The 57,047-nt window shown below is 69.1% G+C and carries 47 protein-coding genes and 1 riboswitch (1 of these 48 running past the window's edge); of the genes, 23 read left to right on the forward strand and 24 right to left on the reverse strand.

Going from position 1 to position 57,047, the window contains the following annotated elements; all coding sequences use genetic code 11:
• The 3 genes from ACAH41_RS15525 to ACAH41_RS15535 all read left to right on the forward strand — a co-directional run.
• Positions 1-260, forward strand: a 260-nt coding sequence (locus tag ACAH41_RS15525; protein ID WP_370538360.1) for a dihydrodipicolinate synthase family protein, incomplete at its 5' end; no start/stop codon positions are given.
• Between the two features lie 5 nt (positions 261-265).
• Entirely contained in the window at positions 266-1,699 is a 1,434-nt protein-coding gene (locus ACAH41_RS15530) for an aldehyde dehydrogenase family protein (RefSeq protein WP_370538361.1), read from the forward strand.
• 115 nt (positions 1,700-1,814) lie between these two features.
• A complete protein-coding gene (locus ACAH41_RS15535; protein WP_325655485.1) occupies positions 1,815-2,558 on the forward strand; it encodes a FadR/GntR family transcriptional regulator in 744 nt (247 codons plus the stop codon).
• 3 nt (positions 2,559-2,561) lie between these two features.
• Here ACAH41_RS15535 and ACAH41_RS15540 read toward each other — a convergent pair whose 3' ends face one another.
• Both ACAH41_RS15540 and ACAH41_RS15545 read right to left on the reverse strand, forming a co-directional pair.
• Positions 2,562-2,750: a hypothetical protein gene (locus tag ACAH41_RS15540; RefSeq protein ID WP_325655486.1), complete on the reverse strand. Its 189-nt coding sequence runs from the start codon at positions 2,748-2,750 to the stop codon at positions 2,562-2,564.
• 115 nt (positions 2,751-2,865) lie between these two features.
• Positions 2,866-4,170 carry a sulfotransferase gene (locus tag ACAH41_RS15545; protein ID WP_325655487.1) on the reverse strand — a complete coding sequence of 435 codons (1,305 nt, stop codon included), beginning with the start codon at positions 4,168-4,170 and terminating at the stop codon, positions 2,866-2,868.
• A gap of 411 nt (positions 4,171-4,581) precedes the next feature.
• On the opposite strand from ACAH41_RS15545, the gene ACAH41_RS15550 reads away from it, so the two are divergent.
• A complete protein-coding gene (locus ACAH41_RS15550) occupies positions 4,582-5,826 on the forward strand; it encodes an aminotransferase class V-fold PLP-dependent enzyme (RefSeq protein WP_325655488.1) in 1,245 nt (414 codons plus the stop codon).
• A gap of 202 nt (positions 5,827-6,028) precedes the next feature.
• Positions 6,029-7,045: a 2-dehydropantoate 2-reductase gene (locus tag ACAH41_RS15555; RefSeq protein WP_325655489.1), complete on the forward strand. Its 1,017-nt coding sequence runs from the start codon at positions 6,029-6,031 to the stop codon at positions 7,043-7,045.
• Here ACAH41_RS15555 and ACAH41_RS15560 read toward each other — a convergent pair.
• Together ACAH41_RS15560 and ACAH41_RS15565 are read right to left on the reverse strand one after the other, a co-directional pair.
• Positions 7,035-7,529: a DUF1566 domain-containing protein gene (locus tag ACAH41_RS15560; RefSeq protein WP_325655490.1), complete on the reverse strand. Its 495-nt coding sequence runs from the start codon at positions 7,527-7,529 to the stop codon at positions 7,035-7,037. The genes ACAH41_RS15555 and ACAH41_RS15560 overlap by 11 nt on opposite strands.
• 49 nt (positions 7,530-7,578) lie before the next feature.
• Positions 7,579-8,304 (reverse strand): DUF1566 domain-containing protein, encoded by a 726-nt coding sequence (locus tag ACAH41_RS15565; RefSeq protein ID WP_325655491.1) that lies wholly within the window; start codon positions 8,302-8,304, stop codon positions 7,579-7,581.
• Between the two features lie 214 nt (positions 8,305-8,518).
• Positions 8,519-8,769, forward strand: a riboswitch (cobalamin riboswitch).
• Between the two features lie 135 nt (positions 8,770-8,904).
• On the opposite strand from ACAH41_RS15565, the gene ACAH41_RS15570 reads away from it, so the two are divergent.
• The 17 genes from ACAH41_RS15570 (at position 8,905) to ACAH41_RS15650 (ending at position 26,567) form a co-directional block, all read left to right on the forward strand.
• A complete protein-coding gene (locus ACAH41_RS15570) occupies positions 8,905-10,782 on the forward strand; it encodes a TonB-dependent receptor domain-containing protein (protein ID WP_325655492.1) in 1,878 nt (625 codons plus the stop codon).
• A 31-nt stretch (positions 10,783-10,813) separates the two neighbouring features.
• A complete protein-coding gene (locus ACAH41_RS15575; protein ID WP_325655493.1) occupies positions 10,814-11,521 on the forward strand; it encodes a TonB family protein in 708 nt (235 codons plus the stop codon).
• A 27-nt stretch (positions 11,522-11,548) separates the two neighbouring features.
• On the forward strand, positions 11,549-12,619 hold the full coding sequence (locus ACAH41_RS15580; RefSeq protein WP_325655494.1) for an iron ABC transporter permease: 1,071 nt from the start codon (positions 11,549-11,551) through the stop codon (positions 12,617-12,619).
• Positions 12,616-13,419 (forward strand): ABC transporter ATP-binding protein, encoded by an 804-nt coding sequence (locus tag ACAH41_RS15585; protein ID WP_370538362.1) that lies wholly within the window; start codon positions 12,616-12,618, stop codon positions 13,417-13,419. Before ACAH41_RS15580 ends, ACAH41_RS15585 begins: the two co-directional genes overlap by 4 nt.
• Before the next feature lie 11 nt (positions 13,420-13,430).
• A complete protein-coding gene (cobO, locus tag ACAH41_RS15590; RefSeq protein ID WP_325655496.1) occupies positions 13,431-14,057 on the forward strand; it encodes a cob(I)yrinic acid a,c-diamide adenosyltransferase in 627 nt (208 codons plus the stop codon).
• 22 nt (positions 14,058-14,079) lie between these two features.
• Complete coding sequence (gene cobT / locus ACAH41_RS15595) at positions 14,080-15,123, forward strand: nicotinate-nucleotide--dimethylbenzimidazole phosphoribosyltransferase (protein ID WP_325655497.1); 1,044 nt, start codon at positions 14,080-14,082, stop codon at positions 15,121-15,123.
• Positions 15,120-16,445: a cobyrinate a,c-diamide synthase gene (locus ACAH41_RS15600; RefSeq protein WP_325655498.1), complete on the forward strand. Its 1,326-nt coding sequence runs from the start codon at positions 15,120-15,122 to the stop codon at positions 16,443-16,445. Before cobT ends, ACAH41_RS15600 begins: the two co-directional genes overlap by 4 nt.
• Positions 16,446-16,455: 10 nt before the next feature.
• Entirely contained in the window at positions 16,456-17,502 is a 1,047-nt protein-coding gene (locus tag ACAH41_RS15605) for a CobD/CbiB family cobalamin biosynthesis protein (RefSeq protein ID WP_370538363.1), read from the forward strand.
• Positions 17,499-18,623 (forward strand): aminotransferase class I/II-fold pyridoxal phosphate-dependent enzyme, encoded by a 1,125-nt coding sequence (locus ACAH41_RS15610; RefSeq protein ID WP_325655500.1) that lies wholly within the window; start codon positions 17,499-17,501, stop codon positions 18,621-18,623. The genes ACAH41_RS15605 and ACAH41_RS15610 overlap by 4 nt, the downstream gene beginning before the upstream one ends.
• Positions 18,624-18,637: 14 nt before the next feature.
• Positions 18,638-19,420: an adenosylcobinamide-GDP ribazoletransferase gene (locus ACAH41_RS15615; protein WP_325655501.1), complete on the forward strand. Its 783-nt coding sequence runs from the start codon at positions 18,638-18,640 to the stop codon at positions 19,418-19,420.
• A gap of 88 nt (positions 19,421-19,508) precedes the next feature.
• On the forward strand, positions 19,509-20,114 hold the full coding sequence (cobC, locus tag ACAH41_RS15620; RefSeq protein WP_325655502.1) for an alpha-ribazole phosphatase family protein: 606 nt from the start codon (positions 19,509-19,511) through the stop codon (positions 20,112-20,114).
• 11 nt (positions 20,115-20,125) lie between these two features.
• Entirely contained in the window at positions 20,126-20,740 is a 615-nt protein-coding gene (cobU, locus tag ACAH41_RS15625) for a bifunctional adenosylcobinamide kinase/adenosylcobinamide-phosphate guanylyltransferase (protein ID WP_370538364.1), read from the forward strand.
• Between the two features lie 10 nt (positions 20,741-20,750).
• Positions 20,751-21,653, forward strand: a complete 903-nt coding sequence (locus tag ACAH41_RS15630) for a cobalamin-binding protein (protein ID WP_325655504.1) — start codon at positions 20,751-20,753, stop codon at positions 21,651-21,653.
• An 11-nt stretch (positions 21,654-21,664) separates the two neighbouring features.
• Positions 21,665-23,104 (forward strand): cobyric acid synthase, encoded by a 1,440-nt coding sequence (locus tag ACAH41_RS15635; protein ID WP_325655537.1) that lies wholly within the window; start codon positions 21,665-21,667, stop codon positions 23,102-23,104.
• Between the two features lie 246 nt (positions 23,105-23,350).
• Positions 23,351-24,961: a DUF1800 domain-containing protein gene (locus ACAH41_RS15640; protein ID WP_325655505.1), complete on the forward strand. Its 1,611-nt coding sequence runs from the start codon at positions 23,351-23,353 to the stop codon at positions 24,959-24,961.
• A gap of 28 nt (positions 24,962-24,989) precedes the next feature.
• A complete protein-coding gene (locus ACAH41_RS15645; protein ID WP_325655506.1) occupies positions 24,990-26,210 on the forward strand; it encodes a DUF1501 domain-containing protein in 1,221 nt (406 codons plus the stop codon).
• Between the two features lie 123 nt (positions 26,211-26,333).
• Positions 26,334-26,567 (forward strand): DUF2630 family protein, encoded by a 234-nt coding sequence (locus tag ACAH41_RS15650; protein WP_325655507.1) that lies wholly within the window; start codon positions 26,334-26,336, stop codon positions 26,565-26,567.
• Between the two features lie 87 nt (positions 26,568-26,654).
• Here the strand turns inward: ACAH41_RS15650 and ACAH41_RS15655 are convergent, their stop codons facing one another.
• From ACAH41_RS15655 to ACAH41_RS15750, 20 genes are all read right to left on the reverse strand, one after another.
• Positions 26,655-28,835, reverse strand: coding sequence for a phosphocholine-specific phospholipase C (locus tag ACAH41_RS15655; protein ID WP_325655508.1), 2,181 nt, complete (start codon positions 28,833-28,835; stop codon positions 26,655-26,657).
• A 110-nt stretch (positions 28,836-28,945) separates the two neighbouring features.
• Positions 28,946-33,460, reverse strand: a complete 4,515-nt coding sequence (locus ACAH41_RS15660) for a DUF4157 domain-containing protein (protein WP_325655509.1) — start codon at positions 33,458-33,460, stop codon at positions 28,946-28,948.
• A 23-nt stretch (positions 33,461-33,483) separates the two neighbouring features.
• A complete protein-coding gene (locus tag ACAH41_RS15665; RefSeq protein WP_325655510.1) occupies positions 33,484-34,860 on the reverse strand; it encodes a DUF4157 domain-containing protein in 1,377 nt (458 codons plus the stop codon).
• A 184-nt stretch (positions 34,861-35,044) separates the two neighbouring features.
• Positions 35,045-36,700 (reverse strand): DUF4157 domain-containing protein, encoded by a 1,656-nt coding sequence (locus ACAH41_RS15670; RefSeq protein WP_325655511.1) that lies wholly within the window; start codon positions 36,698-36,700, stop codon positions 35,045-35,047.
• Positions 36,697-39,669, reverse strand: coding sequence for a DUF6519 domain-containing protein (locus tag ACAH41_RS15675; protein WP_325655512.1), 2,973 nt, complete (start codon positions 39,667-39,669; stop codon positions 36,697-36,699). Before ACAH41_RS15675 ends, ACAH41_RS15670 begins: the two co-directional genes overlap by 4 nt.
• Positions 39,670-39,703: 34 nt before the next feature.
• A complete protein-coding gene (locus ACAH41_RS15680) occupies positions 39,704-41,368 on the reverse strand; it encodes a phage tail protein (protein WP_325655513.1) in 1,665 nt (554 codons plus the stop codon).
• A complete protein-coding gene (locus ACAH41_RS15685; RefSeq protein ID WP_325655514.1) occupies positions 41,365-44,334 on the reverse strand; it encodes a baseplate J/gp47 family protein in 2,970 nt (989 codons plus the stop codon). Before ACAH41_RS15685 ends, ACAH41_RS15680 begins: the two co-directional genes overlap by 4 nt.
• Positions 44,335-44,451: 117 nt before the next feature.
• On the reverse strand, positions 44,452-45,660 hold the full coding sequence (locus ACAH41_RS15690; RefSeq protein ID WP_325655515.1) for a hypothetical protein: 1,209 nt from the start codon (positions 45,658-45,660) through the stop codon (positions 44,452-44,454).
• Positions 45,660-46,046 (reverse strand): GPW/gp25 family protein, encoded by a 387-nt coding sequence (locus ACAH41_RS15695; protein ID WP_325655516.1) that lies wholly within the window; start codon positions 46,044-46,046, stop codon positions 45,660-45,662. Before ACAH41_RS15695 ends, ACAH41_RS15690 begins: the two co-directional genes overlap by 1 nt.
• Before the next feature lie 19 nt (positions 46,047-46,065).
• Positions 46,066-46,881 carry a phage baseplate assembly protein V gene (locus ACAH41_RS15700; protein WP_325655517.1) on the reverse strand — a complete coding sequence of 272 codons (816 nt, stop codon included), beginning with the start codon at positions 46,879-46,881 and terminating at the stop codon, positions 46,066-46,068.
• Positions 46,881-48,029 (reverse strand): hypothetical protein, encoded by a 1,149-nt coding sequence (locus ACAH41_RS15705; protein ID WP_325655518.1) that lies wholly within the window; start codon positions 48,027-48,029, stop codon positions 46,881-46,883. The genes ACAH41_RS15700 and ACAH41_RS15705 overlap by 1 nt, the downstream gene beginning before the upstream one ends.
• A gap of 10 nt (positions 48,030-48,039) precedes the next feature.
• Positions 48,040-48,330: a hypothetical protein gene (locus ACAH41_RS15710; protein WP_325655519.1), complete on the reverse strand. Its 291-nt coding sequence runs from the start codon at positions 48,328-48,330 to the stop codon at positions 48,040-48,042.
• Positions 48,330-48,983 (reverse strand): hypothetical protein, encoded by a 654-nt coding sequence (locus ACAH41_RS15715; RefSeq protein WP_325655520.1) that lies wholly within the window; start codon positions 48,981-48,983, stop codon positions 48,330-48,332. The genes ACAH41_RS15710 and ACAH41_RS15715 overlap by 1 nt, the downstream gene beginning before the upstream one ends.
• Positions 48,984-49,015: 32 nt before the next feature.
• On the reverse strand, positions 49,016-49,309 hold the full coding sequence (locus ACAH41_RS15720; RefSeq protein WP_325655521.1) for a hypothetical protein: 294 nt from the start codon (positions 49,307-49,309) through the stop codon (positions 49,016-49,018).
• Positions 49,299-50,645 (reverse strand): ATP-binding protein, encoded by a 1,347-nt coding sequence (locus ACAH41_RS15725; RefSeq protein ID WP_325655522.1) that lies wholly within the window; start codon positions 50,643-50,645, stop codon positions 49,299-49,301. The genes ACAH41_RS15720 and ACAH41_RS15725 overlap by 11 nt, the downstream gene beginning before the upstream one ends.
• Positions 50,646-50,669: 24 nt before the next feature.
• Positions 50,670-51,695 carry a Pvc16 family protein gene (locus ACAH41_RS15730; RefSeq protein ID WP_325655523.1) on the reverse strand — a complete coding sequence of 342 codons (1,026 nt, stop codon included), beginning with the start codon at positions 51,693-51,695 and terminating at the stop codon, positions 50,670-50,672.
• Positions 51,696-51,710: 15 nt separating this feature from the next.
• The gene (locus ACAH41_RS15735; RefSeq protein ID WP_325655524.1) at positions 51,711-51,977 is read right to left on the reverse strand and encodes a hypothetical protein; all 267 of its coding nucleotides are present in this window, start codon (positions 51,975-51,977) and stop codon (positions 51,711-51,713) included.
• Between the two features lie 785 nt (positions 51,978-52,762).
• The gene (locus tag ACAH41_RS15740; protein WP_325655525.1) at positions 52,763-53,596 is read right to left on the reverse strand and encodes a hypothetical protein; all 834 of its coding nucleotides are present in this window, start codon (positions 53,594-53,596) and stop codon (positions 52,763-52,765) included.
• Positions 53,597-53,618: 22 nt separating this feature from the next.
• A complete protein-coding gene (locus ACAH41_RS15745) occupies positions 53,619-54,128 on the reverse strand; it encodes a phage tail protein (protein ID WP_325655526.1) in 510 nt (169 codons plus the stop codon).
• A gap of 78 nt (positions 54,129-54,206) precedes the next feature.
• Positions 54,207-56,105: a phage tail sheath subtilisin-like domain-containing protein gene (locus tag ACAH41_RS15750; RefSeq protein WP_325655527.1), complete on the reverse strand. Its 1,899-nt coding sequence runs from the start codon at positions 56,103-56,105 to the stop codon at positions 54,207-54,209.
• 366 nt (positions 56,106-56,471) lie between these two features.
• Here ACAH41_RS15750 and ACAH41_RS15755 point away from each other — a divergent pair, with 366 nt between their 5' ends.
• On the forward strand, positions 56,472-57,047 hold the 5' portion of the coding sequence (locus tag ACAH41_RS15755; protein ID WP_325655528.1) for a transporter substrate-binding domain-containing protein. It continues 357 nt past the right edge of the window; 576 of the gene's 933 nt are visible here — the first part of the coding sequence; the start codon lies at positions 56,472-56,474; its stop codon lies off the right edge, out of view.

Genomic DNA, 57,047 nt, shown 5'->3' on the forward strand with positions numbered 1-57,047 from the left:
TCATCCCGCGCACCGCGATGGCGTTCTACAACGCCCATCACGCCGGCGACACCGCCACCACGAACAAGCTCATCGACGAGTTCTTCCTGCCCTTGATCGCGCTGCGCAACCAGGGCGGCGGCTATGCCGTGAGCATCGTGAAGGCCGGCGCCACGCTGGTCGGCCACAGCGCCGGCCCGGTGCGCCCGCCGCTGTCGGACCTGAAGCCCGCCGAGGTGGAACAGCTGGCGCAACTGATCGCCAAGCTCGGCGCCCAATGAGCGCCATGTACAAGAACCTGATCAATGGCGAGTGGGTCGAAGGCGCGCGTACCACGCGCAACGTCAACCCTTCCGACACCCGCGACCTGGTCGGCGAATACGCACAGGCCGATGCCGCGCAAGCGCGCGAGGCGATTGCGGTGGCGCAGACCGCCTTCAGCGGCTGGTCGCTGAGCACGCCGCAGCAGCGCTTCGACGTGCTCGACGCGGTGGGCAGCGAGATTCTGGCGCGCCGCACCGAGCTGGGTGATCTGCTGGCGCGCGAAGAAGGCAAGACGCTGCCCGAAGCCATCGGCGAGGTCGCGCGCGCCGGCAACATCTTCAAGTTCTTCGCCGGCGAGGCGCTGCGCCCTGGCGGTGAACTGATGCCGTCGGTGCGGCCCGGGGTCGGCGTCGAGATCACGCGCGAGCCGGTGGGCGTGGTCGGCATCATCACGCCGTGGAATTTTCCGATCGCTATCCCGGCGTGGAAGATCGCGCCGGCGCTGGCCTACGGCAACAGCGTCGTCTTCAAGCCTGCGGACCTGGTGCCGGGCTCGGCCTGGGCCTTGGCCGAAATCCTCTCGCGCAGCGGCCTGCCCAAGGGCGTGTTCAACCTGGTGATGGGCCCGGGCTCGCAAGTGGGCCAGACACTGGTGGACTCGCCGCTGGTGCGGGCCGTCAGCTTCACCGGCTCGGTCGGCACCGGCCGGCGCATCATCAACAGTTGCGCCGCCCGCCAGGCCAAGGTGCAGGCCGAGATGGGCGGCAAGAACCCGCTGGTGGTGCTGGACGATGCGGACCTGGACGTGGCGGTCAACGCTGCCGTGCAGAGCGCCTATTTCTCGACCGGCCAGCGCTGCACGGCATCCAGCCGCATCATCGTCACCGAAGGCGTGCATGACGCCTTCGTCGAGAAGGTGCTGGCCAAGCTGCGCACGCTGAAGGTGGACCATGCGCTGAAGGCCGGCACCGACATCGGCCCCGTCGTCGATGAAAAGCAACTGGCTCAGAACCTGCGCTACGTGGCACTGGCGCAGACGGAAGGCGGCAAGCTGGCCTTCGGTGGCGAGGTTGTGGAGCGGGACACCCAAGGCTTCTTCCAGATGCCCGCGCTGATCACCGAAACGACCAATGCGATGACCATCAGCCGCGAGGAAGTCTTCGGCCCGGTGGCCAACGTGATCCGTGTGCGTGACTACGAAGAGGCGCTGGCCACCGCGAACGACACCGAGTTCGGCTTGTCGTCCGGCATCTGCACCCGCTCGCTGAAGCACGCCACGCACTTCAAGCTGGCCGCGCAGGCCGGCATGGTGATGGTCAACCTGCCGACGGCCGGTGTGGACTATCACGTGCCGTTTGGTGGCAGCAAGGGCTCCAGCTACGGCCCGCGTGAGCAGGGCAGCTACGCCAAAGAGTTCTACACCACTGTCAAGACGGCGTACACGGCAGCCGGCTGACGCGCCGACCCGCCGTCTCAGCCAACGCTGTCCTATGGGCGGCGGAGGCTGAGCGCGCGCAAATCCCTGTACCGGGGTTCCTGCGGCATCTGCCTGGAGACCGAGAATGGCGGGAATGAACAGTCGCACCGCGCAGTCCACCTATCGCCTTCAGCCCGAAGGCAAGAGCATGCATGGACGCATCGTGCGCGAGCTGGGCCTGGCCATCCTGGCCGGCGACCTGAAGCCGGGCGACCGGCTGCCGGCAGAGGCGGTGCTGCTGGAGAAATACGATGTGAGCCGGCCCGTGCTGCGCGAGGCGGTGCGGGTGCTGGTGGCCAAGGGGCTGGTGGTCTCGAAACAGCGCTCGGGCGCCATCGTGCGGCCGCGCAACGAGTGGCATTTGCTGGACCCGGACGTGCTGTACTGGCTGATCCAGACCAAGCCGCAACCCGAGTTCGTCAGCACGCTGCTGACCGTGCGCCGCGTTTTCGAGCCTGCTGCCGCAGCCTTGGCGGCCAAGGCCGCGACCGAGGACCAGATCGAGGCCATTGCCGAGGCATTCTCCGGCATGGCCGCCGCGCGCACCACAGAGGAACTGCTGGAGCCGGACCTGGCCTTCCACCGCCGCATTGCCGAGGCCACCAACAACGACCTGCTGGCCTACATCGGCAACATGCTGTCCCTCGCGTTGCGCGAGTCCATCATCCTCAGCAGCCAGGTGCCCAACACCCACGAACTTTCACTGCCACGCCACAAGGCCATCCTGACGGCGCTGCGCAACCGCGATGCCCTGGCCGCCCGCCAGGCTACGCTGGTGCAGTTGGAAGAGACCGGGGATGACTTGTCGACGCTGCTGCCAGGTGTGAACCTGGCCTGAGGCTCAAGGCTTGAGCCTTTGTGCGTCAAAGTGACTGACGGCGTCCGACGCGTGGACCGGCGTCTCGGCTGATTCGTCAGCCTGCAACATGGGCAGCAGCAAGGCCAGGCCGATCCCGATGATCAATGGCAACAGCAAGGCAGCCATCATCAGCTTGCCTTCGAGCTTGAGATGAGTGTTGATCGGACTCATGCGATGGCGTGAGGTGGATGCGGGGCCATTGTTGAACGGTTCATCACCTGCGCGGGAGCTGGCGCCCCAAACAAAACAGGCCCGCGAAGCGAGCCTGTTGTTTGGGCGGTGGGGCTCAGTAGCCCAGTGACGCCGCCACTTCGCGGGTCTGCGCGCCGAGGATGTCTTCGGAGTAGAACTGCTTCCAGCGCACCGCGGCATCGGGGTTGATGGCGTTGTGCAGGTGGAACTTCAGGTCGCCGCTCATCTTCGAGGCGTTGTCCACACCGTCGGTCATGCGCTGGTCCATTTCCTGGTACGGGTTGATCATCGCGTCTTCGTACGGAATGCCGGCGAAGCTGCAGATCTTCTCGATGGATGCGGTCGGGTTGCAGACGATGTCTTCGTACTGGATCTGCAGCCAACGGTCGGCCGGCACATGCTGGCCTGCCGCCACGGTGTTCTGCTGCGCGGTGAGCCAGGTCAGCTCGGCCAGCTCGCGGCTGCCGAAGCTGGCTTCCTGCACCATGGGCATCAGGCGCTGCAGCTTGGACTCTTCGTACGAGCGGATCATGCCCAACGGGTGGCGCGTCAGGTGGATGTACAGCGGGCGGTCGAAGTCTTGTTCGATGCGCTTCAGGATGTCCACGTCGATCACGTACGAAGGCGTCTTGTCGACCAGCAGCTTCTCGCCCTTCAGCGGTTGCTGCAGCAGGTTGTAGAAGGCCTTGGTGGACATGTCGTCGGCTTCGCACTTCGAGACGAAGGCACGGGCCGCTTCCGGCTCCCAGCCATGCAACTGCATCAGTGCGCGAACGGTGCCGTCCAGCAGGTGCTCTGTGTGCTCGCCGGACAAGGCCTTCAGGCGCTCGCCCATGGTGTTGTAGGGCAGCAGGTGCAGCTCGGGCGGCGCGAACAGCTTGGAGCTGCCGGCCAGGATCACGCGCAGCAGCGTCGAGCCCGAACGCGGAGGCGACAGCACGAACAGCGCCGGCGGATTCTTTGGCGTGCCGTCGTCACGCAGCTTGCGGGTGGCAATGCTCGCGCGGAACTTGGCCAGCTTCTCGGGGGTGACACGCTCGCTCTCGGGAATCGAGGTCAGCCGCGTGGCGACGACGGCGGTGTTGGCCGCCACGGGCGCGGGCGCTGCGACCGGCAACGAGCCGTTCAACCGGCCGGCGACGAACTCGGCAATCTGCGCGACGCTCAGGTCCTCGACGTAAGCGCCGTTTTTCATCAACAGGTCCTGGAACCCGAGCTTGGTCTTGTAGGCGCCTTCGATCGCCACGACCAGCTGGATGAAGTCGATCGACGCGAAGCCGATGTCGCCAATCATCGTGGTCTGGGGACCAATGCCGCCTTCGAGCTCGACGTCCCAGTCTTCCGTCAAATCAGAGATGACTCCGATGACGCGTTGCTCGACATTCTCGACCGTGTGCATGCTGCCTGTTCCCTCAACTCCGTGGATATCGCGACGGTAAACCCTTGCTTGCGGACATCATAAGTGCATCACGATGTCCTACCAGGAACAGGTAAGCAGCCAGTGCGCCAAGCACACATGGCAGTCTAGCGATTGACGCCGGAGCGCAATTCCGGCATGCCCGCGGTTTCCGCCGGCTACACCAGCAAAAACCCCTGGAACCTTGCCTGGCGCCAGGCCTTTGGCCTTGGTCTGGCAACCGCCCAGCGGACGCTGGCGCGACTTGAACCAGCGGCGCCGCGAACAGGGGACGGCTGGCCCAGGGCGCTTTGCCGTCGGCCGATGCACCGCTCAGGTGCGTTTCAGCGGCGTCCCGCGGTCCCGCCGCCGCGTCTTGGTAAGGTGCAGGCTTCCTCAGCCTTGGCCCCTCCCATGACCGCTCCGGACTTCGATCTCCCGTTTTTCGACGCAGCCCTTGCCGGCCTGCCGGCGGTTTCAACCCAGGCGCCCGAACATGATGAGGTGTTCTGGTCTGCCGTTGCCGCGCTTTACCGGACCTCCCATGCGACGGCCAACCTGGAAAACGGGTTCTGGGGCGTGATGGCCGAGCCGGTGCGGCAAGTGTTCATGCACTGGACCGAGCGCGTCAACTTCGAGAACACGCTGATGATTCGCGAAGCTTGGCCAAGCGCGATGGAAACCATCCGCCAGCGCGTGGCCGCAGCGTTGGGCTGCGATCCAGAGGAAATTGCGCTGACACGCGGCGCCACCGAGGCCATGCTGGCCTTGATCGGCGGCTACAACCGGCTGCAGCCGGGCGACACCGTCTTGTATGCCGACCTGGACTACCCGGCGATGCGCAACGCGATGGCATGGCTGCGCGAGCGACGTGGCGTGGTGCCGGTGCGGCTGGAAATTCCAGAGCCGGCGAGCCGTGAGAATGTGTTGGCCACTTACGCCGAAGCCTTGCGGCGGCACCCGCGCACCCGCCTGCTGCTACTCACCCACCTGAGCCACAGCACCGGCCTGGTGATGCCGGTGCGGGAACTCAGCGAGATGGCCCGGGCGGCCGGCGCCGAAGCCATCGTCGATGCGGCCCACTCCTGGGGCCAGTTGGATTTCGACGTGGCCGACCTGGGCGCGCCGTATGCCGCCTTCAACCTGCACAAATGGGTGGGCGCGCCGCTGGGCTGCGGCTGTCTGTACATCCGCAAAGGCAGTCTGGCCGCCATCGATCCGTATTTCGGTGACCGCGACTACCCGGCCGACGACGTGCGCTCGCGCATCCACACCGGTTCACCGAACTTCGCCGCCTGGCTCAGCATTCCCGCGGCGCTGCAACTGCACCAGCGCATTGGCGCCAGCGCCAAGCAGGCCCGGCTGCGCAGGCTGCGGGACCATTGGGTGCGGCAGGTGCGCGGGCTGCCCGGGCTGGAGATCCTGACGCCGGACGAACCCGGCATGGCCGCCGGCATCACTTCGTTGCGCTTCAGTGGTCGTGGCAGCGCTGCGGAGAACCAGGCCATCGTTGCCGCGCTGCGCGAGCTGCATGGGGTGTCCACCGTCTGGCGCAATGGCCCGGCGCGAGGCGATGTGGTGCGGATCACGCCGGCCATCTACACGTCACCTGCCGAGCTCGACCGTCTGGTCGCCGGACTGCGCGCCTTGCTGGACTGAAAATCAGAGCCGCCTCACATCGGCGTGCACAACGCCGCCAGCAGCCCGTCCGCGCAGCGCGGCCACGAGACCGTCTGGCCCCAGGGCATGGCGTTTGGTGCGGCGAGCTCCTTGCCGCCGGCGTCCAGTACTTGTTCGGCGTTGGCCCCGGGCGCGCTATCGTCCTGCTCTTTTCATGAACCTCACCCAGAGGACTTTTCCCATGCGGGTTTGCATCTTCGGCGCTGGCGCCATTGGCGGTTTCATTGGCGCGCGACTGGCGGCTGCCGGCGTGGCGCAGCTCAGCGTGGTGGCGCGGGGCGACACGCTGGCTGCGCTGCAGCAGCATGGCTTTCGCCTGCGCAACCCCGACGGCTCGCTGACCCAGTCGCCAGCACGCGCCAGCGCGGTGCCGGCCGAGCTGGGCGAGCAGGACCTGGTGATCATCGCCGTCAAGGGCCCGGCGATGGCGGCGGTGGCGCCCGCCATCGGCCCGCTGATGGGGCCGCAGACCATGCTGCTGCCGGCGATGAACGGCATCCCCTGGTGGTTCTCGGCCGGCGTGCCGGAGTTGGGTGCGGCGCCGCTGGACAGCGTTGACCCTGGTGGCCGCATCGCCCAGGCCTTGCCGGCGTCCCGCGTCATCGGCTGCGTGGTGCATGCCAGCACCTCCTGCCCCGAGCCTGGCCTGGTGGCGCACCAGATGGGGCAGAAGCTGATCATCGGCGAGCCGGCCGCCGGCCCGGTCACGCCGCGCGTGCAGCAGGTCGCCGGGCTGCTGCGCAGCGGCGGCCTGGAGGTGGTCGAGAGCCCGGAGTTGCGGCGCGAGCTCTGGTACAAGCTGTGGGGCAACCTGACCACCAACCCGGTTTCGGCCGTCACCGGCGCCACCGTGGACCTGATCCTCGCCGACCCGCTGCTGCGCGTCTTCTGCACCAGCATGATGGCCGAGGCCTCGCGTGTCGGCGCGCGCATCGGCTGCAGGATCGAGCAGACGCCTGCAGACCGCCACCGCATCACCGCCAGCCTGGGCGCCTTCAAGACCTCGATGCTGCAGGACGCCGAAGCAGGCAGGGCGATCGAGCTGGATGGCATCGTCGGCGCAGTGCGCGAGATCGCCCAGCGCCTGGGCGAGCCCACACCCGGCATTGACGCGCTGCTGGGGCTGACGCGCGTGTTTGCGCAGGTGCACGGGCTGTATCCGCTCGGGCCTGCCAATATGGGACCGATCAGTTCTTGAGCAGAAGCAGGCCCTGAGTTAAGGAGGCGTCAAGGTACACATAAACCTTGCCTGTTTTCAGGCTCACGCCTGCTGCCATGTTTGCGTATTCCGGCTCTTGTTGATTTTTGAAAGACGGGGTGGAACTCCAGAAGAACGTTGTTTTCAGTGATCCAAATGGAAATGCATCCGGATCGATTGCCAAGTTGTAGCGGCTGCGATCAATGAGGCTATCCAGCTCTTTCACATTTGGAACCCTGTAGCCCCAAGGTATGAGATAGCTTAGTTCGTCCCAGGTGAACAGTTGCATGGCGCCCTCACATCGCTCGGATTGCAATGTTTGTCCCAAGGGGCAGCGTTGCCATACCAAACCTGTTGCCGTGTCGATTACCTCCTCCCCTTGGATGAGAAAGCGGTCGGCCGCTGACACGGGGCCGTTAAATACGGCGCAACCGATGATCAGGGCGGAACTGAGGGCTTGTCGTAAAATACTGGTAATATTCATGATGTGGCGGCGAGAAAATATGATTGGACGGCGGCAAGGGTGTGGATGTTCATTTTGAGTTGCGAACCAGCCTTACATAATGCTTCTCATCTGAAGCCACGTTGAAAGCGCCACCATCGTCAAACCAGACAAGCCACGCCTGAGCTGGATCTCCCGCATAGCGTTCGGATGTCCACTCTGCGTAGCCGTCGCCACTTTCCGGTTTTCTGAAATAGGCACGATCGATTGCGGGGCCGGGGTATTTTCTGCCATACAACACGATGGAAAGCATTTCATGCACATTCGGTAGGCGCCAATCTGCCGCACCGCAAAGGCCTGTCGCGTTGATTTGGTTCACAAATCCTTGGGCGTCTGTGGGGCCGCCGTGGCCCGGCGCATCTGCTGCGAGATTCGTGAACTGTGCAGCGGCGTTGTGCGGGCCGGCAGCGTCGAATTTCAGCTCCCATGTCAACCCGGTGACCTTGTCTTTTGTGCACCCCCATTTGGATGCCCCGGAACCCAGCTCGGGGTCTGCTGGACATGAGCCTGTACCGGCGTCCTGGCCGTTATTGCAGACTTTGACGAAGCTGAAACCCGCCTTGCCATTGCTGTCGGCAGGACTGGTCACGTCACGGCCGAACTCGGCATCTTGACCTGTGGCCAAGCATTGTTGCCGGACCTCGCCTTGGATGCGGCAATAGCGCACGCCAGTGTCGTTGAGCTGTGCAGCCGGCGCATTACTTCCTGCTACCATCGCGAACGCCAACGCCGTTTTCTGAAACGGTGAACTTCTCATGAACACTCCCTCGTGTATGGGTGGGTTTTTGTACCGATTGAGCAACCGCCTTTATTGAGTCTTCCGTCCTTGGAGATCCTCAACGTAAAGAACCGTTGCTGTGGCGCAGTTTGCCATGCATGCCGGTTTACTTGCCAGAACGCGCCCTGTCCGCTGGCACCGTTGGAGCAGTTTTAGCGATCAATGGCCAGCGACGGCGGACGCTGGCGTCGGTGTAAACTGCGCCCCGTTTGGTGCCTGGGCTGTGCTTCGTTGCGGCCTGGGGTAAACGGGAAACAGGAAGGCCGGCCTCCACGAGGCGATGCCCAACCTGTGCTGCCCCCGCAACGGTAAGTGGACGAAGCCTGGCGCACGCTGCGCAAGTGCTTCAGCCCGTGCTCCTGGCCACTGAAGGTGAAGACTTTCGGGAAGGCCGCACGGGTGGCGCCACCAGCCCGGATACCGGCCAACAGGGGGTGCGAGCATGGTCTCGCGCCATGTAGCGGCCACCCGCGGGGAAGCAGGTGGCCGTGCTGTTGGTCATGGCCTGCCTTGCATGTGTGTTGTCCCGCTTCGGGTCCCACGCCGCGCATGCCATTGCCTCTTCCGGAAGTTGTCCCCATGAGCTTGCGCACCGCCTTGCGCCTTTCCCATTCCCTGCCGCGCACCGCCTTGCGTGTTCCGGCTGCGCTTGCGCTGCTGCTGCAGGCGCCGCTGCATGTTGCCGCGCAAACCGCGCCGGCCAGCGAGGCCAGCGACTACGTCGTCACGGCCGCCCGCAGCCAGGTCGTCACCCGCGACTCGGTGCGCCCGGTCACCGTGATCACCGCCGAAGACATCCGCCAGGCCGGCGCCGGTTCGTTGACCGACCTGCTGCGCGTTCTGGGGGGCGTGGAGATCACGCGCAGCGGCGGGCCAGGGCAGTCCAGCAGCGTCTTCATGCGTGGTGCCAATTCGGATCACACAGTGCTGATTGTTGACGGCGTGCGCCAGGGTTCCGCAACATTGGGTTCAGCCTCGTTCGAGTCCATCCCGTTGGCGTTGATCGAGCGTGTGGAGATCCTGCCCGGACCTTCGTCCAGCCTGTATGGATCGGACGCCATTGGGGGCGTGATCCAGGTCTTCACCAAGAGCGCGCAGCGCTCGCCGGGCCTCAGCGTCTCGCTGACCGGCGGCAGCCACAACCTGCAGCAGGCAGTGGCCGGCTTTGCAGGGCGCATCGGCGAGCAGACCGAACTCTCGGCTGGCGTCGATTTTCTGCGCACCGATGGCATCAACGCCACTTTGCCGAACCACCCGTTTGGCAGCTACAACCCGGACAGTGACGGCTACCTGAACCGCGGCGGTCACGTCAACCTCACCCAGCACTTCGGCCCAGACCAGCAGGTCGGGCTGAAGCTGCTGCGCAGCGTCAACAAGGCGCACTACGACGACGGCCCCGGTGTCGACGCCGACGCCACCAACGTGGTTCAGTCCATTGCGCTGCAATGGTCCGGCAAGTTGAGCGAGACTTGGCAGTCTGAGGCCATCGTGGGTCGTTCGGAAGACGTGGCAAATTACCGCGCCAGCTTCCCCAGCGCGGTCAAGACCACGCAGCAGCAGCTCAGCTGGCTGAACCACCTGCCGCTTGCCGGCGGTACGGTCACTGCAGGTGTCGAATTCCTGAAGCAGAAGGTCGACAGCGACGACACGGCTTATGACGTGACCGAGCGCACCATCCGCAGCGGCATGCTCGGCTGGCGCGGCAGCTTCGGTGCGAACTCGCTGCAGATCGACCTGCGCCAGGACCGCAACAGCCAGTTCGGCAACCACGGCACCGGTCAGCTCGGCTGGGCCTATGCGCTCGACGGTGCCAGCCGCGTGCGCGCCTCGTATGGCACGGCCTTCCACGCGCCCACGTTCAACGAGCTCTATTACCCCTTCGACTACGGCGTCCCGGACCTGAAGCCCGAACATTCGAAGAGCTTCGAACTGGGCGCCGACACCCGGCTGGGCGGTGCGGACCTGGCGGCCACGCTGTTCGAAAACCGCATCAGAAACCTGATCGTGTCGGGTCCGCCCGACTACAAGTTGCAGAACATTGCCAAGACTCGCATCCGCGGCCTGGCCTTGTCTGCCGGTGGCCAGCTCATGCGCGACCTGCGCGCCAAGCTGAATTTCACCTGGCAGGATCCGCTGAACGAGGAAACCGACGACCAGCTGCGCCGCCGCGCCCGCGTGTTTGGTGGCCTGCACCTGACGCAACAGCTGGGCACGGCGCAAGTCGGCACTGACCTGACCTGGGTGGGCAAGCGCTATGACGCCGACACCGAATCCGCTGCGGCTCGCATGGGCGCCTACGGTCTGGTCGACCTGTTCGCCGGCTGGGCCGTCACGCCGCAGTGGCGCATCGAGGGCCGCGTCAACAACCTGGCCGACAAGCGCTACACCACGGCCCAGGGTTACAACAGCCCCGGCCGCGAAGCCCAGCTGACGCTGCGCTGGACGCCGCCGTTGTGACCTGCCGCTGACGCCGCGCCTGCCGCCTGCCATGCTTGCCACCACCGCCCCGCCTGTGCCCACAGCGCCGCGATGGCGCAGTGTGGCGGTGGTGCTGGCGCTGCACGGGCTGGTGCTGTGGGGGTGGTCCCTGGCCAGCCGGTCGCGCGAGGGAGTGGTGCAGGTGGAAGCGCCGGCGCTGGTCATGGTCCGGGTTGCCGCGCAGGCACCTGCCGTGACCATGGTGGCGGCGCCTGCGAAGCCGGTGAGCAAGCCCTTGCCACCGGTTGTGCCCGTCCGCATGCCGCCTGCGCCACCAGTGGCTGCCATTTCGGAAACATTGGCCAGCACCGCCACACCCGCGCCAGCGGTCTCGGCCGCCAGCGCCGCGCCGGTCCTGGTGGCCGCTGCGCCCGCCGCCAGCGCAGCCAATCCGGCGCCTCGCCTGACCCGCGCACCGCAGCCGCTGCCTGGCAACCCGCTGCCGGTCTACCCCGAAGCGGCGCGGGAAGACGGGCTGGAAGGGCGCGTGGCGATGTGGGTCGAGGTGCAGGCCGACGGCCTGGTGAGCGGGGTGCGCTGGGAACAGACCTCCGGCACCCGCCTGCTGGACCAGGCCGCGCGGGACGCCGTGCGCCGCTGGCGCTTTGCGCCGGCACTGCAGGCCGGCGAGCCGGTGGCAGGCAGGCTGCTGCTCACGCTGCAGTTCCGGCTGCAAGGCCCCGTCAGCTGGCTGGCGCAGGCTGAAGCGTCGCTCTGAGTTCCTCATTTCAACCGCCTTGTTTGCATGCCCTCTGTGCCTTCCCCTTCATCGCCCGCCTTGCTGGACGGACCGAGCGCGTTGCGGCCGATGAGCCGCGGCCGGGCCTGGCGCATCGGGCTGGTGCTGGCGGCCCTGCTGCTGCTGGTGTTCGCCGTCGCATTGGCCAGCGGCAGCAGCCTGCTGAGCTTTGACCAGGTGCCGCGCCTGCTGCTGTGGCCGGACGACAGCCCCGCTGCCGAAGTGCTGCACCGGCTGCGCCTGCCACGCGCATTGGCGGCGATGAGCACCGGCGCCTTGCTGGCAATGTCCGGCGCGCTGATGCAGGTGCTGCTGCGCAACCCGCTGGCCGACCCTTACGTGCTGGGGCTGTCCGGTGCCGCCGCCCTGGGCGCGCTGGCCATGCTGGCGCTGGGTTGCGGCCTGTGGGCGGTGCAGGGTGGGGCGCTGGTCGGCGCGCTGCTGGCGGTCGCCGCGGTGTTTTTCCTCGGCCGGCACGACATGGGCCGGCTGGACGCCGGCAGCAGCCAGGACGACACGCCGCGCCTGCTGCTGACCGGCGTGATGATCTCGTCCATCGCGATGGCCGGCGTGGGCCTGATCCTCAGCCTGGCGCCCGGCGAGCGGCTGCGCGGCATGCTGTTCTGGATGATGGGCGACCTGTCGGGCAGCGAGCTTTCCGGCTGGCTGCTCGCGCTGCCGGTGCTGCTGTGCGCGGCGCTGCTGCCCTGGGCGCGGGACCTGAACCTGCTGCTGCGCGGCCCCGGCCCGGCGCAGATGCTGGGCGTGCCGGTGCGCCGCGTGCGGGCCATGGTCTACCTCGCAGCCTCGCTGGGTGCCGCGGTGGCCGTCTGCACCGCAGGCACCATCGGCTTTGTCGGCCTGGTGGTGCCGCATGCATTGAGGTTGCTGTTTGGCAATGACCAGCGCCTCTTGCTGCCGGCCAGCGCCTTGGCCGGCGCCGCTTTCCTGCTGGCGGCCGACACGCTGGCCCGCACCGTGGCCGCGCCGCTGCAGCTGCCGGTGGGCGTGGTCACTTCCTTGATCGGCGCGCCGACCTTCATCGTGCTGCTGGCACGGCGGGGAGGGCGGGTGTGACGGTGCGGCCACAACCCCTGAGCGTGGACACCAGCCTGCTGGCCACGCATGAGATTTCCGTTCGCGTTGGCAGCCGCACGCTGGTGCCGGCGCTGTCGTTTGCCATCCGCCCCGGCGAGTTCTGGTGTCTGATCGGCCGCAACGGCGTGGGCAAGACGCTGCTGCTGCACACGCTGGCCGGTGCCCGGCCGCCTGCAGCCGGTTTGTTGCAGATGGGTGGCAAACCCTTGGCCGACTGGAAGCTGGACGCATTGGCCTGCTGGCGCGGTTTCATGCCGCAGCAGTTTCACGACGCATTCGCCACGCCAGTGCTCGACGTGGTGCTGCAAGGCCGCCACCCGCACCTCTCGCGCTGGCACTGGGAAGGCGAGGCCGACCATGCGCTGGCGCTGGCCGCGCTGGCCCGTGTCGGCCTGGCTGGCTTCGAGGCGCGCGACGTGCGCTCGCTGTCCGGCGGCGAGCGCCAGCGCGTGGCCCTCGCCACGCTCATCACGCAAGACCCGCCGCTGGCGCTGCTGGACGAGCCGTTGGCCCACCTGGACCTGGCGCAGCAGCTGCGCATGCTCACGCTGCTGCAGGACGAGGTGCGCCAGCGCGGCCGTGCGGTGCTGATGTCGGTGCACGACCTCAGCCTGGCCGAGCGTGTTGCCACGCACGTGCTGCTGCTGCCGGGCGAGGGCGCGCCGGCCATTGCCGGCCCGGTCGCGCAGGTGATGCAGGCCGACACGCTTTCCGCCGCTTTCGACCAGCCTTTGCGCTGCCACACCCTGGACGGCCACCGCTGGTGGCTTCCCGCATGAACGAGCATCCCATGAGCACCGAGCCCACCGAATCTCCCGAAGACATCGAGGCCCGCCACAAGGCCAAGATGCAGAAGCACAAGGCCGCCGTCGACCAGCGCATTGCCAAGGCCGACACCGACACCGGTGTGCTGCTGGTGATGACGGGCCCCGGCAAAGGCAAGAGCAGCTCGGGCTTCGGCATGGTCGCGCGCGCGCTGGGCCACGGCATGCGGGTGGGCGTGGTGCAGTTCATCAAGGGCGCCATTGCCACCGGCGAGGAGCGCTTCTATCGCCGTTTCCCCGAAGAAGTGGCCTACCACGTGACCGGCGAGGGCTTCACCTGGGAGACGCAGAACCGGGCGCGTGACGTCGAGCGCGCCGAGGCCGGCTGGCAGCTTGCCCGCGGCCTGCTGCGCGACCCGGCCGTCGGCCTGGTGCTGCTGGACGAACTCAACATCGTGCTCTCGCACGACTACCTGGACACCGCCACGGTGCTGGACGACATCGCCGCCAGACCCTCGGGCCAGCACGTGGTGGTGACCGGCCGCGGCGCGCCGCAGGCCTTGATCGAGCTGGCCAACACCGTCAGCGAAGTGAAGGTCGTCAAGCACGCCTTCAAGCAAGGCATTCGCGCCCAGCCCGGCCTCGAGTTTTGACCTTCTTTGAACGAGCATCGCCATGACCTTGAATCTGCACCTGAACCCTGTGCCCACTTCGCTGGACGCCGCGCTGCGCGCCAAGATCGACGGCAAGACCAAGCCGCTGGGCGCGCTGGGCCGCCTCGAAACGCTGGCGCTGCAGATCGGCCGCATCCAGCAGACGCTGTCGCCCAAGCTGAGCGAGCCGCACCTGGTGGTCTACGCCGGGGACCACGGCATTGCCGAAGAAGGCGTGAGCGCCTTCCCGCAGGACGTGACCTGGCAGATGGTGCTGAACTTCCTGGCTGGCGGCGCGGCCGTCAACGTGCTGGCGCGCGAGCTGGGCATGGCGGTGCAGGTGGTGGACGCGGGCGTGAAACACGACTTCGGCGACCAGCCCGCGCTGTTGGACGCCAAGATCGCGCACGGCACGCGCAACAGCGCTGTCGAGCCCGCCATGGACCGGGCCGAGGCCGAGTTGGCGCTGGCGCGTGGCCAGGCTCATGCCGAGTCCTTGAAGGCGCGCGGCTGCCGCGTGGTCGGCTTTGGCGAGATGGGCATTGCCAACACCAGCGCCGCCTCGCTGCTGTTGCACAAGCTGGCCGGTGTGCCGCTGGCGCAGGCCGTGGGGCGAGGCACCGGGCTGGACGATGCCGGCCTGGCGCGCAAGCTGGCGGTGCTGGAACGCGCCGCGGCGCGCACCGGCGAGATCGCCGGTCCGATTGACGTGCTGGCCGAATACGGCGGCTTCGAGATCGCGATGATGGCCGGCGCGATGCTGGGCGCGGCCCAGGCTGGCATGGTGCTGCTGATCGACGGCTTCATCGCCAGCAGCGCCTTGCTGGTGGCGGCCAGGCTGGCGCCGGCCATCACCGACTACGCGGTCTTCGCCCACCAGTCCGCCGAAGCCGGCCACCAGGCCATGCTGGCCGCGCTGGGCGCGCAGCCGCTGCTGGCGCTGGACCTGCGGCTGGGCGAGGGCAGTGGCGCGGCCTTGGCGTTCCCGCTGCTGCGCGCATCAGTGGCGATGTTGAACGACATGGCCAGCTTCCAGTCCGCGGGCGTGTCGGAGCGTGCCGAGTGAGTGAAGCGGCGGCCCGCTGCCGCGCCTTGCTGGTCAGCGCGCCGGCTTCCGGCCAGGGCAAGACGACGGTCACCGCGGCGCTGGCGCGCGCCTGGCGGCGCCAGGGCCTGCGGGTGCGCATCTTCAAGACCGGGCCGGACTTCCTGGACCCGATGGTGCTGGCCCGCGCCGCCGGTTCACCGTGCTGGCAGCTGGACCAGTGGATGGGCGGCGAGGCGGAGGTGCAGGCGCAGCTCTGGCGCGCGGCGCAAGAGGCGGACGTGCTGCTGGTCGAAGGCGTCATGGGCCTGTACGATGGCAGCGCCAGCAGCGCCGCGCTGGCTGCGCGTTTTGGCCTGCCGGTGCTTGCGGTGATCAACGCGTCGGCCATGGCGCAGACCTTTGGCGCGCTGGCCCATGGCCTGGCCACCTATCCCGGCGCGCCAGCCGGCCTGAAGCTTGCGGGCGTGCTGGCCAACCGCGTCGGCAGCCCCGGCCATGTCGAGATGCTGCGCGAAAGCCTGCCGCCCGGCATCGCCTGGTTCGGCGGGCTGACGCGCGACGAGCGCTGGACGCTGCCGGAGCGCCACCTGGGCCTGGTCGCGGCCGATGAGCTGGATGACCTGGACGCAAGGCTGGACGCTGCCGCCGACGCGCTGATGGCGCAAGGCCTGCCACTGCCGCCAGAAGTCAGCTTCGCACCGCCGCCGCGTGCCGAAGCGCCGTCTACCGTGCCGGCGGCTGCGCTGGCCGGCGTGCGCATCGCCATCGCGCAAGACGCCGCGTTTGCCTTCCTGTACCCGGCCAACCTGGCGCTGCTGCAGGAACTGGGCGCCGAGCTGAGCTTCTTCTCACCGCTGGCCAACGAGGCTGTGCCCGAAGGCGCGCAGGCCCTGTACCTGCCCGGCGGCTACCCGGAACTGCACCTGGACGCGCTGGCCGCGGCCGACGTGGCCCGCGCCAGCGTCCTGGCCCACCACGCCGCCGGCCGCCCGCTGGTGGCAGAGTGTGGCGGCCTGCTGGCGCTGGCCGAGGGCCTCTCCGACAAGCAAGGCCGGCGCGCCGCGATGTGGGGCCTGCTGCCTGGCGAGGCGCTGATGCAACCGCGCCTGGTCAACCTGGGCATGCACAGCCTGGAGCTGCCGGGCGTCGGCACGGTGCGTGGCCACACGTTCCACCACGCGGCCTACGAATGCCCGCTGCCGGCCGCTGGCCACAGCGTGGCCCAGCGCCACCATGGCCGTGCGGAAGCGGTCTACCAGCAGGGCCGGCTCTGGGCCTCGTTTGTGCACCTTTACCTCCCTTCGAACCCGGCCGCCGTGGTGGCGCTGTTCAAGCCGTAAGAGGTGGGTGATGCTTGCCTGGTTGCCATGGACGGGTCCTGAGTCTGCCTGCGCGGCGGTGCTGGCTGTGGCCGTGGCGCTGGCCGTGGACCGCTGGCTGGGCGAGCCGCCGCTGCGCTGGCACCCTGTCGTGCTGATGGGGCGCTACCTGGGCGCGCTGGGGCTGCGGCTGTGGCCGCTCAGGCCGACGGCGGGGCGCGTGGCTGGTGCCTTGGCCTGGCTGCTGGGCGCGGCCGGGGTGGCGGGGCTGGCCTGGGCGCTGCAGCTCGGGCTGGCGCGCCTGGTGGTTGCCGTGCTGCCGGCGGGCTGGGGCTGGCTGCTGCAAGGCCTGCTTGCCGGGCTGCTGCTCAAGCCGCTGCTGGCCTGGCAGATGCTGCACGACGAGGTGGCCGCGGTGGAGTCGGCGCTGGGCGAGTCGCTGGACGCCGGGCGGCTGCGGCTGAGCCGGCTGGTCAGCCGTGACGTGACCCGACTCTCGGCCACGGAAGTGCGGGAAAGCGCGCTGGAAAGCCTGGCCGAAAACCTCAACGATTCACTGGTCGCGCCGCTGTGCTGGTTCGCCCTGGCCGGCCTGCCGGGCGCGGCGCTCTACCGTTTCGCCAACACGGCCGACGCGATGTGGGGCTATCGCGACCACCAGCGCTGGGCCGGTGCCTGGGCGGCACGGGTGGACGACGTGCTCTCATGGCTGCCGGCGCGCCTGTCGGCGCTGCTGCTGTGCGCCGCCGCCTGGCGCTGGCCGGGGGCCGCAGCGCTGCGGCGCGAGGCCGGCCGCACCCCTTCGCCAAACGGCGGTTGGCCGATGGGTGCGCTGGCCTTGCTGCTGGACCGGCGGCTGGGCAAGCCGGCAACTTATGTGCTCAACCACGGCGCGCCGCTGCCGCAAAGCCAGGACACGGCACTTTCCTTACGTTGGTGCGCCCGTGCTGCAGGTGGGGCCGCCATGCTGGCGTCGTCAATATTGTTGATACTCGGGTTCTGGACGTCAACAACGGGGTCGCAGCCGGGCCAGTCTGGCCTAAGCGCTGCAGAACCCCGAATGGGAGCTGAAACATGAGTCTTGACCGTGGCCTGGCGCCGCCGCCGCCTGTCTTCCTGTCTGTGCACGGAGGGCCCGACGCCGGGCCGCCGATCCGCCACGACTTTTCCACCAACGCCAACCCGCTGCCGCCGCTGCCGCTGCTGATGGAGCGCCTGCTGCGGGCCGACCGCACCCGTTACCCGGATCCCACCTACGCCGCGCTCACCGAGGCGCTGAGCCATCACCATGGTGTGCACGTCCGGCGCGTGCTGCCCACCGCCGGCGGCAGCGAAGGCATTCGCCGGCTGACGCTGGCGGCCGCGCAGCGCGGCCGGCGCCAGGTCTGGATTCCCGAACCAGGCTATGGCGACTACCGCGCCGCCGCGCTGGCGCTGAGCCTGCCGGTGCGCACCTGGAGCGACCCCGCGGCGCTGCTCGAAGGCCTGCGCCGCGAGCCGGCAGCCGCGCTAGTCTGGATCACCGAACCTTGCAATCCCACGGGCCGCACCCTGCCCGAAGCCTTCTGGCGTGAGCTGGCGGCGCTGGCCGACCAGCAAGGTGCCTGGCTGGCGCTGGACCGGGCCTACGAGCCGCTGCGGCTGCAAGGCCAGGACCCGGTGCCACTGGCCGTGGCCCAGCAATGCTGGCAGCTGTTCTCGCCGAACAAGTCGCTGGGGCTGACGGGCGTGCGTGCCGGCTACATGCTGGCACCGCTGCAGGCGGGTCTTGCCAACACCAACCTGCTGCTGGCGCTGGCCGCGAGCTGGGTCGTTTCGGCCGAAGGCGAGGCGCTGCTGCGCGCGCTGCCCTTGCCTGAGGTGCAAGCCTGGCTGGCCGATTCGCGCCAGCGCCTGACCGACTGGCGCGTGCAGCAGGCCGCGCTGCTGGCTGAGCTGGGCTGGGCCCAGCGGCAGTCGGTGGTGCCGTTCTGGCTGGCCCGCCCGCCGGTGCCTTCTGCCGCGCTGGGTCGCTGCCTTCAGCAGTTGCGCGAGCAAGGCATCAAGCTGCGTGACGCCCAGTCCTTTGGCCTGCAGGGCTGGGTGCGGCTGTCCACCCAGCACCCCGAGGCCCAGGCCGCGCTGGCCGAAGGCTGGCGTGCCCACATGGCCAGGCCGGGCGCGCAGTGGTCCACCAGCACCATCCAGTCCACTTTCTGAAGCGCTTGCCCGGCATGCACGAGCTGCGCCTTTTCCTGACCGCCCTGCAGTTTTTCACCCGCGTGCCGGTGCCGGGCTGGGTGGGCTGGTCGCCCGCGCAGCTCAACGCCTCGGCCCGCCATTTCCCCACGGTGGGCTGGCTGGTCGGCGCGGTTAGCGGCGCGGTGCTGGCCGGTGCCGGCTGGCTCTGGCCACCGCTGGTGGCAGCGCTGCTGGCGATGGCCGCGGGCGTGTGGATGACAGGCGGTTTCCATGAAGACGGGCTGGCCGACAGCTGTGACGGTTTTGGCGGTGGCCGCGAGCGCGATCACGTTCTGGCGATCATGAAGGACTCGCGCATTGGCAGCTACGGCGCCATTGCGCTGGTGCTGGCGCTGGGGCTGAAGGCGGCGCTGCTGGCCGAGCTGCTGCGGCAGACGCCGGCGTTGAACTGGGCCGCTTTCGGCGCGCTGATGGCCGCGATGCTCAGCGCCCACGCCTTGAGCCGCTGGGCCGCGCTGCTGGTGATGGCGCGGCTTGATTACGTGCGCGAGGACGCGCTGTCCAAATCCAAACCGATTGCGCAAGGCGTGCCGCTGCCGGCCTTGGCCGTCGCCACCGTGCTGGCCTTGTTGCCGGGGCTGCTGCTGGGCGGCGGCTGGCGCGTGGGCCTGGCCTGGCTGGCCGCGGCCGTGGTTGGCGGGCTGTCCATCCGCTTCTGCCGCCGCCGCCTGGGCGGTTATGTGGGCGACGCGCTGGGCGCCACGCAGCAACTGGCCGAGCTGGCCGTGTTGCTGGCCTGGGTGGCCAGGGCATGAGCACCCCCAGACCTGCCGCTGTGCGTCAGGCCCCCCGAGGGGGGCAAGAAAACTTGGGAACGGCCCGGCGTGTTCTTGGGAGCCGCGCATGGCCTTGATCCTGCTGCGCCACACGCGCGTGGACGCGCCTGCCGGGCTTTGCTATGGCTGGCATGACGTGGCCTTGCTGGCGCCGCCGCAGCCTTCGTTCGACGAAGTGCACACCGCGCTGCAGGCCTTGCTGTCTCGCCTGGGCCTGAAGCTGGCCGAGGTGCACAGCAGCCCGCTGCAACGTGCCACCTTGCTCGCGCAGCACCTGGCCGAAGCGCACGCCGCCAGGCTGACGCTGGATGCCCGCTGGCGTGAGCTGTCGTTTGGCGAGTGGGAAGGCAAGCGCTGGGACTTCATCGACCGCGCGCAAAGCGACCCCTGGGCCGAAGACCCGCTGCACCGCGCGCCACCCGGCGGTGAAACGCTGGCCACGCTGGCCGAGCGTGTGCGGGCTGCACGAGACGGTTTGCGGGACGCGGCTTCGAGGCCCGGCGAGGCAGTGCTCGCGGTTGGCCATGCCGGCCCGATGCGCCTGCTGCTGGCCGACGCGCTGGGCCTGCCGCCGTATCCGCCAGTCGAGCGTTCGCTGGACTTTGGCGGGCTGCTGGCTTTGGTGCCGACGGACGATGGCTGGCGTCTGGTGGAGGAATCGCCGTGCAGTTGAAACGCCCCGAGATGCCGTTGGCCGAAGCGGAGGTCGCCGTGCTGGCGGCGCAGGACGATGGGCCGCGGCACACGCTGCTGATTGGCGGGGCACGCTCGGGCAAGAGCGCGCTGGCCGAGCGCCGCGCCGCCGAACGTGAGGCCGCTGGCGCCGAGGTCGTGGTGATTGCCACTGCCCAGGCGCTGGACGAAGAAATGGCCGCGCGCATTGCCGCGCACCGCGCCGTGCGGCCCGCTGGCTGGCGCACCGTGGAAGCGCCCGAAGCGCTGGCCGCCACGCTGCAGGCCGAAGACGCGCCCGGCCGCGTGCTGCTGGTCGACTGCCTCACGCTGTGGCTCAGCAACCTGCTGTTTGATGCTGATGCCAACACCGATGTCAAAGTGCGCGCGCTGCAGCCCAGCCAGCGCTGGGTCGACGAACGCGCGGCGCTGCTGGCCTTGCTGCCCACGCTGCGCGGCGAGCTGATCCTGATCGGCAACGAGGTCGGCCACGGCATCGTGCCGATGGGTGCCGGCAACCGCTTGTTCGTCGACGAAAACGGCCGGCTGCACCAGGCGCTGGCCGCGCATTGCGCGCAGGTGGAATTCGTGATGGCCGGCTGTGCGCTGGCGCTCAAAACATCTTGAGGGAGTGGGAATGAAGTGGTTCGGAAAGGCCGCCGTGCGCGGCCTGGTGGCGGCGTGTGGCCTGGCATTGCAAGGCCTCACGATGGCCGCGCCGGTCAGCGTGCTGGACGACGATGGCCAGCGCATCACATTGCCGGCACCGGCGCAGCGCATCGTCAGCCTGGCGCCGCACACCACCGAGCTGCTGTTCGACGCGGGCGCTGGCGCCAAGGTGGTCGCCACCGTGCGTTATGGCGACTACCCCGAGGCCGCGAAGAAGCTGCCGCAGGTGGGCGACGCGCACAGCCTGGACCTGGAGCGCATTGCCGCGCTGAAGCCGGACCTGATCGTCGTCTGGATGCATGGCAACTCGGCGCGCCAGATCGAACGCCTGCAGGCGCTGAAGCTGCCCATCTTCCACAGCGAGCCGCGCAGCCTGCCGGCCATTGCCGACGGCATGCGCCGCCTGGGCACCCTGGCCGGCACCGAGCCTGCAGCCAATGCCGCGGCCGATGCCTTCATGGCCGACCTTGGCGCGCTGCGCCAGCGCTACAGCGGCAGGCCGCCGGTCAAGGTCTTCTACCAGGTCTGGTCCAAGCCCTTGATGACGGTGAACAAGGGCCACCTGATCAGCGACGTGATCTCGCTGTGTGGTGGCGTCAACGTGTTTGCCGAGCAGCCGCTGCTGGTGCCCACGCCCAGTGTCGAAGCCGTGCTAGCCACGCAGCCCGAGGTGCTGGCCACCGGCACGCCGGACGGCAAGCCCGACGACAGCCTGCAGCCCTGGCAAGGCCTGAAGGCCTTTGCGCCGGTCGCAAAAAACCAGGTCATCTGGCTGACTTCAGACGAGATCAGCCGCCACACGCCGCGCATCCTGCTGGGTGCCAAGCAGATGTGCGAGGGGTTGGACGCAGTGCGGGCGAAGTCCAGGTGAAAGGTGCGCTGATGGTGCAGGGCACCACGTCGGATGCCGGCAAAAGCACCGTCGTGGCGGGGCTGGCGCGCGTGCTGGTGCGGCAAGGCATTCGCGTGGCACCGTTCAAGCCGCAGAACATGGCGCTCAACAGTGCGGTCACGGCAGACGGCGGCGAGATCGGCCGCGCGCAGGCCTTGCAGGCGCTGGCCGCGCGGGTCGCACCCACGGTCGACATGAACCCGGTGCTGCTCAAGCCCAGCTCGGACACCGGCGCGCAGGTCATCGTGCACGGCAAGGTGCTGGCCGACATGAACGCCAGGGCTTATCACGACTACAAGCGCGTGGCCTATGCCGCGGTCGCCGAATCGTTCGCGCGGCTGAAGGCGGCCTATGACGTGGTGCTGGTCGAAGGCGCGGGCAGCCCGGCCGAGATCAACCTGCGCGACCGCGACATTGCCAACATGGGCTTTGCGCTGCCGCACCAGGTCCCGGTGCTGCTGGTGGCCGACATCGACCGTGGCGGTGTGTTCGCCCACCTGACGGGCACGCTGGCCTGCCTCGCGCCCGAAGAGCAGGCGCTGGTGCGCGGCTTCCTGGTCAACCGCTTCCGTGGCGACATTGGCCTGCTGCAGCCAGGGCTGGACTGGCTGGAAGCGAAGACCGGCAAGCCGGTGTTCGGCACGCTGCCGTACCTGCACGGCCTGCAGCTGGACGCCGAAGATGCGATCCAGGTGGTGCAGCCGGCGGGCAGCGACGGCCCCAAGCTCAAGGTCATCGTGCCGGTGCTGCCTCGCATCAGCAACCACACCGACTTCGACGCGCTGCGCGCGCACCCGCAGGTCGAGCTGTCATTCATCGGCCCCGGCCAACCCATTCCGCCAGCGGACCTGATCGTGCTGCCCGGCAGCAAGAGCGTGCAGGCCGACCTGCGCTGGCTGCGCACCAACGGCTGGGAGCCGGCCATCCAGCGTCACCTTCGTTATGGCGGCAAGCTGATCGGCATCTGCGGCGGCCTGCAGATGCTGGGCCGCGGGCTGCACGACCCGCTGTCGCGCGAAGGCGGCGGCAGCGAGGCGGGGCTGGGCCTGCTGGACTTCGAAACCACGCTGGCCGCCGAGAAGCAGCTGCGGCAGGTGCAGGGCCGGCTGGCCTGGGACGAGGGCGCAGCGGTCACCGGCTACGAGATCCACCTCGGCGTGAGCCAGGGGCCGGCGATGCAGCGGCCCGCGCTGACCTTGGCAGGCGGTCGACCCGATGGGGCTGTGTCGGCAGACGGCCAGATGCTCGGAACGTATGTGCACGGCCTGTTCGACCAGCCTGAAGCCCAGGCTGCGCTGCTGCGCTGGGCCGGTCTTGGGCAAGCCGCTGCGGTGGACCTGGGCGCGCTGCGTGAGGCCAGTCTGGAACGCTTGGCCGACTCGCTCGAAGCCGCCATGGACTTGCCGGCGTTGTGGGCGCAACTGGGCTGAGCAGCCCTGAACGGTCCCCCTAGAAACCTGGCTTCACACAACGCGCGTCAACGCTGCTCATGCGCACAGCGTTGGCCGGGGGAACAAGCGGCGCTCGATGCGCTCCAACCGCATCGGCCCTCTCCGGCGGGCAGCGCCCCGTCGGGTCACATTTCTCCGGCGGGCAAGGCCTCGCCGGGCCGCATGGCCCATGTCCGCGTCGCGGTGCATCGGTCCCAAGACTCTCACCGAGAACAGGAAGCGCACATGTTGACCCCATCCCCCCAGCCCACCTTGCGCAGACGCAGCTGGCTCGCCGGCATGGGCCTGGGCGCTGCGGCGCTTGCCACAGGCTGTTCGGCGCCGGCCGTGCATTCGGCACCTGCGCCGGCCACGCCCGAGCCACCGCCCGGCACGCCGCTGGGCCCCGTCAGCGTGGAAGACCGCCAGTGGCTGGAGCGCCTGTCCTGGGGGGCCAACGACAGCCTGGCGCGCGAGTTCCAGGCCATGGGCCGCGAACGCTGGCTGGCGATGCAGCTGACGCCGCAATGGCCGCCCACGCTGCCGCCGGCCGTGAACGCGCAAATCGCTGCACTGGACATCAGCCGCAAGCCGATGCTCGACCTGGCCCGGGCCAGCGACGATCAGCGCAAGGCTTGGACTGCGATGAAGGGTGACGAGCAGGTGGCCGCGCGCGCGGCCTGGCAGCAGGAAATGGCGCGCCTCACCACCGAGGCCGTCAACCGGCAACTGCTGCGCAGCCTGTACGCGCGTGAGCAGTTGCAGGACCAGATGGGCTGGTTCTGGTTCAACCACTTCAACGTCTACGCCCAGAAGGCCAATCTGCGGGTCATGATGGGTGACTACGACGACACCATCCGCCCGCTGGCGCTGGGCCGTTTCCGCGACATCCTCGGCGCAGTGGTCTACCACCCGGCGATGCTGCGCTACCTGGACAACGACCAGAACCGCGCCGGCAAGCTCAACGAAAACCTGGGCCGCGAACTGCTGGAGCTGCACACGCTGGGCGTGGACGGCGGTTACAGCCAGCAGGACGTGCAGGAGATGGCGCGTGTGCTGACCGGCTTCGGCCTGCAGATCGAGGAACAGGCACCGCGCATGAAGCCCGAGTTCGAGGCGCAGTACCTGCGCCGCGGCCTGTTCGAGTTCAACCCGCAGCGCCACGACAACGGGCCGAAAAAGGTGCTGGGCGAGACGGTGCAGGGCCAGGGCGGCGTGGCCGAGCTGAATGGCATGCTGGACCGGCTGGCGCGCCACCCGGCCACCGCACGTCACATCTGCCGCAAGATCGCCGTCTACCTGGTGGCCGACGAGCCCTCGCCGGCGCTGGTGCAGAAGCTCTCGGCGCGCTACCTGGCCAGCGATGGCCGCATCGACCAGGTGCTGCGCGAGCTGTTTGCTGCACCGGAATTTGCTGCCTCGCTGAACAAGTGCTTCAAGGATCCGATGCACTTCGTGCTGTCCGCCGTGCGCCAGTGCCACGATGGTCAGATCGTCGTCAACACGCAGCCGATGCGCGGCTGGATGCAGCGCCTGGGCGAGGGGCCCTACGCACGCGTGACGCCCGATGGCTATCCGCTGGAAAGCTCGGCCTGGGACGGGCAGGGGCAGTTGACGGCACGCTTCGAGGTGGCGCGCGTCATCGTCAACGGCGGCAATGTGAACGACCATTTGTTCAGGGCCCCAGGCGCGCCGCCGCTGGCCCAGGTGCCGCAGGCGCGGGCCCGCGGCGAGCTGTTCAAGACGGCCATCGAGCCGACGCTGGCGCAGGCCACCAAGGTTGCGCTGACCCAGGCCGCCACGCCGCGCGAAGCTGACGCGCTGTGGCTGTCGTCTCCCGAATTCATGTGGCGCTGAGCCTGCGGAGTGCTTGCAAATGACCGTGATGCTGAACCGACGCCAACTGCTGGGCCGCGCCGCAGCCAGCCTGCCACTGCTGGCCGGCACCTTTTCGTCCACCTCGCTGTGGGCTGGGCCGAACGGCCTGCCGCGCACGCTGATCGTCTTCCTGCGCGGCGCCTATGACGCCAACAGCCTGCTGGTGCCTTACGCCAGCTCGTTCTACTACGAGAGCCGGCCGAACATCGCGATTGCCAGGCCCGATGGCACCAGCGATGGTGCGCAGAAACTGGACGCCGACTGGGCGCTGGCCCCTGCCACGACCGAGAGCCTGATGCCGCTGTGGCAGAAGAAGCAGCTGGCCTTCGTGCCCTTCGCCGGCAGCGAAGACGTGAGCCGCAGCCACTTCGAGACGCAGGACAACTTCGAGCTGGGCCAGGGCGTGGGCGGCAGCCTGGTCTATCGCAACGGCTTCATGAACCGCCTGGCCGGCACGCTGGGCGTGCAGAAGCAGCCTGGCCGCGAAGCGCTGGCCTTCACCGACCAGCTGCCGCTGATCTTCCAGGGCAAGCTGGCCGTGGGCAACCAGGGGCTGCGCTCGGTGGGCCGCGCCGGGGTGGACGAGCGCCAGGCCAATCTCATCCGCAGCATGTACGCGCAGACGCCGCTGTCTGGTGCAGTCGACAGCGGGTTCGACACCCGGCGCGAAGTGCTGCAGGAAATGGGCGAGGAGCGAGACATGGCCAGCCGCAACGCCATCGGCTCCAAGGGCTTCGAGGCCGAAGCCAGGCGCGTGGCCAAGCTGATGCGCGAACGCGTGGCGCTGGGCTTCATCGACGTGGGCGGCTGGGACACGCATGCCAACCAGGGGGCCGCGCTGGGCGGCCTGGCCACGCGCTTGTCCGAGCTGTCGGCCGGGCTGGCGGCCTTTGCCACCGAGATGGGCCCGCAGTGGCAGAACACCACGGTGATCGTGGTCAGCGAGTTCGGCCGCACCTTCCGTGAAAACGGCAACCGAGGCACCGACCACGGCCACGGCACGGTCTACTGGGTCATGGGTGGTGGCCTGAAAGCCGGCGGCAAGGTCGTCGGCCCGCAGCAGCAACTGCGCGCCGACACCTTGTTCCAGGACCGCGACATGCCGGCGCTGACCGACTACCGCGCGATGCTGGCCGGGCTGTGGGGCCGGCAGTACGGCCTGACACCTGCCCAGCAGGCGCAGGTGTTTCCGGGCCTCAAGGGCAGTGTGGACCTCGGGCTGGTCTGATGCGGCAGGGCTTGCCCATGGACTGCCAGCGGTCTCTCCAATGGCAGATGACAGCGCCGCGCGAACGCGTCATGGTGGCGGGTCGCCATCCGGCGCAGCATGCCAACCAGAAGAGGCGCTTCCATGAATGACCAGACCATCCTGAACCACATCACGCAGCTCGTCGAGGAAGAGCACACGCTGCGCGCCGCGAAGACCGCACATGGCGCGGAGGCCGAGCGCCTGCGCCACGTTGCCGAGCAGCTGGACCAATGCTGGGACTTGCTGCGCCAGCGCCGCGCCAAGCGGGAATTTGGCGGGAACCCCTCCGAAGCCCATGCGCGCGATGTCGGCACGGTGGAGCGCTACGAAGGCTGAGCCTGTCCCGGAAATGAAAAAGGGCGACACGCAGGTGCCGCCCATTCGCAAGTCCCGCCCCGCATGCGCGGGGCGGGTCGCCGCCGATCAGGCGCCTTCGGTGCCCATCGCCGGGTCACTGGTGCTGTGCTTGCCGTTTTCGATGCGGCCTGCCACCCGGCGCACAAAAGCCGCCTTGCTGCCCACGCTGACCGTCAGGTCGTACCAGCCCTTTTCCGGGCTGGCGTCGTAAGTGACCGTCAGCGAGGTGCCGGCCGGCACCTTGTAGGAAGCAGGCGATGCATCGCGGTAGGCGTTGATGACGATGTCGAAGCTGCAGTCCGCGCTGCCGCTGTTCTTCAGCACCAGCGACAGCGTGCGGTCCTTGGACGACTGCTTCACTTCCAGCTCGGGGTTGGCCGAAGGGCTCTTCTTGGCCAGGTCGGTATCGCCCTGCAGGTGGCGGTGGAAGCCGTTCGGGCCGAGGATCCACAGGTCATAGGCGCCCTGGTCATCCTTGGTGAACCAGCTGCCGCTCAGGTTCATGCCGGCTTCCACCGTGTAGCGGCGCGGCATGCGGTCCAGGTGCAGCTTGTCATAGACGTGGAACACCACGCCTACACTGCCCTTGTTGCGGAACACCACGTCCACGCGCTTGTCGGCCGCCTGCACCGTGGCGTCCACCTTCAGCACATAGGGCAGGGCACGCGAGTGGCGGATGCCCCAGGGCTGGGTGGGCAGGGTCTGGCTGGCCTCGGCCGGCACCGGCACTTGCGGCAGCGTCTCCTGCTGGGCACGCAGCTTGTCGGCCGACTTCTTGGTCAGCTTGGGCAGCGCCGGCAGCGGGTCCACGTTGGGGCTGACGAAGTTGAAGGCCGAGGTCAGGTCGCCTGCCACGGCGCGGCGCCAGGTGCTGATCTGCGGCTCCTGCACGCCAAAGCGCTGCTCTAGGAAGCGGATGACCGAGGTGTGGTCGAACACTTGCGAGTTGACCCAGCCGCCACGGCTCCAGGGCGACAGCACCAGCATCGGCACGCGCGGGCCCATGCCGTAGACGCGGCCGTCGGGCTGCGGCTGGCTGGTGGTACCGGGCGGGTTGGCGTGGGTGAAACGCTCGCTGTCCACCGGGCAGGTCGAACCACCGGCGACGTTGCCGCTTTCGTCGATGGCGGGCGCTGCCGGGGCAGGCACGTGGTCGAAGAAACCGTCGTTCTCGTCGAAGTTGACGATCAGCACGGTCTTGCTCCACACCGCCGGATCCGCCGTCAGCGCGTTGAGCACCTGCTCGATGTACCAGGCGCCCTGCACCGGGCTGGACGGGCCGGGGTGCTCGCTGTAGGTTTCCGGCGCGACGATCCACGAGACCGCTGGCAGCGTGCCGGCCTTGATGTCGTCCTTCAGCGCCTGCAGGAAGCCGCCGTCGGGCATGGTGTTGGCAATGCCCTTGCACAGCGGGCTGATCGCGTCATGCGTGGCCGCTGCGTAGGGGATGAACGGCGAGCCGTCGCCGTTGTTGCCCATCGCGATGTTGGCCAGGCGGTAGTTGACAAAGCCGGCCAGCGAGTTGTCGGTGAAGTTGTCCGGCATGTTCTGGTAGACCTTCCAGCTCACGCCGGCGGCCTGCAGGCGTTCCGGGTAGGTGGCCCAGGTGTAGCCCTTGTCCGGCGCTTCCATGCCGTCCCATTCATTGACCACCGCAGCCACGTTGGCGCCGGTCGGGCCATTGGTGCCGGTCCACAGGAACAGGCGGTTCGGGTTGGTGCCGGCCTGGATCGCGCAGTGGTAGGCGTCGCACACCGTGAAGGCATTGGCCAGCGCGAACTGGAAGCCGACCTCGGCCTCGCGGTAGTAGCCCATCGAGTGGTCGGTCTTGTAGCGCGGCCATTCCTGCAGGCGGCCGGCGCCCCAGGCGTTCTGCGCGTCATTCCATGAGTGTGGCGTGCCTTGCACGCGCTGCGCATTGCCCTGGCTGCTGTCCAGGTGGTAGGGCAGCACGGTACGGGTGCCGTCGCTCTGCTGCCAGACATTGCGGCCGTCGGGCAGCGGAATCGTGAAGCGGTCGCCAAAGCCCCGCACACCCACCAAGGTACCGAAGTAGTTGTCGAACGAGCGGTTCTCCTGCATCAGGATCACCACGTGCTTGACGTCCTTGATGGTGCCGGTGGCGTTGTTGGCCGGAATCGCCAGCGCGCGGGCAATGGCCGGCGGCAGTGCCGTGGTGGCGGCCGCTGCGGCGGCGAGTTGGGCAGTGCCGCGCAGGAAGCTGCGGCGGTCGGTGGGCTTGTTCATGGGACTCCAGGTCGATGCAAAGACGTGCCGCGCCTGACAGGCAGCGCAGGTTCAGCCGCGCAGATTGCATGCCTTTGAAGTCACGACTGTGAAGATTCGGCTGCCTGCGCTCAGTGAGGTGCCGGGGCCGCCCCGGCCGTGGCGCCGGCGCGCCGCTCGAAGGCGCTGCGCACCTCCTGCACCTGGTCGTCCGTCAGGCCGCCAGGCCCTGAGAATGCGCTGTTGGTGCGGCGGAAGTCGCCCCACAGTTGATCGGCGGGAGCGCTGCCGGCGCTGGCCACCAGGGCGTCCCGGCGACGCGGGCGCAGGTCATCGTCGCGCTTGCGATTGAACTGTGCTTCCAGCGCGGCGATGCGCGCGTCGGCGAGGCGTTCGTCTTCGGGGCGACCGGTGTCATAGGCGCTGCGGCCGCGCTTGAAGTCGTTCCAGCTCATCAATCCGGCCATCGCGGCGATGGCCGCGCTCTCGGCGTCGAACAGGCGCCGCAGGTGGTGGTCGCGGAACTGGTTCTGAAGCAGCGTGACCCGGGCGGCCTCGGCTTCGCCCAGGCGTTCGATGCGGCCGTTGCGGCCACCGGTGCGGAAGGCGGTCCAGGTCAACGTGGGATCGGCCGCCAGCGCAGCGTTGGCCTCGGCCTGCAGCGCGCTGAAGGTGGCGGGCACGTCGATGGGCGCGGTGCCGGGCGCGAGCTGGTAGTCCTCCGGGCGCTCGCTGCCGATGTTGTTGTCCACCGTGACGCTCGCCGGCAGGCGTTGCCCGCTGCCGTTGGCCGGGCTGACCTCCACTGCCTGGCAGGTGACCGTGCGCGGCACATGCTGCTCGGCCTCGGCCACCTCGGCCTTGACGGTTTCGCCGGCAGCACGGGCCGCGGCCACGTCGATGGGCGTGCGGCCGTAGTGCGCGGTGACGATGAAGCGCACCGTCTTCCCCTCGTCGATGGCGGTCTTCACCGGCGTTTCGAAGGCGTGCAGCATGGACGTGCTGGCGCGGTTGTTGGCGTCCTGGGTCAGCGGGGTGAGGTTGCGCCAGTCGTCGCCGGGGCCACCCAGGTTGTCGTTGAGCAGGTGACCGCGCACATAAAGCGTGGCGCCGCCGTGATAGCGCAGGCGCAGCTTGTTCCAGTGGCCGCGTGCGTCGGCCAGGCCACTGCCAGGCTCGCTGCCGCGCTGGTGCACGCGGGTCAGCGGCTCCACCGTCACCGAGCTGCCAAAGGCGCCGCCCTGGATGCCGCCGTACTGCGGGTCGCCGCTGCGCTGGTGGCCGGGACCGGTCAGCATCAGCCGGCCGGTGATGGGCGCCAGCTCGGCCAGCTTGGCGCTGATCACCACGCCGTGGTCCACGCTTGGCGCGCTGGCGCCGGCGCGCGGCGGGCCGCGGTCGCCACGGTCCGCACTTTCGGCGCTGGCGGCCCGCATGGCCTCGCCCAGTTCGCGGGCCAGGCGGATGGCGTCCTGCTTGTCGGCCTCGCGCTCGGGCGGCACGGCCAGGCCGGCCAGGAAGCGCTCGTAGCTGGTAGGCGTGGAGGCCACCATCAAATGGGCGCTGGCGCCGCTGCCCTCAATGTAGAGGTTGTGGGTTTCGCCGCCCGACTGGAAAGCCTGCCGCGCCCGCCACCATTCGCGCACCCGTGCCACCGCGCCGCGCACCGCTTCACCGCCGCGGCGTGCCAGGTCCAGCAAGGCCCGGCCGCCGCGGATGGCCCGGTCGATCAGCCAGTCGATGGCACCGTCAACCAGGGCCTGGACCCGCGCCAGCATCTCGCGGATGCGCTGGCCCAGCCGGCCCAGCCCGAGCTGGTTGGCCAGGAAGCCGATGGCCACCGGCAGGGCGCTGCCCAGTGCGTTTTCCAGGAAGCTGGCCGCGGTGTCGATGCTGCCGCGGGCAATGTCCAGCACGCCGTCCAGCACCCGGCTGACGATCTCCAGCATCTCCCGCAGGTACTGCATGAAGGACTCGATGGCGTTGTAGATCGCCACCAGGCTGTTGACCACGGCCATGATCCCGCTGGGGTCCAGCAGCGCGGTGAGCCAGCGGCTGACGCGGCTGATCACCACCTCGGTGATCCACGCACTGATGCCTTGCATCACCGTGTCCCACAGGCTGCTCAGGCGCTCCTGCACCTCGCGCCACAGGCCGGCTGCACCTTCGTTGACCAGCACGCTGACGAAATTCCACACCCCTGTGGCCATGTTGAGCATGCGCCGCAGCCGTGCCACCACCTCCGGCCCCACGCGCTCGGACAGGCGGCGGAAGACGTTTTCCACCGTCACGCCCAGCACGTCCAGCACAAAGCCCAGCACCGCGCGCAGCGAGAAATCCGCCGGTGGCTGCACGCCGGCCTCGCGCAGCTGGCCGAACAGCCAGCCGGTCACGCCGTTGAGCAGGTGCGTGCCGATGCGCTCGAAGAACAGGCCGAAGCCGGCCTTGACGGCGCGCAGCGTGTTGATGAGGAAGCCGATCGGGTTGGTCAGGATGTCGCCAATCGCGCGCGCGGCCTTGGCCAGGATCTGCACCACCAGCTGGGCGGGGATGTTCAGCAGCCGCAGCACGGCCTGGAAGAAGGCCCACGCGGCGCCGGGCAGGTCGCCATCCACGAACAGCCGGCGCAGGATGTTCAGAGCCGTCTGCTGCACACGGGGCCAGAGTTCGGCATCGGTGAAGAACTGGCCGAAGACAGGGATGCGGGCCAGGATCTGGTTGCGGATGAAGTTTTCGATGGGTTCGCGGATGCAGGCCGGCACGCGCTGCCACAGCCCGCCCAGGATCAGCAGCGGCAGCTGCAGCAGGTCGCCGGCGACCGTGATCAGCTTGCGCACCGTCTCCAGCACCAGTTGCAGGAAGGGTGTGAGGGCATCAAAGCCCTGGACCAGGCGCGCGAACAAGGCCCCCACCTGCTCGCGGGCCCAAGCCAGCAGGCTGTCCAGCGCATCGGTGAGCCAGCCGAAGGCGCTGGCCAGCCAGGCCAGCCAGTCGCTGGCGCGCAGCCGTGTCACCAGCCCGCCGATCAGCGAGGCCACGCCGCCGATGCGCTCGCCCAGCCACGCACCGGCCCCCACGATCAGGCCGCGCAGCGCCGACAGCAGGGTCTGGATGGACGGCAACACCGAGGCCAGGCTCTGCCGCGCCGCAGGCACGCCCTCACCACCATCCATGCCTTCGGCGGCGCCGTCCAGCCCGGTGGAGAGTCGCTGGGCCTGCTCGCCCATCTGGCGCACAAAGGCCGGCGGGATCAGGTCGGCCACGCGGCTGGCCATGTCGGCCACCGGCTGCCAGACCGGGCGGGTGCGTTCGCGCACCCAGTCCCAGGCTTCGCCGGCCTTGGCGCTGATCCAGCCGAGCACGCCGCCCGAGCTGCCGGTGCTCTCCTCGCCGGTGTCGCTGCCGAACAGCAGGTCTGAGAACCAGTGCCAGACCCGCGCTGCCGCGTCGCGCACCGGCCGCACCCAGTCCCACAGGCGGCGGCCCAGGTCCTGGATGCCAGCCCAGACTGCGCCGCCAAAGTTCTGCAGCCATTGCAGTGCCGGGGCGCCGAAGTCGCGCCACAGGCCGGTGAAGAACTCGCCGATGGGCCGCAGGAACTCGGTCAGCTTGTCCCAGGCCACACCCACCGTCTCGGTGACGAAGGTCTTCAGCTCGCCAATGGCCGCCATCAAGGGCTCGCAGCGGCCGGAGGCCAGGGCCACCGCAATGCCGGCCGCGCGGCTCACCAGGCCGCCGAAGAGTGCGATCAGCTGGCGCGGCCCGTCGAACGGCACCAGCGCCTGCAGGCCGCCAATGAAGCCCTCCCAGGCACGGGCCACCTGGCGGCCCAGCCAGTTCAGCAGGCCCTCGTCGACGATGGCGCGCACCGTGCGGGCGAACTCGGGCGAGATGCTTTCCAGCAGCTGCCAGCCCAGTTCCCGCACCTTTTCGATGGCCCAGTCGGCGATGTCCCCCAGGGTATCGGCAACGCTGTCGTACAGGTCGCCCCACAGGCCGCGGCGCACGGTGCGCACGCCGGGCTCGGCGCTGCGCCGTACCGGGGAAGCTGCCGCCGCGGGCGCCTGGACGGCGGTCACGCCGCGCTGCTGGGCCACGTGTGCCAGCTCGTGTGCCAGCAGGAAACGGCCGGTTTCGGAGCTGGGCTGGAAACGGCCCTCATGGAAGGCGATGTGCTCGCCCACCGCAAAAGCATGCGCATGCAGGGTCTCGTTGAGCCGGGCGGCCTGCGGGCCGGTGTGGATGCGCACGGCAGAGAAATCCAGCCCGAAGCGGGCTTCCATGTCGGCCCGCAGCGGCGGCGGCAGCGGCTGGCCGCCGGCTTGCAGGGCCGCAATCTCGCGTTCCAGGCTTTCCGGCAGCGCCTGTTCGTCTTCGACTTCGGGGGGCGCGTCGGCAGCCGGCCGCGCCGCAGGGGCGAGCGCGCGCCGCACCGCGGTCCGGCTGGCCATGGGGTCGCCAGCTGCGTGGGCGTCCGGCACGCGCTGGCGCAGCGCTTGTGCGGCCATGCGGTCCGCCTGCTTCTCGGCGTCGTCGTGCGCACCGCCCAGCATCAGCTTGGGCCGCACACCGGCCTTCAGCGCCGCCACGTGCGGCGCCAAAGGGCGCCGGGCCGGCATGGCGGGCTTGAGCGCGTGGGTCTGCATGGTCTGGCCGGGAGTCGACCAGGTCAGGGCGCGACCGCGGGCGGCAGGGTTGGCGGCGGCGCCTTCTGCTGGCGCGAGGCGATCAGCGCGTCGATGGTCATGCGCTTGCCCTTCCTCTCCCGTGCAAAGGTTTCTGCCGGCACCAGTTCGCGGTCGAAATGACGGAAGACCTTGAAGATGAAGTAGCCCTCCTTGCTGCCGAACTGCACCACCCAGGTGTTGTTGGGCTGTTCGTAGGCTGAGCGGAAGGTGATGGTGTCGTCGCCGATTTCGTCGCGCAGCACCCGCTCTTCGGCCTTGTAGGCCAGCCCGTGGGCGCGGTCGTATTCCTTGACGGTCAGGTTGGGCGAGCCGATGCGCTGGGCGTAGTTCTTGGTCTCTGCACGCTCGGTGAGGATGTGCATCATCTGGGTCTTGAAGCCCAGCGGGTCGGAGGCCAGCAGGTCGTCCAGATCGACATAGGCGCGCGTCCAGGTGTCCTGCACGACCGGCTCGTAGCCGGAACCCGGCGAGCCTTCGGTGCGGCCGGATTGGTTGATGAGCCGCATGGGGATCACCTCGTCCCGCTCGATCAGCGCCTTCATCTCACGGTCGAACACACTGAGCTTGCCTTCGTCCACCGCCTCGCAACGCAGCACCCGGCCGTCCAGTGTGTAGACCAGTCCCTGGCTGAGGCTGTTGAGCCTGGCGATCAGGTCGCCGGCACGGTCGAAGGCCGAGGCCTCGCCCTTGCCCGGGGGCCGCAGCTCCACCACCCTGCGCAGTGTGCCGCCATCGCCGTGGCGCTGCTGCAGCACGTGGGTCAGCTCGTGGGCGATCAGGCGGCGACCGTCGGTGCTTCCGGGCTGGTATTCGCCGGGACCGAAATAGAGGTCGCGGCCCACGGTGAAAGCCCTTGCCGAGAGGCTGCTGGAGAGCGCGCCGGCCTGCGCATCCTGGTGCACGCGCACGCCCGAGAAGTCCGCCCCCATGCGGCTGCCGAAGAAATGCTGCTCGGTGGCTGGCAGCGCTTGGCCGCCACCCTGACTTTGCGCGATGGCCGCAGCCTGGCTGCCGGCCAGCGTGGCCTCGCCGCCCTTGCTTTTTTTGCGTTGCAGCGTCTCGTCCTGGCGTTCGGCTTCGACCGGTGGCGTGCCGGGCTTGTCGCCTTGCGCGCAATCGCTGCACTGGCGCTGTAGCCGGTCGGACGGTGCCGCCACGACCTGCTCGGCGACCGCATCGGCCTGGCGCTCATGCGCATCGTCCGGCGAGCCCAGCTTCAGCTGCGCCTGCACCGGATGGCCGAGCGCCTCCTGCACGGCGGCGCGCTGGTCCGGGGCAGGGGGCACTCCGACGGCGCGTGTCCCGGCCGGCCGGGTACGGGTGCGGGGTGCGCGGCGCAAAAGCTGGAAGTTGTTCATGCCTTTGCTCCAGACGAGGGCAAGCAAGGGCTTCGCCGGACACTTTGCCTGAGCGTGTCGCTGGTCCCCGCTGGCTCAAACAACGTGTGCGCTGCCTCTTGCAGGCCTAACTCCCACACATTCGCCCGCTCTCGCTCAATCCGGCAAGACCAACGACCTGCGTTTGTCACGGCGAGCATTTCATTCACGGTGCGGCCGTGGGACTCGACGATGAGTCTGCGCCCTCGACCATCTTTCCGGAGTCGAACCAGCCGAGAAGAATGGCCTTGGCAGCGCTTGCATCGGTTTCCGGCTTGGGTTGGCTGCCGAAGACAAGGAGATCGCTCAGGCGCACGTAGTTGTCCCGGGAGTCCGGCGTCGTTCCGCCGCCGTCGATTGATTTCCACAATTCGATGCCGGGCGCGACGACCTTTGTCGAGTCGTGTACGGCGATGTGCGTGAACCCACCGGGTGCCAGCGCCACGGTGGTCTCCTTCGAGACGCCATAGGTCTTCTTCTTCGGCGGCTGCCCATGGAGGACGAAGTCGCCGGGCTTTGGGCGGCCCTCGGACAGGCCAAGCGTCGGCCGAATCCACGCTTTTTCTTTCGAGCGCAGATCGTCGAGCGCCTGGGATTTGCGGTCAATCTGACCCTGCAGCTTCTCCGTCTGGGCCTCGTACTGCTTCAGCGCCGCATCGAGTTGGGAGATTTCAAGGCGTTTCTGAGTCATCTGAGCCGCTTGCGTCTCATCCGGATACGGATCCTGCGAGAGATCGGCCAGTGCCGATGCCGCCTTGTCCTTTCGTCCCTGAATGTCTGCCGTCGGCTTCACGAACAGGGTCATGCTCTTGTTCAAGGCCTCGACGGTCTGCTGAAGTTCGATGTCCTTCATCATCATCTGCAGGGTCGCGGAGTACAGCGCCAACCGCTTTTGCACCGCCTTGGCATCGCCGGAACTCCGCGACTTCACGGCATCCAGGAACGTCTGGCCACCGAACTCGATGCAGGTGGTGAAGTTCTTCATCTGCGCAGCACCCATCAGCGGCATGCGGAGCACAAGGTCCAACCCGAGAACGCTTGCCACGCGAAGCGTCTTCGTTCCGTTGCGGATGTCGTAGATGTCATCCGGTGACTTGATTTGCCTATGGCTCGCCAGGGCTTGCCTTGCCGCGGAGAGCACGGCGCTTTGCATTGCGTCGCCCGGGCTCGGCGCCGGCGGGTCAACGGGCTTCTTCTCCTCCCGCATCACGACCTTCCCTGCCGTGGTGCCTCGCGATTGCTGCACAACGTGCGCCAGCTCGTGGGCCATCAGATGGCGGCCGCTGCCGGGCTGGTATTCGCCCTCGCCGAAGTACACATCGCGGCCCAGCGTGAAGGCGCGGGCGCCCAGTTGCTCCGACCAGGCCGCCGCCTGCGGCCCGGTGTGCACGCGCACGGCGTCCAGCGGCACGCCCAGGCGCGGCTCGAAGAAGCTGCGCTCGCTGCGCGGCAGCGGCTGCCCGCCGCCCCGGCTGCTGGCCAGGCCCTGGGCCAGCGCGGTGCTCACCGTGCTGGCCTGGGCGCCCGTCGCTGGCTGGGCCAGGCGCTGCAGGGTGGCGTCCTCTGGCTTGTCTTTTTCGTCGGCGCATTGGGTGCACTGGCGCTGCAGCACCGGTTCACTGGTGGCCATCACGCGGTCGGCCACGGCCTCGGCCTCGCGCTCATGGGCGCCGTCTGGCGCCCCCACTTTCAGCTGCGTCTGCACCGGACGGCCCAGCGCCTCCTGCACGGCAGCGCGCTGGTCCGGCGCGGCAGGGCCGACCGTGCGCGGCGCGGCCGGCCGGGCGCGGGGTGCGCGGCGCAGGAGTTGGAAGTTGTTCATCGTGCTTTCTCCCGGGCGGCCCACAAATCGATCTGGAGGTTGTTGCCCTCGGTGCTGTATTGCCTGTAGGCGGTGTGGGCGACACGTCCGGGCTCTGTTACGCCCTCTAGCACGTTGCCGGTGAGGACGATCCTGTCGCAAAATGAAGCTGCGGGGATCACGTCGGTTTCATAACCTAGATGGGACCAAGTGTTTCCCTGGGCTATCAAGGTGTGGGTGGTAAACACACTGCCCAACATCAAGCGGTTGCCGATCAGGGCCGTGCGGCCATAACCAGGTATCTGGCGCACCAGCCACATGCCCTCCTCGGCACCTTGAAAGGCATCGGAAGGGAAGCAGGCATGCACACCCGTGAGGGTGTTGTCGCGCAGCACCAGGTCCACGCCTGCGGGTTGAATGACGTCTCCTTCTACGGAGATGGGAAAATTACACGCGCCTTGGGGAATGGGCTCGCTGCTGAAGCCATTGGCCAGCAACAGCCAGCCGGCGAACTGGCTGCCCGAAATGCAGCCGCCCACCTGGTTGTCGGCCAGCCTCAGGGCATGGTCGGGCTCCTCCAGCACGATCGTGGGAATGAAGCTGCCCAGCGCGGCGATCTGTTGGTCAAGGCCGACCGTCGGGCTGGACAGCGCGATCACCATCTGTTCGGTGCTCATCTGGGTCGGTGAGCCGGCGCGCCGCTTTGCCGGGCTGCCTGGCAAGGTGGCGTGCTTGAGGCTGTCCAGCCAGACCTTGCGGCGCTCGGCGGGCATGGCCTGCCAAGCGTTTGCAGCCTGTGCCAGGATTTCCTGGGGCGGGCGGCTGTCGAGGGCCATGGCGCGCATCGCCGAGCTGCTGGCCTTCAGGAAGGCATCGTCTGCTGCCACCCGGGCGGGCGCCCAGCTCAGCTGATCAGGGATCGATATCCAGGCTTGCAGCCGGTTGTTGTCCCAGGCCAGTGTGCAGGCACCGCCTTTCGGGGCTTGCACGCTGATCATGGCCGGGCCGCCGATCTTGTTCGAGAGCCGGTTGGCCTCGCAGTCGCGGACAGTGACCACGGGCGCCTCCAGAACGAGTTGTCCAGCGGATTGCTGGAACGTCAGCCCCAGGTTTTCGAGGATCAGTTCGTCTGCGGCCACCGAAAGGATGTTGCTGCTCAGCATGATGCGAGCCGAAGTGGCGCTTTCGCCGCTCAGGCGCAGCGCCGTGAGGCCAACCACGCGCACGTCGCTGTCCACAACGTAGTCGCCCGCGCACAGTTTCACCCACAGGCTGCCCTTCTGGTCGGCTGCGGCCTGCTTCAGCACCGTCATCAACTGCTCGCTGGTGCGCACCGAAACTTCGCAGCCGCCGCTGTGCTGGCACAAGGCCTTCAGCGCGTCCTGCACGCTGACCACGCTGGGCAGCTGCAGGTCGGCGCACAGGCTGGCGTCGGTCTTGTCCAGTGGAATGTCGTTGGCGCGCAGCTCGCAGAGCAGCTTGTCCAGCACGTTGCTGACCTTGGTCGACACGCCGCTCAGGCCCAGCAGTTCGCGCACGTTGGGGCTGGTGGCGCAGGTGGGCAGCGTGTAGCCGATGTCGTCGGCGCCGATCGCGCAGAGGTTGTCCAGCGCCTGCTGCACGTTTTGCGCGCCCATGAACAGGCCGGGGCAATGGTCGGCAAAGCCAACGTCGGCCGCGGTGATGTCGGTCAGCGGCGGGAAGGCCATGCGGCGGCGGGCTGCGTCGTCTGGCAGCGGCTTGAGCTTGCCGTCGGCCTGCAGTTCGCCCAGCAGCAGGTAGTGGTGGCGCACGCCGCGTGGCAGGCCGCTGCTGAGCACCACGTCGCCGCTGGCCTGCACGGCCTCTCTCACGCTGGCTTGCCAGTGATCACCCGGCACGAACTGCAGCGCCTGGAAACCAAGCTCCAGGCTCAGGGCTTCCAGGCTGATGGAAAGCTTGCCAGCCTCGGCATGGGCGCGACCGTGGGCCGGGTCGTCCTTGCTGCCGGTGAACAAGGCCACGCCGCGGTCGCGTCCGTTGACCAGCGCGCCGGTGTCCAGTTTGAAGACGCCGTAGCCGTCCCACTGGCGCACGAAGGCCTTGGGCTCGTTGGCGCCCAGCGGCGTGACACAGGTTTCCTTGATCAGCCCGCGCAGCTTGAGCGGGTTGGGCGCAAAGTGCAGGCCCAGCAGGCGCTCGGTGTCGGTGTCGAAGAACTCCCAGACCCAGTCGCCCTGGTTGAAACCGGTGGGCAGGTCGTTCACCGCCGCGGCTTCGGCGCCGTTGTCGCGTGACCATTTGAGGGTCAGCGTCTTGGCCGCGAGGTCCACGTCGTGCACCTCGACGCGGAACAGGTAGTTGCCCAGTCGCTCGTCGACCTGCACCTGCTGCGCGCAGGGATTGCACGGGTCGTTGCCGCTGTCGATCTTGCGCAGCGTGAGCGTCAGCGGGGCATTGCCCAGCGGTGGGTTGAAAGCCGGGTCCAGCGGGTTCTGCGCCGCCGGGCACCACTTGACCTGCAGCAGGGTCTGTGTGCGGGTGCTGGTGTCGGCGCCGTGCAGCGCCGGGTCCATCAATTCGGGGCGCTCCAGCGCGGTGACGCAGCGGTCCCAGACGTCCGCATACAGCTTCAGGCTGGCGCCGCTGTAGGCGGCCTGGATGGGGTAGTCGGGCTGGCCCGTGACGGCCATCGGCGCGCTGCCGGGCAGCAGCGCCGGCACCCCGTCCACATACAACACGCCGGGCTGCAGGCGGATTGTGTTGGAGCCTGCCGGATCGGCATACAGGCGCAGGCCGCCGTGGCGCGGCGCGCCGCCCAGCGGCAGTAGGTCGGAAGGGCCGGCGGGGCTGCCGGAGATGGCATCGCGCAAGGCCGCGACCAGGCGGCTGTTCTGCAGCGCCGAGAGTTCGTTCCAGTCGGCGTCCAGGATCATGCGGCCCTGTTGCAGGAATACGCCGGCATAACGCGGGTCAGGTGCGAGGCTGTCGCGGGAGATTTGAGTTTTCATGGTTCTTCCCTGGGTCTGTCGCTGGGCGAGGTGTTCAGTGCCCCAGTGGGGGCAGGCGGCTCAGCGAGGGGTCGAGGATCAGCACCGGCTCGATGCCGGCGGGCAGCACCTCGCCCAGCTTGTCCAGCACGGCCCGGCGCCGCAGCACGTGGCGAAAGTCGTGGCACCCGCCGAGCTCGCCGCCGTCTTCCGCGCCACTCTGGATGGCGGCCGGCGTCAGGGGATGCAGTACGCCGCAGCCGGGCTTGCCGAACTCGGCGCTGAGGAACAGCGGCATCGCGGTACTGCAGTTGGTGCGGATGGCGCACAGCGCCGAGCGCAGGCCTTGGGCCACCCACACCGGGTCATTGGGCAGTTCGGGATCGCCGGGGTCTGCGTCCACCGGCAGGTACCAGAGCCGGCTGAAGCGCACGCAGCCGGCGGCGGGCACGTCGTTGTCCACCGTGTCCTTGCGCAGCGGCGGCATCAGGATGCAGTCGCTGGCGTTCAGGCGCTCGGCCAGCAGCGTGTCCAGCACCGTGACGTATTCGAGCTGGACCAGGCCGCGAGCTGCCTCCAGCTGGCGCAGCAGGCTGTTGCGGGCCTGCACCACGGGGACCAGCCGCTCGGCGGTGGTGACCTTCAGCAGGCGTGCGGCGCAGCCTTCGAGCTGCACCGCGCCGTCGGCGATCTGCAGCTTGTTGTCCAGCCACAGGTTCTCGAAGCGGAAGACCGCCAGTTCCTCGCGCTGCAGCACACCGCGCATCTTCACCGGCACCGGGTCCAGCCCGGTCCAGGTGTAGAGCGGCACCTGCTGGCCGTTCCAGGTTGTGCTGCCCTTGCGAAAGCGCAGGCCGGCGACTTCGTATTGGTCCAGGCCGGTCACGTCGGGCCAGTACAGGCTGCGGGCCTGGGCCGAGCAATGGCCTTCGGGCGGCGGCAGGAACAGCGACACACGGCGCGGGTGGTACGGGCCGATGCCCAGTTCAGCGGCGCCGGGGGGGCGCCGCAGGTCCGGTGTGCGGCGCGAGACGTCCTGGAAGCTGCCGGGCAGGCAGGGCGCGCCGTGGCGGTGGATCTGGCGCCAGCTGGCGCTCTGGCCGCCGAAGGTGGTGGTGTGGGCGCCAGGGTTGTCGGGCGAGCAGCGCACCGCGCGCGAGCCCCAGCGCAGGTCTGGGCTCACCGCCGGCAGGCCGGGGTGGCTGGCGCGCTGGTCCATGCTGGCGTGGGCTGGCAGCGCGGGTTCGCCGAAGGCGCTTTCGGGCAGCAGCGGGCGGTCCACCCGCGGCGTGAGGGCCACGCGCTGCCAGCCTTGCTGCACTTCGACCTCGAACTGGCCCACGGCCTCGGCGATCTGCTCCACCGCCACGCGCGTGCCCTTGCGCTGGCGCCAGGCGACGGCCGAGGCCAGCTCGGCGCGGCGGCCGTTTTCGTCCGGCGAGACCAGGCGCACGTCCAGCAGCTGGGCGATGTAGGGCAGCAGCCAGGGCTGGCAATGGCGGCCATCCGGTTGGGCGTCGGGGAAGGCGTCGACTGCGCGTTGCGCCAGCGTGGCGCGAAAGGCATCCAGCAGGTCGCCGCTGACTTCCAGCAGGCGTTGCAGGTCGCCCTGGCTGGTGTCCAGGGCCTCGGTGCCGTCGCGCTCGCGCCAGACGGCCGGCAGCCATTCGCGCAGCAGCGCGGCGTAGCGTGGGGTGTCGGTGGGTGTGGGCTTGCTCACAGGCTGAACTCCTCGTGCAGCACGACCAGGCTGGCAACGTCCAGCACCAGGCATTGGCGCTCGGTGGGCGCGGCCAGCATCAACGCACCCTCGGTTTCAACCACGCGGTCCAGCGCGGCACGTGTGGCGGCGGTGAGGGTGATGCTGCAGTCGGCGTTTTCGACGCCGGTGACCGTTTCGACCACCCGGTAGACCTCGCCTCGATACAAGGGCTGGCCGAGCCGGCGGACCTGGGGCGAGAAGGCGGCCACGAGCGCGCCGCGCACGGCCGCCTTGACGCTCTCGGGGTCGAACGCAGCGCTGCGCACCCGCACCGTGATGGCCAGCCCGAAGACCTGGCGCACGTAGCCACTGATGCCCAGGCTCACGCCCGGCAGCGATCGGGCGACCAGGAAGTCCTGCAGCTCGGCCTGCAGTGCCGGCGTGGGGGCTTCGCCGCCGGCTGCCATGACGACGACCTCGATGCGCTCGCGCTGGCCGCGGCCTGGCGGCAGGCGGAAGCTGCGGGCCTGCCAGACGCTGGCATGGCCGCGCGCCAACTGGGCAAAGTCGTCCAGCGAGACGGCGCGGTCCAGTGCCAGCAGCGTGGCCGAAGCGTGGCTGCGCAGGTCGTTGCTGGACTCGCGGTCCGCGCCGCCGCTGCTGGCGACGGGCTGCAGCACCGCCTCCAGCAGTGGATGCGGCTTGACCAGCTTGCGCAGGCTGCCTGGCGCAAGGTTGCCCACCAGGCCGACGCCCTGGCGGAAGCGCACGCGCACGTTGTTGGCCCCGCTGGGCAGCCGGCGGCCGTGGCGGCCGTCGCCGAACTGCAGGCCGAGGTGGCCGTCTTCGTCCACCCGGACCTGGTAGCGCGCTTCGGTCGATCCGGCGTCCTTCAGGTTGCCAATGGCTTGCCAGGTTTCTTCGCCCACCCGCACCTGCAGGTCGGCGCGCACGCCAGCGCTCATCAGCGGGTCGGCCACGAAGCTGGCGTCGGGCACGGCGAGCGTGAAGTGCTGCTGGTTGCGGGTTGCGTCGCCGCTGCCGAGCACCCGCTCCGGGCGGCTTTCGCCATGGCCTGCCTGCACGACGTTGGCATGCAGCACCAGGTTGCCGGCGGTGCTGCCGGCGGGCAGCGGGTCGGCCAGACGCAGGCCGCTGCCATCGGCAGCGATCTCGATGACCTGCGTCTGCAGCGAGATCAGGCCGTTGTCGACCACCACGCTGCGGCGCAGCGGCAGGCCGGAGGGCAGGGTTTCGGTGGCCAGCCAGGGGCCGCTGAGCGGGCTGGCGTTGAGTTGCCAGCCTTGCAGGTGGGCCTGGCGCCTGAAGTGTGCAAACACGCTGCTGCGGCTGAGGAACCACGGGCCGCCGCCTCGGTCCTGCCAGGCGCCCTGCGCGGTCAGTGTGGCCTTCTGGTGTTCGGTGTCTGCGGCGACCGAGGCCAGCCGGGTCCAGGCCAGCTGGCCGGCGCGCAGCACCACGGCCAGGTCGCCGGCGGCGGTCTGCTTGACGGCGCTGGTGACCAGCGCCGGCGCCAGGTGGCCGTGGTCGCTGGGGTTGAGGAAGGCGTCCACGGCCCAGGCGCCAGCGCCGGGCGGCGGCGCGAGCAGGGTTTGCGGGTTGTAGAGCTCGAGGTTGGCGTCGCCGGGCACGTCGTCGGTGTCGGCGTGCCAGGTCATGCTCAGCGCGGTGTAGCCGGGCCGGTCGTCGGGCTGCAGCGACTCGCGGCTGGTGTCCACCGGCACGTACTTGGCATGCAGGCAGCGGTAGCTGGGCAGCACCTCGCGTTCCTGGCCTTGCGCGTCCTTGAGCTTGTGGATGTGCGAGAGCCACTGGCTGGCCAGGCGCGACCAGTCGCCCGCGGCATAGACCAGCAGCACCACGCTGCCGTCTTCGGCAATCGTGCGGCGCCGGGTCGGCTCGCCCAGGTCGGTCATGGGCACGACGATGGGGCGGTCCACGGTGGCGCCCACCAGCGTCAGCGCGCCGACCGCCTGTGTGAAGACGAGGCGGTCGTCGTGCACGCCCTTGACGCGGCGGTAGCGCGGCTTGTCGTCCACGGCCCGGATCAGCACCAGGTCGCCTGGCGTCAGGTCACCGGTTGAGACGGCGAGTTGCAGGCTGTGGCCGGCCTCGTCCACACCACGTGTCACCGGCTCCAGCGGACGCAGCTTGTCTTTGGGGCAGAGGTGGACCACGGTCCAGCCTTTGGCGAAATGCAGCTTGCCGGTCTTGGGCACGGGCGGCGAGATGCTGACCAGGCTGCGGCCGTCCGGCAGCGGGCGCAGTCCCTCCACGCGGTGGGCCGAGAGATGGCCCAGCTGCAGTTCCTCCAGCACCAGCGGCTCGCCGGCCTTGAGTTCGTCCACGGCCTGGTCCAGCTCCAGCGTGCTGCCGGCGAGCCAGTCCGGGCAACGCAGGTGGTCGCGCGGGTAGAGGGTGTTGAAGCTGGCGTCGGCGTCCAGGTCGGCCAGGGTTTCGAAGACCAGCGGCGCGCCGTCCACCGGCTGGTGTTGCACCTGCAGGCCGGCGGCCACGCGGCCGGCCTGGCCGGCTTTCAACTGCAGCACCAGTGGCGTCGCGGCCGAGGCCGGCGGGCGGGGCGCGTAGTCCAGCACCGCGACCAGGCGGCGCAGGCTGTCCCACTGGCTGGCGGTGCCGAGGTAGCCTTCGTTGGCATGGGCGTCCAGATGCACGTCCAGCACGTGGCTGGCGCGGGCGAACTGCCGCATCAACTGCCACAGCAGGTCGTCCGGGTCGGCCGCGTAGAGCTTTTCGAGCCGCTGCTTGCGGGCGTCTTCGGTCTCGGCGGCCCGCGCCTGCGCGGTGGCCGGGGCGGCCGGCAGCGTGGCAAGCACCGGCCAGTCCGGGAAGCGCTCGGCCAGGCCGGCGCGCAGGCGCTCCAGCCAGACGGCGGCATTGCCGTCGAGGTAGTCAAAACGGGACAGTCCGGCGCGGTTCCAGCGGGTGAGGTCTGGGGTCATGACAGCCCCTCGTCCGCCGAATACAGCGGCCGATCCCCCGAGGGGATGTGGGCCGGCTTGGGAGCGGCCTGGCGCTCGGCTCCCGTGGAACAGGTCGACATGGGGTGTTTCATGACATCACCCCTTGCGGCCGCCGTTCAGGCGCAGCGTGTAGAAGCCGCGCCGGGGCTGGCTGGGCAGGTTGTCGCAGACGGCGATCTCCAGGCCCTCCAGCGCGATGCGGCCGCTGGCAGACTCGTCGGGGAAGCGGTCGCCCAGGCGCTTGAAGCGGTTCAGGCAGACGTTTTCCACGCCGTCCAGCGCCATCAGCACCTGGTACAGGTCGCTGGCCCAAAGGTCTTCGCCGAAGCGCAGGCGGCCAGGCTCGAAGAAGCCACCCGGGCCGGTGCCCAGCGCCCGCTCCACCGCGCGGCGCAGCTCGGATTGGAAGTAGTCCGGGTCGACCTGGATCGCCAGGCCCAGCACGATGCCCACCTCCACCGCCCGCTCCAGCACGACCTCCTGGCCCACCATGCGCCAGTCCTCCAGGTAGGGGTAGAGCACGCTGCGCACGCTGGGCCGCTGGGCGCGGGGTGGCAGGTACAGGCCGAGCTCGGCGTGGAACTGCTGGGTCTGGGCCCAGATGTCGTCGTTGCGCTGGTCGGTCGCCAGGCCCTTGTCGATCAGCTCGTCCAGGTCCAGCTGGTCCCAGGGCACCACCGCGACGTGCACGGTCGTCCAGGCGCCGTCCCAGCGTTCCCAGGCGTGGGCGCGCAGCACCAGCGGGTGGTCTTCCAGCCGCAGCGCATGGTCTTCGGTGGTCACCATGCGGTGCTGGTCATGCACGGCACGCGGCCCGTCCAGCCGGGCCTGCTCCATCTTCTCGGGGTGGTCCAGCCACCAGGCGTCGAAGCGCTGGGCGGGGGTGCGCGGGTCGCCGGCCGCAGGCGGCAGGTCAAACGGCGGCTGCTTCAGGCGCTGGGCGCGGCTCAGCACGTCATCACCGATCAGGCTGAGCCAGCGCCTCACCGATTCCGGCCGGCGCGCGGTCTCCAGCCAGCCTTCGGCGGCGGCGCGGTCCATGCCGTCGGAGAGCTGGTCCAGCGCGGCGGCCAGCACCTCGATCAGCGTGACCTCGACGTCGGCCGGCGTCCAGCGCTTGCGCTGCGGATAGCGGGCCGCCAGCTCCTGCAGCATGAACAGGCGAAAGCCGTCGTAGTCGCGCTGGTCCCAGTCGAAGTCGTCGCCCACCGTGGGCAGCACGTCGGGCAGGTCGACCTGGCGCTGGCCGCAGTCCGGGCAGCAGCCCAAGCCGAACAGCACCTCGGGGACGGGCTCGGTGGCCATCACGCGCCTCCCAGGTCGAACTGCTGGCTGTCGCGGTGGCCGATGGCCGCCAGGGTGTAGCTGATGCGGATCTGCAGCGAAGCGTCCTCGCCCGCCACTTCGACTTCCAGGCTGCGCGGGTCCACCTCGCCCTGCAAGGCCTCGGCCAGCGAGGCGAGCAGGCGCCGCCGGGTGACCTGCCACATCGGCGAATCGTTGGGCTCGAACACCAGCGTCTTCACGCCGGCACCGAACTCGGGCCGGAACACCCGCTCGCCCGGCAGCGTGAACAGCACCTGCTCGATCTGCCCGCGGATGTGCTCGCTGCGGCTGGCCAGCTGCGGGCCTGCGGCATCCACGCGCAGCGGGAAAGCCAGGTAAGGAGGGTCGACGAGTCGGCGGGCCATCATGGATTCCTGTGCGCTGTCATGCCGACATGACCTTGGTGGAAAGGCTGCTCATCTCGCCCTGCGGAATGGGTGGCCCGGAGGGGCCCACCGCGGTGGGGTGCACGTGGGTGGCGAACAGTGTCAGGAAGCTGGTGCCCTTGATGACCGGCTCACCGCCCGAGCCACCCAGCGCCACCTGGCTGCCTTCGATGGTGATCACCGCGCTGGTGCTGAGCTTCACGCCGGAGGCACTCATCTCGATCTTGTTGCCGTTGGCGTCTTCGATGCGCGTGCCCTGCTGGTCCAGCGTCAAGGTGTTGCCGTTGGCGTCTTCCAGCACCACCTTGCTGTTCTGCGTGTCCAGCACCAGCGTGGCGCCGGACTGGTCCGTCAACGCCAGGTTGCCGTCCTTGTTCATCTCCAGCTGTGCGCCGCCCAGGTGCGCCAGCAGCAGTTGCTCGGCGTCGTCCTTGTCTTCCAGCAGCAGCGTGTGGCCCTTGGGCGTGCGCAGCACGGTGGTGGTGGGCGGGTCCTGCACTTCGGGCGGGATGTCGGCCTGGACCTGCCAGAAGGTGCCGGTCCAGATCGGGAAGTCCAGTTGCCCGCCTTCGAACTCCACCCACAGCTGGGCGCCAACCTGCGGCACGCTGAAGAAGCCCTGGTTGGACAGCCCGCCACACGGCAGGCAGGGCAGTGCCCAGTCGGTCTCGGCCTCGCCCAGCAGGGCCGGCACGCGCAGCTTCAGGCGCGCGCGTTTTTCCGGGTCGGCGTTGTCGGTGACGAAGCCGCGGTACTTGCCCCAGGCGCGTTGCTGGTTCAGGGACTTGGCGATCTGCTGCAGGCCGTCGGCCATCAGATGACTCCTGCCAATGCGCTGCCCGGTCCGGGCAGCGTGCTGAGGTTGTCGCCCACGGCGTTGCGCAGCAGCGCGAAGTGCTGGCGATAGCCCTGGGCGTTGAAGTTGTGGCTGACGCTGTCGACGTAATAGACGCCCGAGAGCCAATCGCCCAGCCCGTCCACGCCCACCGGGAGGCCGGCCTTCAGCACGTGGCCATACAGCGTGCCGTCCAGTTCGCCCTCGGCCTTCACGCGCTGGATGTCCAGCTCGTTGGCCTTTTGCTGCGCCAGCGCCTGCAGGCGATTGGCATCGGCCCCGGCCTGGGCCTGCAGGCGCCACACGAAGGGCTCCAGCCCGGCCTGGCTGCTGTCGGCACGTTGCAGACCCATCACCGACAGGTTGGGCTTCACGGTGCGGGGGGTCACGCCGTCGCCGGTTTCGGCCGGCGCGTCGTAGGCCACGGCATCGGCCTGGTGGCCGTTGACATTGGCCGACAGGCTCAGGCAGTTGGTGTCGGCACCGGCATAGACCAGCAGGGTGTCCTGCGGATCTGCGTCCAGCCGCATCGGGCCGAAGTAAACCAGGCCTTCGCGGAAGATCAGCTCGTAGCCGTTGAACTCGGCGCGCGACTTGAGGAACTTGATGTCGGTGTCGTCCTGCGCGATGCCGACCAGCCGGTCCTGCCCGGGCTTGTTCTCCGGGTCGGGCAGCAGGCCGTAGGCCGAGAGGATCTCGACCAGCAGCAGCCTGTCGCTGGAGGGCAGGGTGCTGGTTCCCCAGGTCTTGCGGCGGTGCTCCCGGTCCAGCCGGATCGAGTCGTCCTGGCATTCGACCCGCACCTGCGCGGCACCGGCGTCCTGCGGGGTGTCCAGCTTGACCTCGCGGATGTAGCCGCGCATCACTTCCTCGGTGCGGTGGCCGAAGGCGGCGTGGATCTCGATGCGGGCCCATGGCTTCAGCACATCGGCGTCCTGCACCGTCCAGCGGCCCAGCTCGTCGCGCCGGGTCTCGAAGCTGAGGGACGCGGTGGCGGCTTCGCTGCGCGAGGTCTGCACCGACAGCTCGATCAGGAAAGGGTAGAGCTCGGCGATCTCCTGGCCGTCCACCTTGACCACGCACTCGGCGGGGCTGCGGTCCTTGCTGGAGAAGAGGTCGAGCAGCATGGTGGCGGCCTCAGTCCCGGGCCCGGGGGATCAGGATGATCTCGCCCACATGCTGGCGCAGCGACAGCTCGGCAGCGTCGCCCATGTCGGCATTTGCATCGAGGATGCGCCACCACAGCCGGGGGTCGTTGTAGTAGTGGCCGGCAAGCAGGTCCAGCCGGTCGCCCTCGCGCACCACGTGCTCGATCACGCCGGGTGCCGGGCCGATCTCGCGCGGCCGCGTGCCCTTGCAGCGCAGGCTGCCGTCTGGCCCGGGCGCGAAGCGGCGGGTCCGCTGGTAGCGGGAGTTCTTCAGGAACATCAGAACAGCCCTCCGATGGCCGCGCCCACGGTGCGGCCGGTGTTCAACCCGGAGCCGATGAACTGCTGCAGCTTCTCGACTTCGTAGAACGGGTTGTGCCCTTCGATGACCTGCAGGCCCAGCTTGAGCGATGCGCGGTAGGGCGTGAGGTTGGGCATGTGCGCGGTTTCCGTCACCTCGATGCTCTTGAGGAAGACCGGCAGCACATGCCGGCCCCAGACGAACAGCAGCACCGAGGCGCATTGCGCGCGCTGGAAGGCCCGCTCGCCGCCCAGGCCAAGGCTCGCCAGGATCTGCAGGCCGCCCGGGCCCTGGGTCTTGGGCTCGACCATGCTGCGCAGCGTGTCCAGTTCGGGCTGGACGCCGAATTCGCGGGCGATCGGCTCGTCGTCGTTGAGGCGGTCGGTGGCGTCGAGCAGGATCTCCAGGTCGAAGCTTTCGGGCTCCACTGCGACGCCCTGGGCCACGCGGGCGGTTTCGGTGGGCAGCGTGAAGTCGTAGCCGCCACGGGTGGCCGGCGTGCTGCCCAGGGTCAGCGTGACGCTGCGGTTGCGCGTGATGGTCTGCGGGTTGAAGTCGAAGGCCAGCACCAGCGGCGGAATGGCCAGCGCGTACTCGATCAGGAAGCCACGGGTGGGGGAGAGTAGCGGCATGGGGTGGGCGTGTGGCGCAGGCGTGCGGCGGCTCAGCTGCCGGCTGCGGGGTGGGGCTGTTGGCGATGGATGGCCTGGGCCACCTGGCCGGCCAGCTGCAAGGCAATCGTGCGGTCGCTGTGCCGCGGCTGGACGGTCGCAGGTGAGACCCGCAGCTCGGCGATGGGCGCTGGCGTTGGCACCGATGGCGCGGCGCCGCCTGCCGGCTGCAGCAGGCCGCCAAGCTGCTGTTGCAGGGCCTCGGCCAGCAGCCGCGCGATGCGGGGCGCGCGCTGTTCGAAGCCGGACGGCAGCTGCAGGTTCAACTGGTCGATCTCAATGTTCATCGCGCAAGCCCTCGGGCAGGTGGGCGGCCAGCGGGCCCAGGTCCTGGAGCGCGAGTTCGCGGCCCTCCTTGGCCAGCTCGCGCCAGATCGCATGGGCCAGCTGCGGCAGGCCGATGCTCGCGCCCTGGCTGGCGGCCAGGTAGGCCGCGTGCAGGGCCGCGTTGCGGATGCTGCCGCCGCTCAGCGCCACCGCGTCGCCCAGCACCTCCGGCGTCACCTCCGGCGCCAGCGGGGCCTGCGGCGGCAGCAGGCGGCGCCACAGCTCGGCACGGGCCGGCGCGTCGGGGCGCGGGAATTCGACCACCATCTGGAAGCGGCGGGTGAAGGCCGAGTCCAGCTGCTTGCGCAGGTTGGTGGTCAGGATGCAGGGGCCGTCGTGTGCCTCGATGCGGGTCAGCAGGTGGCTGACTTCCATGTTGGCGTAGCGGTCGCGGGCTTCCTTGACCTCGCCGCGCTTGGCAAACAGCGCATCGGCCTCGTCGAACTGCAGCACCATCGGCAGGCCGTGCGCGGCGTCGAACAGGCGGTTCAGGTTCTGTTCGGTTTCGCCCACGTACTTGCTCACCAGCCGCCCGAGGTCCACCCGGTACAGCCGCCAGCCCAGTGACTGGGCGATGACGCTGGCAGCAAAGGTCTTGCCTGTGCCCGAGGGGCCGGCGAACAGGCCGACCGGGCCACCCACGGCGCGGCCGCCCCATTGGCCGACGACGGTGTCGCGGTGGGCGATCCACATCAGGTATTCGCGCAGCATCGCAATGCGGCTGGGCGGCAGCACCAGGTCGTGCCAGCCGGCAACCAGCTTCACCTCGGTGGCACCTGGCGGGGCCGCCGGCTCGACCGGCATGCCGCAGAGCCTGGCCACCAGGCTGGGGTCCGGCTGCAGCGGGCGGTAGGCGTCTTCCTGGTCCAGCACGATCCAGCGCCGGCGGCGCAGCAGGCCGTCGGGCGCCAGCGCGCGGCGCAGCCATTCGGCCTGCGTCGCGTCCAGCGCCAGCAGCTCCTGGATCAGCGCACGGGTGGCCCAGGGCTGAGCAGCGTTGGCCTGCAGTGCCTGGAAGGCCCAGCCCAGGCGCGGCTCCAGCTCGGGTGCCAGTGCGCAGACCAGCACGTCGATTTCGATCGGGCTCAGCTGCTCGCCCAGCGCGGCATGCCAGGCGCCCTGCGGGCCGCGCAGCAGTTCCACCTGTCCCTGCAGTTCGCGCAGGCGCGCCAGCTCGGCCTCGCCGAGCGCCTGGCCGGCACGCTGATGCGAAAGGCAGCCGACCAGGTGGTCCAGCCGCTGCCATTCGGCATCGAGCAGGGCCAGCAGCGGCGGGTCGAGGCGGGGGGCGTTCATCGCGGGGCCTGGTTCTGGCACGGTTCAAACCGGCGACAGCGTGACCAGCAGCGGGTTTGAGCGCAGCGTCAGCACGGCGCCATCGGCAGGGCGTGTCCAGCTGCGCTCCGCATGCAGCAGCCATTGGCCGGCCTCCGCAGGCCCGGGCAGCGCCAGTGTCAGCAAGGGGGCCTGGTCTGCCGCGTCGGGCTGGATGGCGGGACTGGGAATGACGGCAGGCATGCTGGCCGGCTCGTCCTGCCAGCCCAGGCTGCGGTCCCAGCGCTGCCAGCGCAGCGTGACCGGCAGACCGACCTGGCCGGCCAGCCAGACACGGGGCGTGAAGGCTGCCAGTGCTGCGCTGCCCAGCACGAAGCTCAGGCTGAAGGCGCATTGGCCGGCCTGCACGAAGGTCAGTGCCGGCGCCCAGTCGGGCTGGCGCAGGTCGGGGGTCAGTGGCGGCACCTCCGGTGCGCTGGCGGGCGGCGCGCCAGCGCCTGCCATCGGGAGGCCAGCCCGCACGTCCAGCCCGAAGCTGCCCACCAGCGATGCGGCAATGGCGGCGGTGGCCGGCACCACCGGCAGCAGCGAGACCTCGAACAGGGCCGAGGGCCGGTAGACGGTGTCGCCCTGGGTCGACCAGAGCTGGTTCAGCGCGTCCAGGCCCAGCGGCTGCAGCATGACCTGCAGGTGCACCGTGTCGTCGTCCACGGGCACCTGCAGCACCGGCTGCTCGTGGGCGATGCGCAGCACTTCGCCCAGCAGCCGCAGGTCGTTTTCGCCCTCGCCGATGCTGCCCTCCGCCAGTGCAAAAGGGGTGACCAGGCAAAAGCCGCGCAGCCACTCGACCTCGCCTGGCAGCGTGTCAGGGAACAGGCCTGCGGGCTCGAAGCGGTAGAAGAACAGGTTCAGCTGATGATCAGCGCCCGCAGTGCCGGCGGCGCTGGCGGCTTCCGAGGGCGTGCCCAGCACCACGTTGACCTTGCTGCGGTCGGGCTTGTTCAGCGCGCTGTCCAGGTGCACGCGCCAGGCCTTGCAGACCTGCGACAGGGGCGAGATGCTCAGCGCCATGGCCTGTGCATCCGCTCAAAGCCGCCGCAGGTAGTTGCGGCTCAGGAAGCTGGCGTCGCCGCCGGCGGGCAGGCGTGGGGCCGCGGGCGCTGCGGCGGGAGCCAGCACCGTGACGTCGATGCGGCCGATGCGCAGCACCGGCGCAGCGGTCTCCGCGGTGCGAGGTCCCGCGCCGAAGACCGGGCCATCGTCGCGGCGTTCCGTCGGTGCCTGGATGCGGACGGGGCTGGCATGTGCAGGGCCGGCCGCGGCAGCTTGCGCGGGCTGCGAATGGACGTTCAAGCGAGCATGGCGCGCGTCGGGCCCTTCGGCCGCGGTGGCAAAGGAAACCTCGGCCGGCTGCCTGGAAGAGGCCACTGCAGGTGGCGCCGACCGGCTTGGGGTTCGCATGGCCTGCAGTTCCAACCAGGCGGCTGCCGAACGGCTGCGCTGCGCTTGTCCGGCGTCCTGGCTGGCGGGGGCAGGGGCCGGGCCACTCGGCGACGGAAAGGATTCAGAAGGGGCGCCCCGACCCGCTACCCGGCTCAGGACTGTTTCATCTCGTCTGCTCGACGCGGTTGGCAATTCCGATGGCGACAACACTTCCGATGACGCAGAGGGAACCGACGCGAGCGGACCGGACATCGAAGACGACCGGGGACCAAAAGCTTCGGGCTCAGCACGAAAAGCTGGCGCTTCAGGGAGGTTTGCGTTCTTTGTCTTTCCTGCTTCCAGGTTGCTTTCTCGACTATCTGCCTGCACGGAAAATACTTCCAATGCGGATGGTCCGTGTCTCCCGACCGGTGCCTCCGCCGACCAAGGGTCGCCAGTTGTGAGGCGTTTCATGTCGCCCCCCGTCTGGTGTGACGCCTCCCGGATGCCCGGTGCCTGCGCAACGGGATCCGCCTTCTGAAACCTGAACACGGTCTGCAGGCCGCTGTCGGCCGGTGGTGCGGGCTCGACCCACTCCTCGGCCGGCGGTGCGGCTTGCCCATCGGCCGACGGGCCGCTGCGCCGCACCCATGCCGAGCCGCTGGCCAAAGGGCGGCGCGCGTCGCGCACGGTGTCGCTGAACAAGCCCATTGCGCTCAGTCGCCAAGACCGCGGCCGCGGTCTATCAGTTGCAGGTAGCGTTGGCGCCTGGCCCTGGGAAGGGCCAGGATTTGCGCCTCCGACCAGTGGTAATGCCAGGCCAGCTGGTGCACTTCCTGCAGCAGGTCGTTCGTGCGGCGCTGCAATGCGCCATAGGGCTCCAGATCGACCACGCATGCTGCGCCGCATTCGGGACACTGGGCCTGGACCTGCAACACGATGGCAGGCGCGATGTCTTCCAGGGCCGCCTCCACGCGCTCGGCCAGCCGGTCCATGCCGTGCGGGTCCTGGGGCAGGGCGTGTGGCGCCAATGACAGGCGGTGCAGCAGCCATCGGCGCAGCTCGGCATCGGGCTGGCGGGCCAGTTCGGGAAGATCGGCGCCCACCGGCAGGCGAAAGCGCAGCAGTTGCCCGTCATCGCCGCGCACCTCGGCCTCGGGGAAGCCAGCGGGGGCCTCGACCACGGGCAGCAGCGCGGGCTCCAGCGCGAAGTCGAAGCGTGCCGCACAGTGGCCACAGAGGCTGTGCAGCCAGCGGGGGCCGCGGGCCTGCTCATCGCCAAGGTGCTGCGCCAGCTCGCGCATCAGGAACTGGCGGTCGGCCACGCACAGCGCGTCCACGCGGGCCGGGCTGGCCGGTGTGCCGCCCAGGTGGGCCAGCGCCAGGCTGAGCGCCGCGGTGACCGCGCCGGGTGTGTCGGCTGCACGCTCGATCTGTTCGGCCAGCGCCAGCTCCAGCGCGCCCGAGAGCGGCTGGAATGCGCAGCCGCGCTGCCGCACGCCGTGCTCGACCAGGCCGCCGGGCAGGCGCAGGGTGGGCGTGAGCGACATGGTCATCGGCCGGGTGGCGAGCTCAGCTCTCGGTCGGTTCGCCAACCGCGGTGTCGCGCTGCCAGCCTTCGTGCTGCAGCGTGACGGTCTGGATGCCCACGGCGTTCATCGCGCCAGCGTCCAGCTCCGGCACAGCCTGGTACTCGGAGACCCACGCGCGGAACAGCTTGTACGACAGCGCAACCTGGCCTTGCAGGTTCAGCACGTTGATGACGATGTCCTTGCGGAAGTTCTTCAGCGACATCGCGGCATCGCCTTCGATGTTGTTGACCAGCGCGGCCCAGTTCTCGAACACCGGGTCGTGCGACAGGCCCTGCTCCAGCGTCACCGGCTCATAGCTGGTGCCGCCGGGCAGGATGCGCTCCTTGCTCGGATCGCCGGCTGTGCGCCACTTGATGGCCTCTGTCTTGCGCTTGAGCGCCCCCATCTTCTTGAGCCCGGCCACGGGCTTGCCGTCGATCAGGATCTGGAATTTGAAGGTGCGATAGGGATCGTGCCGGTGCGTGTTGACCGGGAACATCGGAGCGGCCATCGGGAGGTCTCCTCAAAAGTGTGTGGGTGCCTCGCGCAGGCTTGCGCTCGGCCTTCATTCAGGCGCCGTGCTGGCGGCTCAGGACTGGCCGACTTTCTGCTGGATGCGCACGATCACGAACTCGGCCGGCTTGAGCGGCGCAAATGCGACGATGGCGATGACCATGCCGCGGTCGACGTCGTCCTGCGTCATGGTGTCGCCCAGGCCGCAGCGCACGAAGTACGCGTCCGAGGCCTTCTGGCCCTGGAAGGCGCCGGCCCTGAACAGGCCGTCCATGAAGGCACCGACATTGGCCCGCAGCGAGGACCAGAGCCGGTGGTCGTTGGGCTCGAACACGGCCCACTGGATGCCGTTGTAGACGCTGCTCTCGATGTACAGCGCGGTGCGCCGTACCGGCACATAGCGCCACTCGGGATTGGACTTGGTCGACAAGGTGCGCGTGCCCCAGAGCACCGCGCCGTAGCTTGGCAGCTTGCGCAGGCAGTTCACGCCCTCGGGGTTCAGCTGGTCCTGGTCGCCGTCCTCGACCTGGAATTCCAGCCCGGCCATGCCGCGCACCGTGGCCTCGACACCCGCCGGCGCCTTCCACACGCCGCGCGTGCCGTCGGTGCGGGCCCAGACGCCCGCGGCGAAGGCCGAGGGTGCAGCCAGCAGCGTGGTCGCGGCGGTGGGGTTGGTGTCGCGGTTGTAGAACGGGTTGGCGATGCGCACCCAGGGGTAATACAGCGCGGTATAGGTGGAGGTGGGCAGCGACAGGGCCTGCACCTTGGTGGCGTCGTCCAGCTCGGTGCCGGCCGGTGGATCGACCAGCAGCATGCGGTTGGCGGTGGACTCGCAGTGGGCGACGGCCAGGTCGATGACGGGGTTGCCGGAGCCGTCGGCGGCCATCGCCTGGCCCGGCAGCATGACGATGTTGACGTCACGCACCTTCTTCAGGCGGGTGAAGAGGCTGCTGTAGGTGTCGGCAGTGGGCGGGTCGCCATCGTCGCCCAGGCTCAGCGCCTGGGGCAGCGCCGGGTTGGTGACGCGTGGCACCACGTCCCGGCTGCCATGCAGCTCCACGCCGCCGTTGGCGCTGCCCAGCTTGAGCAGCGTGGCCAACGGGCTGGGGCGCACGATGACCGAGGAGGTGCCACCCTTCAGGCCGGAGGTCAGGGCCAGTTTTTCGGCATTGAACTCGCAGAGGAAGTCGGCGTAGGCATCGCCCAGCAACAGCACCTGCTTGGTGATCTCGGCCGCCACTTCGGCGCCGCTGTCGTAGGTGCCGCCCGGCGCGGCACCGAGTGTGATGCTGCGGGGGCCGAGGTTGTCGATGTTGAGCGTGAGGCCCATGCCGGCGGTGACGTTGGTCCACACCATGCCGGCCAGGCTGGCGCTCTGGCTGCTGGCTTTCAGGTAGTAGGTGTCCGGGCTGGTCTTCAGTGCGTCGGAGAGGTCGGCCCGGATGTAGCGCGAGCCGCCGTTGATGACGGTCAGGGCATAGGCTGCGTCCGAAGGGTCCATCGAGAGGTTGGAGAAAGACTCCAGCACCGCGTCGTCCCGGCTGACCACCAGCCGGAAGCGCAGGCTGTCGGACGCGGTGACCTGCACGCCCAGCTGGTTGCCCCAGGCGCCGGCGCTGCTGGCCCTGAGTGCGAGCACGCTTGTGGCATCCGCTGTGCCACCGCTGCGGCCTGGCAGCTTGCCGGGGGCCAACGCGGCGGGGACGGCGTTGTCGGCCAGCCGCGCCACGTAGGCGTCCTTGCCGCCATTGAGGAAGAAGTTGAAGGCGTCGATCCCGAGGCTGTCGGTCTCGCTGTGAATGCCGCCGAACTGGGCCTTGTATTCGTCCCAGCTGTGGACCAGCACGGGTTCGCCGATGGGGCCTTCGGTGGTGGTGCCGATCAAGGCGGCCACCGAAGTGGACACACCTTCGATCGGCTTGGCGCCGCTCGGAATTTCCTCGATGTAGACCCCAGGGTGCAGGTAGCTGGGCATGCGTTGTCTCCTTGCTGACCGATCGACCGGGGCGCTGCCGGGGAGGCGCGCCGCCATTGAGAGGAACTGCGGGTACTGCATGCCACCAGGGACTGCGATCACGCGGCCCGCATGGGCGGCGGATGTCTGGCCGGCTTGGGTGCGATTAGCGGACTGGAAGGCACAGGTGTCTACCCCCCAGAGGGGCGAACGTCGCCAGTTGGTGGGATAGGGGAGGACTTGTGGCCTTGCACCGAGACCAGTCGATGTGGCATACGCCGGCGCGCGAAGGCGCCAGCGCGCGACGAGCTTGGCGGCGCCTGCGGATTCCGGCCGGGCTTGGCCGACAATGCGCGACCCGCCGCATCTTCCTGCAGCCACGCCGTGATGAACCCGCTCCGCTCTCGCTTCAGGTGCCGCCGCGCGGCGTGGCTGGTGGCCTGCTGCCTATTCGCAGATCTGGCGTGCGCACAGGCCAACGGCGACTCGCCCACGCTGCGCAAGATCCGTGACGCCGGCGTCATCACGCTTGGCCATCGCGTGGCCTCGGCGCCGTTTTCCTACCTGGACGGCAAGCGCCAGCCCATCGGCTACTCGATGGACATCTGCCAGAAGGTGGTGGATGCGGTGCGGGTGCGGCTGCAGATGCCGGACCTGGAGGTGCGGCCCATCGTCGTCAGCTCGGCCACGCGCATCCCGCTGGTCGCCAACGGCACGGTGGACCTCGAATGCGGCATCACCACCAACACCGCGGAGCGCGGCAAGAGCGTGTCGTTTTCGGTCACGACCTTTGTCGCCGCCAGCCGCCTACTGGCCCGCAAGTCGGCCCATGTGCAGACGCTGGACGACCTGCGTGGCAAGCCGGTGGTCTCGACGCTGGCGACCACCAGCCTGATCTTCCTGAACGCGGTGAACCAGTCGCGCGGGCTGGACATGAAGATCCTCGCTGGGCTGGACGACATC

It is taken from the genome of Ideonella sp. (assembly GCF_041287625.1).
Lineage (GTDB): Bacteria > Pseudomonadota > Gammaproteobacteria > Burkholderiales > Burkholderiaceae_C > Ideonella.

Excerpts from the sequence above, each read along its gene's own strand:
- ACAH41_RS15540 (WP_325655486.1), bottom strand. The coding sequence starts at position 2,750 with ATGAGTCCGATCAACACTCATCTCAAGCTCGAAGGCAAGCTGATGATG.
- ACAH41_RS15715 (WP_325655520.1), bottom strand. The coding sequence starts at position 48,983 with ATGCCGCTACTCTCCCCCACCCGTGGCTTCCTGATCGAGTACGCGCTG.
- ACAH41_RS15740 (WP_325655525.1), bottom strand. The coding sequence starts at position 53,596 with ATGTCGCTCACGCCCACCCTGCGCCTGCCCGGCGGCCTGGTCGAGCAC.
- cobO (WP_325655496.1), top strand. The coding sequence starts at position 13,431 with ATGAGCACCGAGCCCACCGAATCTCCCGAAGACATCGAGGCCCGCCAC.
- ACAH41_RS15635 (WP_325655537.1), top strand. The coding sequence starts at position 21,665 with ATGGTGCAGGGCACCACGTCGGATGCCGGCAAAAGCACCGTCGTGGCG.
- ACAH41_RS15640 (WP_325655505.1), top strand. The coding sequence starts at position 23,351 with ATGTTGACCCCATCCCCCCAGCCCACCTTGCGCAGACGCAGCTGGCTC.
- ACAH41_RS15720 (WP_325655521.1), bottom strand. The coding sequence starts at position 49,309 with ATGAACATTGAGATCGACCAGTTGAACCTGCAGCTGCCGTCCGGCTTC.
- ACAH41_RS15660 (WP_325655509.1), bottom strand. The coding sequence starts at position 33,460 with ATGCAGACCCACGCGCTCAAGCCCGCCATGCCGGCCCGGCGCCCTTTG.
- ACAH41_RS15605 (WP_370538363.1), top strand. The coding sequence starts at position 16,456 with ATGCTTGCCTGGTTGCCATGGACGGGTCCTGAGTCTGCCTGCGCGGCG.
- ACAH41_RS15665 (WP_325655510.1), bottom strand. The coding sequence starts at position 34,860 with ATGAACAACTTCCAGCTTTTGCGCCGCGCACCCCGCACCCGTACCCGG.
- ACAH41_RS15570 (WP_325655492.1), top strand. The coding sequence starts at position 8,905 with ATGAGCTTGCGCACCGCCTTGCGCCTTTCCCATTCCCTGCCGCGCACC.
- ACAH41_RS15575 (WP_325655493.1), top strand. The coding sequence starts at position 10,814 with ATGCTTGCCACCACCGCCCCGCCTGTGCCCACAGCGCCGCGATGGCGC.
- ACAH41_RS15685 (WP_325655514.1), bottom strand. The coding sequence starts at position 44,334 with ATGACCCCAGACCTCACCCGCTGGAACCGCGCCGGACTGTCCCGTTTT.
- ACAH41_RS15560 (WP_325655490.1), bottom strand. The coding sequence starts at position 7,529 with ATGAATATTACCAGTATTTTACGACAAGCCCTCAGTTCCGCCCTGATC.
- ACAH41_RS15650 (WP_325655507.1), top strand. The coding sequence starts at position 26,334 with ATGAATGACCAGACCATCCTGAACCACATCACGCAGCTCGTCGAGGAA.
- ACAH41_RS15555 (WP_325655489.1), top strand. The coding sequence starts at position 6,029 with ATGCGGGTTTGCATCTTCGGCGCTGGCGCCATTGGCGGTTTCATTGGC.
- ACAH41_RS15615 (WP_325655501.1), top strand. The coding sequence starts at position 18,638 with ATGCACGAGCTGCGCCTTTTCCTGACCGCCCTGCAGTTTTTCACCCGC.
- ACAH41_RS15565 (WP_325655491.1), bottom strand. The coding sequence starts at position 8,304 with ATGAGAAGTTCACCGTTTCAGAAAACGGCGTTGGCGTTCGCGATGGTA.
- cobU (WP_370538364.1), top strand. The coding sequence starts at position 20,126 with ATGCCGTTGGCCGAAGCGGAGGTCGCCGTGCTGGCGGCGCAGGACGAT.
- ACAH41_RS15655 (WP_325655508.1), bottom strand. The coding sequence starts at position 28,835 with ATGAACAAGCCCACCGACCGCCGCAGCTTCCTGCGCGGCACTGCCCAA.
- ACAH41_RS15745 (WP_325655526.1), bottom strand. The coding sequence starts at position 54,128 with ATGGCCGCTCCGATGTTCCCGGTCAACACGCACCGGCACGATCCCTAT.
- ACAH41_RS15730 (WP_325655523.1), bottom strand. The coding sequence starts at position 51,695 with ATGGCGCTGAGCATCTCGCCCCTGTCGCAGGTCTGCAAGGCCTGGCGC.
- ACAH41_RS15705 (WP_325655518.1), bottom strand. The coding sequence starts at position 48,029 with ATGCTGCTCGACCTCTTCTCCAGCAAGGACCGCAGCCCCGCCGAGTGC.
- ACAH41_RS15545 (WP_325655487.1), bottom strand. The coding sequence starts at position 4,170 with ATGCACACGGTCGAGAATGTCGAGCAACGCGTCATCGGAGTCATCTCT.
- ACAH41_RS15675 (WP_325655512.1), bottom strand. The coding sequence starts at position 39,669 with ATGAAAACTCAAATCTCCCGCGACAGCCTCGCACCTGACCCGCGTTAT.
- ACAH41_RS15535 (WP_325655485.1), top strand. The coding sequence starts at position 1,815 with ATGAACAGTCGCACCGCGCAGTCCACCTATCGCCTTCAGCCCGAAGGC.
- ACAH41_RS15550 (WP_325655488.1), top strand. The coding sequence starts at position 4,582 with ATGACCGCTCCGGACTTCGATCTCCCGTTTTTCGACGCAGCCCTTGCC.
- ACAH41_RS15670 (WP_325655511.1), bottom strand. The coding sequence starts at position 36,700 with ATGAACAACTTCCAACTCCTGCGCCGCGCACCCCGCGCCCGGCCGGCC.
- ACAH41_RS15645 (WP_325655506.1), top strand. The coding sequence starts at position 24,990 with ATGCTGAACCGACGCCAACTGCTGGGCCGCGCCGCAGCCAGCCTGCCA.
- ACAH41_RS15690 (WP_325655515.1), bottom strand. The coding sequence starts at position 45,660 with ATGGCCACCGAGCCCGTCCCCGAGGTGCTGTTCGGCTTGGGCTGCTGC.
- ACAH41_RS15580 (WP_325655494.1), top strand. The coding sequence starts at position 11,549 with ATGCCCTCTGTGCCTTCCCCTTCATCGCCCGCCTTGCTGGACGGACCG.
- cobT (WP_325655497.1), top strand. The coding sequence starts at position 14,080 with ATGACCTTGAATCTGCACCTGAACCCTGTGCCCACTTCGCTGGACGCC.
- ACAH41_RS15695 (WP_325655516.1), bottom strand. The coding sequence starts at position 46,046 with ATGGCCCGCCGACTCGTCGACCCTCCTTACCTGGCTTTCCCGCTGCGC.
- ACAH41_RS15530 (WP_370538361.1), top strand. The coding sequence starts at position 266 with ATGTACAAGAACCTGATCAATGGCGAGTGGGTCGAAGGCGCGCGTACC.
- ACAH41_RS15750 (WP_325655527.1), bottom strand. The coding sequence starts at position 56,105 with ATGCCCAGCTACCTGCACCCTGGGGTCTACATCGAGGAAATTCCGAGC.
- ACAH41_RS15610 (WP_325655500.1), top strand. The coding sequence starts at position 17,499 with ATGAGTCTTGACCGTGGCCTGGCGCCGCCGCCGCCTGTCTTCCTGTCT.
- ACAH41_RS15700 (WP_325655517.1), bottom strand. The coding sequence starts at position 46,881 with ATGGCCGACGGCCTGCAGCAGATCGCCAAGTCCCTGAACCAGCAACGC.
- cobC (WP_325655502.1), top strand. The coding sequence starts at position 19,509 with ATGGCCTTGATCCTGCTGCGCCACACGCGCGTGGACGCGCCTGCCGGG.
- ACAH41_RS15710 (WP_325655519.1), bottom strand. The coding sequence starts at position 48,330 with ATGTTCCTGAAGAACTCCCGCTACCAGCGGACCCGCCGCTTCGCGCCC.
- ACAH41_RS15725 (WP_325655522.1), bottom strand. The coding sequence starts at position 50,645 with ATGAACGCCCCCCGCCTCGACCCGCCGCTGCTGGCCCTGCTCGATGCC.
- ACAH41_RS15630 (WP_325655504.1), top strand. The coding sequence starts at position 20,751 with ATGAAGTGGTTCGGAAAGGCCGCCGTGCGCGGCCTGGTGGCGGCGTGT.